Below are 45,604 nucleotides of genomic sequence, written 5' to 3' on the forward strand. Positions count from 1 at the left end.
TGCTCGGGCAGGGCCTTGCCTTCGGCATGCAGATCCTTGGCTGTCTGCTGGCGGATATGGCTCATCAGGCTGAGGGAAACTTCGTCAGAGATCGCCAGCGGGCCAATCGGCATCCCGGCCTTGCGCGCCTCGGTCTCGATCATCGGCGCGGCCACGCCTTCGCCGAGCAGGGTAATGCCTTCATTGGTGAAGGTGCCGAACACCCGCGAGGTGAAGAAGCCGCGGCTGTCATTCACCACAATCGGGGTCTTCTTGATTTGCAGTACGAAATCAAAACCACGAGCCAGGGTTTCGTCGCTGGTGTTGGCGCCCTTGATGATTTCCACCAGGGGCATTTTTTCCACCGGGCTGAAGAAGTGCAGGCCAATAAACTTGCCTTGATCAGGCACCGCGCTCGCCAGGCCGCTGATGGGCAAGGTGGACGTATTGGAAGCTATCACCGCGTCAGCGCCTACCACCTGCTGGGCGGCGGCCGAGACCTTGGCCTTGAGGTCGCGGTCTTCGAATACGGCTTCGATGATCAGGTCGCAACCGACCAGGTCGGCATCGCTATCGGTAGGATGGATCCGCGCCAGGGTGCTTTCGCGCTGCTCAGGGGTCAGTTGCCCACGGCTGACCTTCTTGTCCAGCAACGCTGCCGAGTGGGCCTTGCCCTTCTCTGCCGCTGCCAGCGTGACGTCCTTGAGCACCACCTCCACGCCCGCCGATGCGCTGGTATAGGCAATCCCCGCGCCCATCATGCCGGCGCCGAGGATGCCGACCTTGCGTGTGACATACGGCGCAAATCCCCCAGGGCGTGAGCCGCCGGCGTTGATTTCGTTGAGCTGGAACCAGAAGGTGCCGATCATGTTCTTCGCCACCTGTCCGGTGGTGAGTTCGGTGAAATAGCGGGTCTCGATCAGGTGTGCGGTGTCGAAGTCCACTTGGGCGCCTTCCACCGCAGCACAGAGGATTTTCTCCGGCGCGGGGAAGCAGCCATTGGTTTTGCTGCGCAGGATCGACGGCGCAATGGCGAGCATTTGTGCGACTTTGGGGTTGGACGGTGTGCCACCGGGGATCTGATGACCCTTGATATCCCAAGGCTGCCTGGCCGTCGGATTGGCCAGGATCCAGGCCCGGGACTTGGCCAGCAGTTCGTCGCGATCCGCCGCCAATTCGTCGATCAAACCGGCCTGCAGAGCCTTTTGCGCGCTGATCTTCTTGCCTTCCAGCAGGTACGGCAAAGCCTTCTCCAGGCCCAGCATGCGCACCATGCGCACCACCCCGCCGCCGCCCGGCAGCAAGCCGAGGGTGACTTCCGGCAAGCCGATCTGCACGGCTGGGTGATCCAGCGCCACACGGTGCTGGCACGCCAGGCACAACTCCCAGCCTCCGCCGAGGGCCGCGCCGTTGATCGCGGCCACCACCGGCTTGCCCAGGGTTTCCAGGCTGCGCAGTTGCGCCTTCAGGCCCAGGACCATGTCGTAGAACGCCTTGGCGTGGGGCTTGTCGACTTTGATCAGTTCATTGAGGTCGCCGCCGGCAAAGAAGGTTTTTTTCGCCGAGGTAATAATGACCCCGGCAATCGCGTCCTTGTCCGCGTCCAGACGCGCGACGGTGGCGGCCATGGCCTCGCGGTAGGCTGCGTTCATGGTGTTGGCACTCTGGCCGGGCATGTCGAGGGTCAGCACCACGATCTGGTCCTGGCCTTTTTCGTAACGAATGGCGTCGGTCATGACAAATTCCTTAGGCTCAGAGGCGTTCGATAATGGTGGCGATACCCATGCCGCCGCCCACACAGAGTGTGGCCAGGCCGTAGCGCTGCTGGCGCGCCTCCAGTTCGTCGAGCAAGGTGCCGAGGATCGCGCACCCCGTGGCCCCCAGCGGGTGGCCCATGGCAATCGAGCCGCCATTGACATTGACCCGGGCAGCGTCGATGCCCATGTCCTTGATGAACTTGAGCACCACCGAGGCAAAGGCTTCGTTGACCTCGAACAGGTCGATGTCCTCGACCCGCAGGCCGGCCTTGGCCAGGGCCTTGCGAGTGGCGGGCGCGGGGCCGGTAAGCATGATGGTCGGGTCGGTGCTGGTCACCGCCGTGGCAACGATGCGCGCACGCGCATGCAGCCCCAGTTCACGACCACGGGCCTCGGAGCCGATCAGCATCAAGGCCGCGCCATCGACAATCCCGGAGCTGTTACCCGGTGTGTGCACATGCTGGATGCGCTCGACATGGCTGTAGACCCGCAACGCCGTGGCATCAAAGCCCATCTGCCCCATCATTTCGAAGCTCGGCTTGAGCTTGCCCAGGCCCTCGAGCGTTGAGTCGCCACGGATAAATTCGTCGTGATCGAGCAACACGATCCCGTTCTGGTCCTGCACCGGGATCAGGGATTTCTTGAAGGAACCCTCTGACCTGGCCCGCGCCGCTTTCTGCTGAGAGTGTAAGGCGAAGGCATCGACATCTTCGCGGGAGAAGCCTTCCAGGGTGGCAATCAGGTCGGCACCAATCCCCTGGGGCGTGAAGTGGCTGTGCATATTGGTCTGCGGGTCCAGCACCCAGGCACCGCCGTCACTGCCCATGGGCACGCGGGACATGGACTCGACACCGCCCACCACCACCAGGTCCTCGAAGCCGGACCGCACTTTCATCGCACCGAGGTTGACCGCCTCCAGGCCCGACGCGCAGAAGCGGTTGACCTGCACACCGGCGACGCTGACGTCCCAGTCGGCCACCAGCGCGGCGGTCTTGGCGATGTCCGCGCCCTGATCCCCGACCGGCGTGACGCAACCGAGCACGATGTCATCCACCTGGCGCGTGTCCAGGTCGCTGCGCTGTTGCAGGGCGGTGAGCAAGCCGGCCAGCAGGTTCACCGGCTTGACGCTGTGCAAGGCGCCATCGGCCTTGCCTTTGCCCCGGGGCGTACGTATCGCATCAAAGATCAAAGCTTGGGTCATGACGTCCTCGAACCACTGTGCAATGGAGCTCTCAAGGGGAGAGCCGACCGTGCCCTTACCTTAAGCGCCGCGAGGGCAGATTCAATGACCGATGCGCTCATTGACCTTGACGACCACGCTCAGACGAACGGTAGGAGACTATCGGAAACACCGGGTTAATCGTTTTAGCTGTCTAGCCAAGGGGCTGGGGCGCAGATGGCTATATGCCTCATGCTTTTTTAAACGGCTTTCAATATAACTTGATACGAAAGCGTTCTAAGTCAAGCCCGACAAGGGCTCTAAGGTTGAATCAGTAAGAAGTGTATGACGCTGCTGCCGGGTCTTGCTGGAGCAGCTGTAAGAAAAATGCCATCTAGCCGGCTTAATGTAGCCAATGATGGTGCTTGGCTCAGGAATAACAACAAAAGGCAGTCAGCCATGTTCAAACAATCGAAAGTTCGCCAGGCGGGGCTTATTCTCTTCGCCACCACACTGATTCTGATTTTGCCCAACCTGACCAAGATCATTGGTTGAGCGGGCCGATCACACCTGAATACTCAAGCTTTTGGCAGCACCGTCCGGGAAACCGCCTAGAGCGTTCCCGTAACCGGGGCTGCCTTTTTTGCCTGCGGTTTGGTGGTGGTTGTCCGGTATCCTGAGACCCTATCGCCATTGCCGGATGGGCCCTGCCTTGAAACACCTTATCGTTCTGTTGCTGCTGATCCTGGCCTACCCCGCCAACGCCGCCTCGTTGACCATCGAGCTGGATCACAGCCGCACCACGTGGCAAACCGCAGACCTGCTCAAGCACCCGGCTGCGCAGACCGTGCAGATCGTCGATGACGTTTCCTACAAGCGCACTATGACCTATCGCGCGGTGCCGCTGGCCGCACTCTTACCGGGCCTGCTGGCGCATAACCATGTGCAGGCGGTGGCGCTGGATGGTTTTGCCGCCGAACTGGCCGCCGCACCGCTGCTTCAGCAAAGCGGCGCCCAGGCGTGGCTGGCGGTGGAAGATCCGGTTCATCCTTGGCCGCCACTGGCCACTGGCAAACCCAGTGCCGGGCCGTTCTATCTGGTATGGACCCGGCCCCAGGCGAGCGGGATCAGCCCGGAACAATGGCCATTTCAGATCTCGACGATCAAACAGCTGAGAACCGTTGCCGAACGCTTCCCGGCGCTGCTGCCGGACCCGGCGCTGGCGGTGAATGACCCGATCAACCAGGGGTTTGCCCTGTTTCAGAAAAACTGCCTGGCCTGTCATCGTCTAAACGGCGCGGGTGACGCGCAGGTAGGGCCGGATCTGAATCTGCCCTACAGCCCGACCGAGTATTTCGGCGGCGACTTCCTCAAGCGTTATATCCGTGATCCCCAGAGCCTGAGGCATTGGCCGCAAGCCAAAATGCCAGCGTTTGCCGCCAGCGTGTTGCCGGATGCCGACCTGGAGTTGCTGGTAGGGTATTTGAAGCATATGGCCACGCGCAAAACCGACGCGCACTGATAGAGCCGGCTAGCCGGCTTCAGCAGGATGCGGCGGGGATTATTGCTGCTGCACCAGAATCACCGGGCTCGGTGCCACAAATACCCTGGCATGCATCTGCTCGTGCCCGCCGCCACGGCGCATGCCGCGCACCGGGCATGCATCGAGGTAATCCAGGCCCACTGCCAGTTTCAAATGCCGCTCCGGGCGCGCCAACTGGTTGGTCACATCGAAGCTGTACCAGGCGTCATCCAGCCAGGCTTCGGCCCAGGCGTGGCTGGCCAGGTGTTCACTGTCCTCGCTGTACAAATACCCCGACACATAGCGCGTGGCGATCCCCAGGCTGCGCGCGCAGGCCAGGAAGGCGTGGGCATGATCCTGACAAACCCCGGCCCGCCCGGCGAACGCCTCGGCCGCGCTGGTCTCCACTTGGGTGGCGCCCGGCACATAGGCGATGTGCTGGTTGAGGGCGTGCATCAGGTCAATCAGGGCAGTGCGATCCCGGCGCTTGCCACAGTGCTGCTCGGCAAAGGCACGCAGGGCCTCGTCCGGTTCGGTCAGGCGCGTGCAACGCTGGAAAGGAAATGGCGACTGGCTGTCATGCTCGGCCTCGCGCCACTCGTCGATATCCACCTGGCCCCGGGCGCCGATGATGATTGATTCATGGGGCTCATCCAGGGTCAGCACATGCAGGATATTGCCGAACGGGTCCAACTGGGCCCGTACCGGACGCGGCAGATCCAGCTGCCAACTGAGCACATGCTGACGCTCGCTGTCGTGAGGGGTCAGGCGCAGGTACTGGATGCTCGCGCGCACCTGGTCTTCATAGCGGTAGGTGGTTTCGTGGCTGATGGAAAGTCTCATGCCGCCTCCAGGTAGGAATGGTGAATGGCGTTACCCAACTGGCGCACCAGGGGGATGAAGTCGGTCAGCCAGGCGTGCAGGCCTTCCTCGAGGATTTCGTCAATCGCGGTAAAGCGCAGGCGCGCGTCCATCTCGGCGGCCAGGCGCTGCGCCGGGCGGCCGTTGAGGCCGGGCAGGCTGGCGAGGATCTGGTCGATTTCTTCGCTGCACGCGCGCAAAGAGCGCGGCACATCGGCACGCAGCAGCAACAGTTCGGCCACCTGACGAGCGCCGGGGGCATCACGGTAGATTTCGGTGTAGGCCTCGAACGACGACAAGGCCCGCAATAGCGCACTCCATTGGTAGTAAGCGTGGGCGGTACCATCAATCACCACTTCGGCCTGGTCACCGGCCATCTCGTAGCGGGCATCCAACAGGCGCAAAGTGTTGTCCGCCCGTTCGATAAAGGTGCCCAGGCGAATAAAGCGAAAAGCGTCGTTGCGCATGATGGTGCCGTAGGTGGCGCCGCGAAACAGGTGGGAGCGTTCCTTGACCCATTCGCAGAAACGGCTCATGCCATAACGGCTCAGGCCTTCCTGGGCGATGACGCGAATATCCAGCCAGGTGGCGTTGATGTTTTCCCACATGTCGGCGGTGATTCGCCCACGCACGGCATGGGCACTGGCGCGGGCGGCACCCAGGCAACTGTAGATGCTCGCCGGATTGGCGGCGTCCAGGGCAAAGAAGTGCAACAAACGCTCGGCATGCAATTCGCCGTGACGCGCGTGATAGTCGTCCAGGGTGCCGGTGATCAGCAGGGGCATGGCCAGTTCGTGCAGGCCATCGCCGCGTCCATCCTGGGGCATCAGCGACAGCGAATAGCTGACATCCAGCATGCGCGCGAGGTTTTCCGCGCGCTCCAGATAGCGCGACATCCAATATAAATCCGAGGCAGTTCTGCTCAACATGGCTTCAATCCTCCACCACCCAGGTGTCTTTGGTGCCGCCGCCCTGGGACGAGTTGACCACCAGCGAGCCTTCACGCAGCGCGACACGGGTCAGCCCGCCCGGCACCACGCGGGTTTCCTTGCCCGACAAGACGAACGGCCGCAGGTCGATATGCCGCGGTGCGATGCCGTTTTCGACAAAGGTCGGGCACGTCGACAGGCACAGGGTCGGCTGGGCAATGTAGGCATGGGGCTTGGCCTTGATCCGTGCGCGAAAGGCTTCGATCTCGGCGGCCGTGGCGGCTGGCCCGACCAGCATGCCGTAGCCACCGGAGCCCTGGGTTTCCTTGACCACCAGCTCTGGCAAATTGGCCAGCACATGGGACAGCTCGTCAGGCTTGCGGCACTGGAACGTCGGAACGTTCTTCAGAATGGGTTCTTCATCCAGGTAAAAGCGGATCATGTCGGTGACGAAGGGATACACCGATTTGTCATCCGCCACCCCGGTGCCAATGGCATTGGCCAGCACCACATTACCCGAGCGATAGGCGGCCAGCAGGCCCGGCACGCCGAGCATCGACTCCGGGTTGAAGGCCAACGGGTCGAGGTAGGCATCGTCGAGACGCCGGTAGATCACGTCCACCGCCTTGGGCCCGTCGGTGGTGCGCATGAATACCCGGTCGTCACGCACGAACAGGTCGGCCCCCTCCACCAGTTCCACGCCCATTTCCCGGGCGAGAAACGCATGTTCGAAAAACGCACTGTTGAACCGCCCAGGCGTCAGTACCACCACACTGGGGTTGTCCAGCGGGCTGGAACTTTTCAGGGTGTCGAGCAGCAGGTTGGGGTAATGGTCGATCGGCGCGATACGTTGGGCGGCGAACAGTTCAGGGAACAGGCGCATCATCATCTTACGGTCTTCGAGCATGTAGCTCACACCGCTGGGGGTGCGCAGGTTGTCTTCCAGCACGTAGTACGTGCCGTCGCCATCCCGTACCAGATCGACCCCAGAGACGTGGGAATAGAGACCACGGTGCAGGTCCAGGCCCTGCATCGCCAGTTGGTATTGCTCATTGGCCAACACTTGCTCGGCAGGAATAATCCCGGCCTTGATAATGCGTTGGTCGTGATACAGGTCGGCGAGGAACAGGTTCAATGCCTTGACCCGCTGAATACAGCCACGTTCGACCACCCGCCACTCACTGGCGGGAATGCTGCGCGGGATGGTATCGAAGGGAATCAGGCGCTCGGTGCCCTGTTCGTCGCCGTACAGGGTGAAGGTGATACCGGCGCGGTGAAACAGCAGATCGGCTTCACGGCGGCGCTGGGCCAGCAGTTCGGTCGGGGTTTCAGCCAGCCAACGGGCAAACTCGCGATAGTGAGGCCGGACCTGGCCGACCTCATCGTACATTTCATCGTAATAAGTGCGGATCATGCCGAACTCCTTGTCACCCGGACGCAACGGACTGTCGCAAGGCCCGTGCCAGCGGCATAAACACTTAAGTATCAATCAGTTGGATACAGTAAAAGGCTGCTACGCACCGTCCTGGTGCAGTTAACGCCCGCGCGTTGCCACGCGCGCTTCAAAGCGACGCAGGCATTGCCTATCACCAGCATAGTCAGAGTTGATTTCACTGCCCGGGAAAGCCTGCGGATAATCACCCACATTCGCTGAACAGGATTCGTCCTACAGCATCCCCACAGCACCGCCGGTAATTTGCTCGTGCAAGTACCGACCGGTTCCCCTTCTTTCCGGTCTTCCCTTTTGGCCACCCTGCTCGGGTGGCCTTTTTTTTGTGGAGGATTTTTCGCAATAAGTTCCCAGTACTTTGCCGCGCCACAAACAAAATCGGCCGACCCAAGGGTCAGCCGATACGCTGCTTTATTGATCATGCGACTACATGGGTAACCCACGAACCTCGTGCTTCACACCCCATCCTTCGATAATCCCGCCCAAGGGCTCGACTACCGCCTCAAAGTCCTGCTCGAAATCACCTATACCGTCATAGGTGGCGAACATGACTTTGCTTAATTCCAGGAACCAGGCGCCATCATCCCGCGCACTGACCTGGGCATTGATCGACTCGCCACGAAACCGACCCGCAGCCCGGCGCGCACGTTCCTCGTCCGGGAAAATGGCGTAGAACTCGATGGGGTGGAAACGTGAAAAGTCAAAGCCGCCCTCTTTCATGCGGCGTAACACGTGGGTGCTGATGTCTTCTTGATAGGCTGTGCTCATGAAACGTCCTCCTGAACCGATGGATAGACTTTCCGTGCTTCCCAGGGCCTGCGCGTGAACAGCGCAGGTGGACGGCAATGACATCGCCGCAGGAAAACAAGCATGTAGCTGACAAGACCAGACCTTAGCGATTCATTCGCTGATCTCCCTTGCAGAGTAGCGCGAAGCTATCAGCTCCACCAGCAGCGCTTTAACAACGTACAGGGAATATTCAGGGGGCGGGAGAGATGTCGAGGATCTGGATACTGTTCTGATCCTTCAGGCTTTTCACCGTCGGTTCGGCGATGCGACCGTCCAGGTCATTGAGGTCCAGTTTGGCGGGGATGGGCAGTAATTTGGCGCGAATCATCTGTGCGGCGACTTCGAGGCTGGGCTTTTGCGCGCAGCTGAACTGCTCCACGGACTGCACGCCGTGATCATCAACGAAGGTAACTTGCCAGTTTTGCATCAGTGCCTCCTCGATAAAGCCCATGGATGGGCTTATACCTATCTGGACCTTGAGGGCGCGGCGATCGTTCCACTCAAGGCAGGAGGCACCTGATCGGTCGGGCTTACGGCTTCTCGGCCGCTGCCTTGAGGGCTTTCAAGGTGTTGAAGGGGGCTTCAACCACAAACTTGTTGGCCAACCAGGAAGGCACGCTGCCGCCTGGCTCGGTGTGGACCTGGTAGGTCACTTCGGTCTGGTCGGCACCTTTGGGCACCAGTTTCCAGAAGCCTTCTACCTGGGCCACACGCACATAACCCTTCTCTTCCGGCAGATAGGTGGGTACTTCCAGCAGCTTGCGGGTCACGCTGCCATCGGCAGCCTGGGTGGTGGTGATTTCCAGGATCGAGTCACGATCGGTCACCGGGAACGGCGCCTTGAACTGGGTGTAGGTCCAGCTCTTGTCGCCTTCCTTCTTGAGCAACTTCTGCGACTTGCATTCGTGAATCCACTTACAGGCACCGACGACATCGTCCTGCAGGGCCTGGACCTTGGCCAATGGCGCCTTGATCACAGTAACGCCGCGATAAGCCTTGTACTTGGAGCCAGCCACTTCACTCAAGGCAACTTTGATCCCTTCTTCATCCTTGGCAACCTGCCACTCTTCTGCCTGTGCAGCAGCCGCAAACAACACCGTAAAACCGCACAACACAGCCATTCGTTTCAGCGAACCCATTGGTGTATTCCTTATTGTTGAAGTTCTGACATTAAAGCCCACTAAGCCGCCGTCATCTGCTCCCACCAGCCGATCAACCTGATCGCTTCTTCCTGGCTACTACCACAGACCTCAAGATCTGCCGCAAAGGCACCGCACACCGCAGGCCGCTCCGGCTGGCCAAACAATTGGCACAGCTGTTCGACCGACAGATGCAGGCAGCGTTCGCCTGCGGGTTTGCCATTAGGCATACCGGGCAACGGCGAACTGATGGAGGGGGCTATACAGCAGGCGCCACAGCCTTCACGGCATTTCATGACCAACAGGTCCTCGACGACATAGTGTTGATGGCCGGGCTAGAGTACGCCCTAAAACATCCGTTTTAAAATGGTCTAACAGGGGTTTTTCGCAGAAAACAAAAGTGACCGACCAGTCTGCGACAGAAGGTCAGTGGATCAGGTCACTTTGCGGGGAAGATTAATTCTTGAATTCAAAATCCAGAGCCGCGCCTTCAACGTCGCGTCGCTCTTCATTGCGCATTTGCAACTGCATTTCATTGCTGAGCAAACGCCCGTTGATCTGGAATGCACTGTTATCGACCGGCTTCTCATCAAACATCGGCGGCAACAACGGTACGTTTCTAGGTTGCGGCATGGTGCCAAGGGGCTGCAGATGGCGGACCATTTCCTGGGGCAGACTGAGGTCCAGTTGTGCAGGCGCCAGCTTGGTCTGGGCCACTTCACGGGCCGACTTGGATTTGCTGGCGGTAGGTGCGCGCTTTTTCACCTTGGCGGTTTTTTTAACCGGGGCGGGCTTTTTCGCCTGGACCGTTTTTTTAGCCGGGGCCGGCTTTTGTTCAGCGGCTGCCAGCACGATCGGCGCACTGGCAGGTGCTGCCAGTACAGGCGTGGCGTTGCACAGGCCCGCCAGACAGATCAACAGCGCGGCAGGAAAAATATAAGTCATATCGCCTACAGCATTAACGGCAGAAGGCCATATGCTCGCTTGTTGAGCGCGGCATGACAAGCGCGGTGATTAGCCACCTATCGTTCATGCCCGTCTTTGGCCCTTCAAAACCCGCTCGCCGCCTCCTGGCACAACTGGTTGGCCAGCATGCCCAGGGTCATCAAGGCGCGCTCGGCTTCACGGTTCCACGGGGTACCGCAATTAAGCCGGATACAGTGGTTGAACTGTTCTGTATTACTGAAGATCAGCCCCGGCGCAATGCTGATGCCCTGCTGCAGGGCGCGCACATGCAGTTCCTGGGTGTTGACCCTGCCCGGCAGGCTGACCCACAGGATAAAACCGCCGGTCGGTCGGCTCATCTGCGTGCCTTCGGGGAAATACTGCTGCACCGCCAACTGGAAGGCGCTGAGGTTCTTGCGGTATTCCTGGCGAATGTAGCGCAGGTGCCGGTCGTAACCGCCGTTCTCCAGGTACGCCGCCACCCCCATCTGCGTGACGCTGCACGCCGAGTGGGTGCTGAACATCTGCAGGCGCTGGATCTCCTGCTGGTATTTGCCGGCAATCATCCAGCCGATGCGCACGCCGGGGGACAGGGTCTTGGAAAAACTTGAGCAGTAGATCACCCGGTCCAGGCGGTCATACGCCTTGAGGGCCTTGGTGCGCCCCAATTCGAACATCAATTCGCCGTAGATATCATCTTCAACAATCTGGATATCGAAATCCGAGGCCAGGCGCAGCAACTGTTTCTGCCGCTCTTCGGGCATGGTGCCGCCCAGGGGATTGCTCAGGCGCGTGGTCAGCACCAGGGCCTTGATCGACCATTGGTTGGCCGCCAGTTGCAGAGCCTCCAGGCTCATGCCGGTGGCCGGGTCGCTGGGGATCTCGATGACCTTGAGGCCGAGCAAGTCCGCCAGTTGCAACAGGCCGTAATAGGTGGGGGACTCGGCAGCGATCAGGTCGCCGGGACGGGTCAGCACGCGCAAGGACATCTGCAACGCATCGACACACCCGTGGGTGATCACCACTTCGGACGGGTCGACCACCACACCGGCATCGCGCATGCGAATCGCAACCTGGCGCCGCAGCGGCTCAAAGCCCGGGCTGAACATATAGCTGAACGCCCGTGGGCTCTGGAAGCGCGTGACCTTGGCCAGTTGCTGGTGCAGCGCGCGTACCGGCAGGTAATCGACACTGGGCACGGCGGCGCCGAGCGGGAACACCCCTTCACGACGGGACTCGACCAAGACCTGTTGAATGATACTGCTGCGTGTGACCAGGCCCGGGCGCTCGACCCGCGCAATATCCGGCGTCGGTGCGGTCAGGGCCGGGGTCTGGTGCACGTAATACCCGGACTGCGGCCGCGCGCGGATCAACCCCTGATCCTCGAGATTGGCGTAGGCCTGCAACACCGTGGCATGACTGACATTGAGCTGGGAGCTCATCTTGCGCACCGAAGGCACGCGCTCACCCGGTTGATAGACACCGCGCCGGATATCCTCAGCCAATTGCTGGGCGATACGTTGGTAAAGCAAGAGATTGGTCATGACGCAGCACTCGATTTCACGGGTATTTTATTTTTGTGTGAAACATACCGGCACAGTTTAGAAGTGTACGGGGACAGTTGCCACAATAGTCGAGGACGGGCGGCAGTGATAGAAAAAACTGTAGGGGTTGAGCACGCAATGGCGGGCATGAAAAACCCGATCGAGGATCGGGTTACGGGGCGAGACACACAGCCTATTCCATGTGGGAGCTGGCTTGCCTGCAATGGCATCGCTGCGGTTCAGTTGAAAGTCCGCGTCGCCTGTATCGCAGGCAAGTCGGCGCCCACAAGAACTGAGGTTCAGCGCGCGGCGCCGAGCTGGCCCTTGTCATCGGAGAAGACAATCTCCACACGCCGGTTCTGCGCCCGCCCCCGTTCGGAAGCATTCACTTCCACCGGGTACTGATCGCCATAACCTTCCACCTGGATGCGTTTGTCATCAATGCCCAGGTCAACCAGTACGTCCGCCACGGCCTGTGCCCGGTCACGGGACAGTTTGAGGTTTTCCTGCTCGCCGCCGGTACTGTCGGTATAGCCCTCGATCCGCACTACGCGCTTGGGGTTCAGTTGCAGGAATTGCACGATCTTCAGCACTGTACGGTTGGCGGAGTTTTTCAGTTCAGCCTGGCCGGTGTCGAACAGCACATCGCCCAGGGTCATCACCAGGCCACGATCGGTCTGGGTGGTGGTCAGGCTGGCGATCTGCTCTTCGAGCCACTTGCCCTGTTGTTGCACGCTCAACAATTTGGCCTCGCGCAGCGCCAGTTGCAGGCGTTGGCGCTCCAGTTCGCGTTTGGCGGCACGTTCTTCGTTGAGCACCAGTTGCGTATGTTCCCGGGCAATCGCGCTGTAGCGCTGGCTCAGGTAGGCGTAATGCACCACGTCGCCACCACTGCCCCAGTAGCTGGACAGACGGTCGGCGCGGGCCAGGGACTCACCGGCGCGGATCACGTCCTTGGGCGCGATACGCAATACATTGGAGTCTTCCTTGACCTTCTGGAAGTCGCTGCCGGCCTGTTGCAACGCAGTGTCGCTATTGGGGTGGCTGGCACAGCCGCCGAGCACCAAGCTGCTCAATAGCAGCCCACAGGTCAGACGGTTCATTGAGCATCTCCCAGCTGTTTGCGCAGGCGGGTGATACGGGTGTCGAGGACATTCAACTGTTCCTGGCTTTTTTGCGTCAGCACCCGTGCCTCTGCCAAGCGGGCATCCAGTTCGGCCTGTTCAGCCAGCATGCGGGCATCCTTGTAGGATTCATCCGCCATATCGGCCTTGGCCTGGGCCAGCTTCGTTTCGGCGAGTTTCAACTCGGGCACGTCGTCAGCAACGGCCCCCACGGCGGCGGCTTGCTCCAGGGCTTGCTGGGTCAGGCGCATTTGCTCATTCGGCGCAGGATCTGCGGCACAGCCCGCCAGCGTTACTACGGCGAGGGCGGCGAAAAGAGGTCGAATAGTCACTAAAAATCCCTACTTTGTTGGGGTACCGACGGGTTGCTGCAACTGCGTCTTCCAGCGTTCGATATTGCGCTGCAACGCGGCTTCCGTCAGACCGGACGCGGCCAATTCTGTCATCTTTTTCGCGAGCTGTCCGCGCAACCACGGATCATTGCAGGCAGAGTTGTGGGAAATCGCCAGGAACAGCCCCGGCTGATCAATCGGCAGCTCACGGGCCAGCAAGTCTTTGCTCATCCCCAGGGTCTGGGCCATGGCCATGCCGGAGTAACGTCCCGCCAGCACGTAGTCCACTTCACCCAGCAACAGTTTCTGCAAGGCCGGGGTCAGGGTTGGCACGCGTTCCAGGGTCAGGTGCTCGCTGACAAAGGTTTCAAACTCAGGGGACAGGCGCGCCCGCTCCGAGACCGCACCCTTGTGGCCATGCAAATCGGCCGCGCTGGCGTAGACCAGGGGCGAGTCGACGCGGGTCCACACCCGGTAATCGGCCTGCATCAGCGCCGGGTGGATGTAGTCCAGGGTCTCCAGTTCACTGACGTTCAGCGGCGCGTCGAGCAACATGTCCATGCGCCCGCTGCGCACTTCTTCAAGGGCCAGGGAACGCTTGCCGCCGTACAGCAGGTCGATTTTCAGCCCCAGTTCCTTGGCCACTTGTTGCAACACATCGGCATTCGCGCCGATCAGGTGGGTGGGGGCTTGGGGGTCACGCCACAGGTAGGGCGGCGCATCCGGGCTGCCGGTCACCACCAGGCGCTCGCATTTGCCAGCCGCGATAGACACGGTTGGCAGCAGTGACAGGCCCAGCAGTACAGTCCAGCGACGCAGTTCCATGGCGTGTTTCCCGATCAAGAGTGGCGTGCAAAAAAAAACCCGGTCATAAGACCGGGCTCTTTATAAGTGAAGCGGCTGGTTTAGACCAGCTTCTCCAACTCAGGTACAGCTTCGAACAAGTCCGCAACCAGGCCGTAATCCGCCACCTGGAAGATCGGTGCTTCTTCGTCCTTGTTGATCGCAACGATCACCTTGGAGTCTTTCATACCGGCCAAGTGCTGGATCGCGCCGGAGATACCGACCGCGATGTACAGCTGTGGCGCAACGATCTTGCCGGTCTGGCCGACCTGCATGTCGTTGGGTACGAAACCTGCGTCAACAGCCGCGCGGGAAGCGCCGACCGCAGCGCCCAGCTTGTCGGCCAGGGCGTACAGGTGTTTGAAGTTGTCACCGTTCTGCATGCCACGCCCGCCGGAAACGACGATCTTGGCAGCGGTCAGCTCAGGACGATCGGACTTGGCCAGCTCTTCGCCAACAAAGCTGGAAGTACCAGCGTCGTGCGCGGCAGCCACCGCTTCAACGGCAGCCGAACCACCTTCAGCGGCAACCGGGTCGAAACCGGTGGCACGGACGGTGATCACTTTGACCGCAGCAGTGGACTGCACGGTGGCAATGGCGTTACCGGCGTAGATCGGGCGCTTGAACGTGTCGGCGCTTTCGACCGAAACGATCTCGGAGATCTGGTCAACGTCCAGTTGCGCAGCAACGCGCGGCAGGATGTTTTTGCCGTTGGAAGTGGCGGCAGCCAGGATGTGGCTGTAGCCAGCGCCCAGCTCTGCAACCAGAGGGGCAACGTTTTCCGGCAACTGGTGAGCGTAGGCAGCGTTGTCGGCGGCCAGTACTTTGCTCACACCCGCGATTTTCGCGGCGGCTTCAGCCACGGCACCCACATTCTGGCCAGCGACCAGCACGTGGATATCACCACCGATTTTCGCAGCGGCAGCCACGGTGTTCAGGGTGGCCGGGGCCAGCACCTTGTTATCGTGTTCGGCGATTACGAGGATAGTCATGATCAGATCACCTTCGCTTCGTTTTTCAGTTTCTCGACCAGTTCAGCCACCGACTTGACCTTGATACCCGCGCTGCGTGCAGCTGGCGCTTCGACTTTGACGGTCTTGTTGGTGGAGGCGGTGGAAACGCCCAAAGCATCCGGAGTCAGCACTTCAAGCGGCTTCTTCTTGGCTTTCATGATGTTTGGCAGGGACGCATAACGCGGCTCGTTCAAACGCAGGTCGGTGGTGACGATGGCCGGCAGTTTCAGGGAAACGGTCTGCGCGCCGCCGTCGATTTCGCGGGTCACGGCAACGCTGTCGCCACTGACTTCGACTTTCGAGGCAAAGGTACCCTGGCCGTAACCGGTCAGTGCAGCCAGCATCTGGCCAGTCTGGTTGTTGTCGCTGTCGATGGCCTGTTTGCCGAGGATCACCAGTTGCGGCTGTTCCTTGTCGACAACGGCTTTCAACAGCTTGGCCACGGCCAGCGAGGTCAGCTCTTCAGCGGATTCGACGAGAACCGCGCGATCGGCACCCAGGGCCAGGGCGGTACGCAGCTGCTCTTGAGCAGTGGTCGGACCGATGGAAACGACGACGATTTCAGTCACGACACCTTTTTCTTTCAGGCGTACGGCTTCTTCCACGGCGATTTCGCAGAAGGGGTTCATCGACATTTTGACGTTAGCCAGATCGACGCCGGAATTGTCCGCCTTGACGCGAACTTTCACGTTGTAATCGACAACGCGTTTGACAGCTACAAGAACCTTCATGGATTCCTCGTTACTCTCCGGTGAAAAGGAAGCCGCCCGGATAAACCTGGCGGTAGATGCTCAACGGCGCACAAGGGCACCTCTAAAAACGCAGGCCTTCATGACAGGTAACGTTGCACGTACTCAATAATAAAGACCGTTCGTCAGGGGTGACTGACAAGTCATTCATCGTTGCAACGTGTAAACTGCGCGCCAGCATTACGTGCGCGTCAACCTGCATGAGCAGTGCCTTGTCTTTGGACGTGGCCTTGAAACCGGCAGTCCGCCTACGAGAAGCGCAAAACCGACCGTATATTGACCGGAACACCTTTTCCGGTCAATACAGCAAAATGGTCAGATATAAGCCGCGTTGCTTTGATTTACCTAGCTCGCGGGCAATTCAAACAAACGTTTGTATTGGACGCTGAGAGTGGTGTAGATATAATGCGCCACCTAGAGAGAAAGGTGGGTCGTCCCCTGCCCTTTTGTAAGAAATTGGCGCAGAAGACGACAGATAAAACACCGAACCTCCACCCATTAGAAAAAAACTGTTGAGCCTTGAGTAGGAGATAGCCTGTGGAACGCGAATACATGGAATTCGACGTGGTCATCGTCGGCGCAGGGCCGTCGGGCCTGTCTGCCGCCTGCCGACTGAAGCAGAAGGCCGCCGAAGCCGGTAAGGAAATCAGCGTCTGCGTGGTCGAAAAAGGCTCGGAAGTCGGCGCACATATCCTGTCCGGCGCCGTGTTTGAACCACGCGCCCTGAACGAATTGTTCCCGGACTGGAAAGAACTGGGCGCTCCACTCAACACCCCGGTGGTGCGCGACGACATCTATGTACTGCGCAGCAGCGACACCTCCACCAAGGTGCCTGACTTCTTTGTGCCCAAGACCATGCACAACGAAGGCAACTACATCATCTCCCTGGGCAACCTGTGCCGCTGGCTGGCCCAGCAGGCCGAGAACCTGGGCGTGGAAATCTACCCAGGTTTCGCAGCCCAGGAAGTACTGTTCGATGAAAACGGCGTAGTGCGCGGGATCATCACCGGCGACCTCGGCGTCGACCGTGAAGGTCATCCCAAAGAAGGCCTGTACACCCCAGGCATGGAACTGCGCGGCAAGTACACGCTGTTCGCCGAAGGCTGCCGTGGGCACCTGGGCAAGCAACTGATCCAGCGCTTCAACCTGGACAGCGATGCCGACGTACAGCACTACGGCATCGGCCTCAAGGAAATCTGGGAAATCGACCCGGCCAAGCACCAACCAGGCCTGGTGGTCCACACCGCCGGCTGGCCGCTGGACATCATGCGCAACGAGAACACCGGTGGTTCGTTCCTCTACCACCTGGAAAACAACCAGGTGGTCGTAGGCCTGATCGTCGACCTGTCCTACAGCAACACCTTCCTGTCGCCGTTCGATGAGTTCCAGCGCCTCAAGCATCACCCGGTGCTGGCCCAGTACCTGGAAGGCGGCAAGCGCATCAGCTACGGCGCGCGCGCCCTGGCCAAGGGCGGCATCAACTCGCTGCCGAAGATGGTATTCAAGGGCGGCGCCCTGATCGGTTGCGACCTGGGCACCATGAACGTGGCCAAGATCAAGGGCAGCCACACCGCCATGAAGTCCGGCATGCTCGCCGCAGACGCCGTGGCTGATCGTCTGTTCGCCGAATCCGAAGGCGGTGATGAACTGACGGCCTACGTCGACAGCTTCAAAGCCAGCTGGCTCTATGAGGAACTGTTCGCCACCCGTAACTTCGGCCCGGCGATGCACAAGTTCGGCCCGATCATCGGTGCCGGCTTCAACTGGTTCGACCAGAACATCCTCGGCGGTAAAATGCCGTTCACCCTGCATGACACCAAGCCGGACTATGCCTGCCTCAAGCTGGCCAAGGACAGCCAGAAGATCGACTACCCCAAACCCGACGGCAAGCTGAGCTTCGACAAGCTGAGCTCGGTGTTCCTCTCCAGCACCAACCATGAAGAAGAACAGCCGTGCCACTTGAAACTCAAGGACCCGAGCATCCCGATCGGCACCAACCTGCCGCTCTACGATGAACCGGCGCAACGCTACTGCCCGGCTGGCGTGTACGAAGTGATCACCCAGGAAGACGGCGAGAAGCGCTTCCAGATCAACGCCCAGAACTGTGTGCACTGCAAGACCTGTGACATCAAGGACCCTTCGCAGAACATCACCTGGGTGACGCCGGAAGGCGCGGGTGGGCCGACTTACCCGAATATGTAAGCCAACTGAGGCTCCCAAATGGGAGCCTTTTTTTATGGGCGACTCGAGTCAATATGGGCTTGCCTGCTCGTTCCCCCGCTCCGCGTGGGAACGATCATCTATGCCGCTCGCTCTTCACCCGGGTTGCGCAGGAAATAGCGCTTATATTCCCGACTGAACTGCGACGTACTCTGATACCCCACGTTATGCGCCGCCTGCGCCACACCCATGCCTTCTGCCAGTAACAACTGCTGGGCCTTGAGCAGGCGCAAGCGCTTGAGGTACTGCACCGGCGACAGCAGGGTGCAGCGCTTGAAATGCTCATGAAACGTCGACGCACTCATATGCGCATAACCGGCCAGGGTCTCGATGTTCAGCGGTTCGGCGTAATGGGCATGCAGGTGATTCAATGAGGTGGCAATCCGCGAGAACTGCCCCTGCTGTTCCACCAGCGCCCGCAGCACATCGGCCTGTGGCCCGCGCAAGGCGGTGAACAGTAATTCCCGTACTCGCGCCGGCCCCATGATCCGGGCTTCCAGTGGATCGTGCAGGCACTGCAACAGCCGCTCGACGCAACCGCGCATCGCGTCATCGAGCACCACCGAGCTCATCGACTCCAAGGTCTGCGCCGCCGGCGGCGGGCCGGCTTGCATGCCCATAGCCATCACCAATTCGCCCAGCACCACCCGATCAATGCCTACGGTCACGCCATACAGCGGGGCATCGGCGGCCATGGCAAACGTCTCGCACTCGAACGGCACCGGCATCGCCTGGATCAGGTAATGCCCGGCGCCATACTCCAGGGTGCGCGGGCCCAGGTAGGCGAGCTTGCTGCCTTGGGCCACGAACATCAGGCTCGGTTCGTAGATCTGCGGCCCGCGCGCCACGTCGCAACTGGCGCGCAGCACCTGCACGCCTGCCAGGTGGGTCGGGGAGAAACCGTCGCAGGGCGTAAGCCCCTCAATCAAGGAAACCAGCGTGGCGTTGGCATCAAGATGGCGGGTCAACAACATGGCAAAAAACTTCGCGAAAAAGGGATAGGAACATCATCGCAGGTCTGGCGACCAATGAATCCAATCCACGGGCACTCCCGGACGAATAGGCATGAGACTCGGAGCATTTGCCATGTTCGCCCACAGGGTTGACGCGCAGAATTCGCCACCTCTCCCGTCCACGCTTTTGCGAGGTTTGCACCATGTACACTGCCATCGGTTATGCCGCCCAGTCGGCCACCACTCCCCTCGCCCCCATGTCCTTCGAGCGCCGTAGCCCACGCGCCGATGACGTGGCGATCGAAATCCTGTACTGCGGCGTCTGCCACTCCGACATCCACCAGGCACGCAACGAATGGGGCATCGCCGTGTACCCATTGATGCCGGGCCACGAGATTGTCGGCAAGGTCACTGCCGTCGGCGCCAGCGTCACCGCCCATAAGGTTGGCGACCTGGTCGGCGTGGGCTGCATGGTGGATTCGTGCCGCCACTGCGAAGCGTGCAAATCGGACCTGGAGCAATACTGCCTCGAAGGCCCGACCATGACCTACGCCACCCCGGACCGGGTAGACGGCAGCAACACTATGGGCGGCTACTCCGACAGCATCGTGGTCAGCGAGCACTTCGTTGTGAAGATCCCGGCCAAGCTCGACCTGGCCAGCGCCGCGCCGATCCTCTGCGCGGGCATCACCACTTACTCGCCACTCAAGCACTACGGGGTCAAGGCCGGCGACAAGGTGGGGGTTCTCGGCATGGGCGGCCTGGGCCATATGGGCATCAAGTTCGCCAAGGCCATGGGCGCCGAAGTGACGCTGTTCACCCGCTCGGCGAACAAGGCAGAAGAAGGCCGACGCCAGGGTGCCGATCATGTGATCGTGTCCACCGATGCCGAGCAGATGAAAGCCGCCGCCGGCAGCTTCGACTTCCTGCTGGACACCATTCCGGTGCAGCACGATCTGAACCCCTACCTCGATGTTCTGCGCTTTGACGGCGTGCATATCCTGGTAGGTTTGATCGAACCGGTCGACCCGCCGGTCAATGCCGCCAAGCTGGTATTGGGCCGTAAAGTCCTGGCCGGCTCGCTGATCGGCGGCATTGCCGAAACCCAGGAAGTCCTGGATTTCTGCGCCGAGCACGGCATTACCTGCGACATCGAAATGCTCGATATCCGCCAGATCAACGAAGCCTATGCGCGCATGATTGCGGGCGACGTGAAGTACCGCTTCGTGATCGACATGGCCACCTTGAAGGCCTGATCAGGCCTTCGCGCCCAACTCTGCGGACAGCCGCGCTGCGACCTGCTTGACCAGGGGGATCAGCTCGGCCATTTTTTCCAGCGGCATGTAGGGCACCGTACTGGCGATGCTGATGCCGGCGACAATCCGCCGGCTGGCATCGCGCACCGGTGCGGCGACGCAGCGGATCGACGGCTCGTTGTCTTCCAGGTCGAATGCATAGCCACCCGCCACGTATTCACGCATACGCTGCTCAAACTGCTCCCAGGATTGCTCCGGGTGCTGCGGCCAGTGCAGGTTTTTCCCGCCTACCGGCAAGCTGACCTGATACAGGCGCTGCCACTCCTCTTGCGAGTCATCGAGCAACAAGGCCTTGCCGATCCCGGTACGTGCCAGGGGCATGCGGTGACCGACCCGCGAACGCATTTCCGGACCATTGCGCCCGGGGTTCTTGTGCAGGTACAGCACATCGTCGAACTCGCGGATCGCCAGGTGGATGGTGTCGCCGGTCAGCGCCGACAGCTCGTCCAGATAGGGTATCGCCAGCGTCACCAGCGGCAGCTCGTCCCGCGCCTGGAAGCCCAGCTCGATCAGCTTCGGTCCCAACAGGTAACCGACTTGCGGCACCACTCGCAGGTAGCGCTCATCCACCAGGCAACTGGCCAGGCGGTGGGTGGTGCTGCGGGTGGTGCCGATGCGCCGGGCGATTTCCTTGAGGTCACGCGCGCCGGCCGCCACCGCCTGCACCACGCCCAGGCCGCGCAGCAGGGTCTGGGTGCCCGTGGGCGCGGGGTCTTTGGCGGGAATGGGTGGGTTTTCCTGCATGTAGGACCTATCTAGAAATGCGAAAGCGGCGGCCATTATGGCAAATGCCAGGCCTCAAGACAGGGCCGATCTCAGCCCTGGGCAAAGTCGCGCAATGCGTCGCCTTCCATGCGGTACCGCACCCATTCTTCCTGGGGTTGGGCACCGATGGATTTATAGAAGGCAATGGCCGGCTCGTTCCAGTCCAGCACGCTCCATTCAAAGCGCCCACAACCATTGTCATAGGCGATCTTGGCCAGGTGGCGCAGCAACTTCTTGCCCGCCCCGCCGCCGCGCTGTTCCGGGTTGATATACAGGTCTTCCAGGTACAGGCAGTTGCTACCCAGCCAGGTGGAATAGCTAAAGAAAAACACCGCAAAACCAATCGGCAAGCCATCACGCAGGCAGATCAGGCCATGGGCGGTAGCGCCTTCGCTGAACAGGCTGCGCTCGATGTCCACCACGCTGGCGATCACTTCGTGGCGGGCTTTTTCGTACTCGGCCAGTTCAGTGATGAAGGTCAGGATCTGCGCAGCATCGCTGGGCACGGCGGGACGAATCTCGATGGTCATGAACAGGCCTGCGGCTAAAAAAGAAAGGACACATACTAAGGCCCTTTGATGACCGCTTGCAGGGTTTTATGCAGGTGATTACTCCGCCCTGCAGCAATGTTGGCACCGGTAACCACAGAACAAACCGGGCGGTAGCGCATGGTAAAAAGTCCGCCATAAATCCAACAGACGCCCAGGTTTGCCCATGCACCCCACTGCTACGGTTGGCGGAAAGCTCTTCGCCTTGTTGTGCCTTGCCAGCTACCTGCTGTCACTGTCGTACGGTTCGACGTTTTTGTTATCGCTGCTGATTGATTCCAGAGGCGGCAACGAGCATGACGCCGGCAGCGTGATCTCCATGGCGATGCTCAGTACGTTTATCGCGGTGATTGTGTCCGGGCACCTGGCCGACGCCCTGGGTGCCGCGCGCGCGATTGCCTGCCTGGGGAGCCTGCTGGTGGCCGCCTGCCTGGGTTTTGCCCTGACGCCGGGTTTTGGCCAGGGCCTGATGCTGTTCGGCCTGGCCCTCGGACTGGGCTGGGGCGTGTTCTATACCCTGGGCCCGATCATCGTGGCGATGCTGGTGCAGCCCAGCCAAAGAGCCAAATATTTCGCCTGGCTGTCGGGCAGCATGATGACCGGCATCGGTTCGGGCCCCTTGTTGGGACGGGCGGCCAGCGCCCTGGGCCTGCCCCTGGAAACCGCGTTTTATATCGCGGCCCTCGCAAGCCTCGTGGGCGTGCTGATCTTCTGGCGCCTGGGCAGCCATCTCCAGCAACAACCCAACTCGCTGGGCGCCGGCGCCGTCTCGAAAATCTCCTGGGCCAGCACCCGGCGTGTGCTGGGCTCCAAGGCGGTGTTCGCGATCATCATGGTCGGCCTGGGCGGCTGTGTATTTGGCGGGCTGTCGAGTTTCCAGACCAGCTACGCGGCAAGCCATGGGCTGGATTATTCGCTGTTCTTTCTGGGCTTCATGGGAGCGGCAATCACCAGTCGTTTGTTGATTGCCAGCTTTGTGGTCAGGCGCGATGCGTACTGGTCGGCCTGTGTGTTGTCTGGGTTGATGGTGGTGTCGATCCTGCTGTTGAGCTTCGGCGTGCATGACAGCTTCAGCTACTTGCTGGCGGCCGTTACCTTGGGGGTCGGTTACGGCCTGACCTATTCGGTGATCAACGGCCTGGCCGCCAATGAAGCGCCGAGCGCCAGCACGTCCCAGGCCTTGCTGCTGTTCAGCCTGTCGTACTTTATAGGCGTCTTCGGCTTCCCGCTGCTGGCCGGCAAGCTGATCGTCGAGCAAGGCGTACCGACCCTACTGGCGAGCGTACTGGGCATCGCCTTGCTCAACTGGCTGATTACGCTGGCGCGCCTGATCTGGCGCCGGGTTGCCAAACACAAAATCTTACAGATGAGCTGACACCGTTCGTCGTGATCCAGGCACCAACAATAAGGGCGGGCGGACCAACCTAAGGTAAGGACTTTATTCCTATGGAGGCTCCACCATGAATACTTCCAAAGTGACTGCCCTCGCCCTCGCCGGTTTGCTGTCTGCGGTATCTCTAGGCAGCTTCGCCGCGTCCGACCCTTCCACCGGCAAGACCGACCCGATTGGCAGCCCGCCCAACCCTGCCACCCAAGAGAGCAAAGACTCCATGGGCACCGGCCTGGATACCAATGGCGGAGCCATCATCCAGAACGGTGCCGACCCACGCACCCAAGGCAATGACGGCAACCGCCAGGGCCTGGGTACCGATGTGGAGAACGGCAAGATCGGCCCCGGCAAGAACGCCGCTCCGAGCGGCAACGATGACAACCTGCCCGGCGCACCGAAACAACCTTGACCCCTTGACCGACAGACGAACACTACCCCACCACTGACCCTGAAGAGGTATGCATGAACGTCGATAAAAACCTGGAGAAAGAAGTCCTCACCCGCCTGCTGCACGCGCACCCGAACGGTTTGGGTAAGGAGGTGCTGGATAACTACCGGGGCGAAAAAATCGTGGCCAGCACCCTGGCCACTCTTCAGGAGCGTGGACTGATCAAGGAAGGCCACGTGACCTGCAACGAGGCCGGCGAACACGCGCTGCACCTGCCGATCAAACTGACGGCCTCTGGCGTGGACGCCGCCCGCAAGCTGGAAAGCCAGCCGTAGCGGCTGTCGAGCCCTGGCGAGGCTGCGCTTGAGTGCGCAGCGCTCGCCCTTTGGCCAGGCATCACCTACAGCGTTGGGCGTTGCGCAGCCACCAGCAACATCATCGGCCGCTCCAGCTCCTCCGCCAACTCAGGCCGGGCCACAAGGTCCGCGGCACTCGGGCCCCATTCTTCAATATGGCTCAGGCTCAAGCCTGCTTTGATCAACATGTTGAGCAGCGTGCCCAGGGTACGGTGCTGCTTGATCACACCCTTGGCCAGCCAGTCGGTGACCCGTGGCCCTTCCAGTTGATAACTGTCCAGCGGCCAGCTTTTACTCCCTTGCTCATCAACCTGCCAGCCCGGTTGCCGGGGCGCCATGAAGATCGGGTGCTCGATGGAGAAAACCAGCCGTCCTCCCGGCTTCAGGGCTTTATGAATACGGGCAAACAGCCCGGGTAGATCGGTGATGTAGTGAAAGGCCAGCGAGCTGTAGGCCAGGTCATAAGCCGCATCGGGCAGATCAAGCTGCTCGAGGTCGGCAATGGCATAAGTAATGGCCGAGGATGAAGTCATTTCCTTCGCCCGCGCCAGCATCTTCTGTGAGACGTCCAGCCCCAGCACCTGTTCGGCGCCCTGTTCCTGGGCCCAGCGGCTGAACCAGCCATAACCACAGCCCAGGTCCACCACCTTCAATCCCTGCATCAGCGGCAACAACGCCTGCAACGCGGGCCATTCCGGCGCACCTGCCAATCCTTGCAGGGAGCGGCCCATTTGACTGTAGCCCGCGAAAAAGGCTGGGGTATCGTAGATATTCTGCGTCACGGCGGTATCAATCCCTGGGTTCCAGGCCTATCGGAAAGAACACCCCGCCACTCCAGATGCCCAGCCAACTCTCGCCGTCGATCAGGCGCGTCACCGCCAGCTCCACCATCTGGTAGAACACGTTGCGATGAACCAGTGCTTCAAGGTTGTTGCGCACCCGCACGTAGGGCGACGGTTCCTGGGTCTGCGGATCAATCACCACCCGCAACGGGTGTTCGGGGCCGGCTTCGATGACGTCTTCGACATTGGAGGTAAACCGCAGGAGTTGGCTTTCGCCCTGCCCCTCGACCTCCATCGACACCGCCACAAATGGCGCGTCATCTACCTTGATCCCGACCTTTTCCACCGGAGTGATCAAAAAGTAATCATCGCCATCGCGGCGGATGATATTAGAGAACAGCTTGACCATCGGTTTACGCCCGATGGGGGTGCCCAGGTAGTACCAGGTGCCGTCGCGGGCGATACGCATGTCGATATCGCCACAGAAATCCGGGTTCCACAGATGAACCGGAGCCGGTCCCTTGCCCTTGGGCAACTGTGCCAACAAATCATTGGCCTTGGCCGACCCCGTCATGCTGTTCTCCTTTGAATTACTGGTCGCTCATGCCCAGCAGGCTGCGGGCGTACTGCCGCAACGGTGGGCCAAGCAAATCTTCGGGTTTATTGTCGTGGAACGTCAGTAAACCGCCACGACTGCGAATCCGTGCAGTATCAATCAAATATTGGGTGCTGGTCTCGATCAACATAATCTGGATCACGCCACTGTCGACACCCAGCCGGTCCAGGGCTTCCTGGTCGGCCCATTCATCTGCATTGCCAATGCGATCATCAGCCTTGGCGAACCGCGTGTACAACAGGTAATGGGCACCTGCTTCACGGGCTTCGGCCATGGCCTGCTCCAAACCTTCCGGGGCGCGGGCGCGGCGGACCATGGGGAAGTATTCGATAAACCCGTTGAAGGCTTCTTCGGCCACCACATTGGGTCGCGGGTAGGCACTGCCCGGCGGCGTGAACGCACCCTGGGCGATAAACACAAAGGAATCGGGCTGAATGCGAACCGAGTTGGAACGACGTGTGTCGCTGTGGTCCAGCAAACCGGCATCGCTCATCTGATAGCGAGTGCCTTCGGCCATATCGCTGACTGTCATGCAGCCACCCAGCGCAAACGACGCCAGCAACAAAACCAGACTACGCATCCTATCCTCCAGAGGCCGGTGACGGAAAACCGGCGAATGGGCACGAGATGCAGATTTTGCGCCAGCTTGCCTGGCTAGCCGCCAATGATCTTCATCACCGTCGCCCCGCCCGAAAACGCCACTTCCTGCTTATCGCCCAAGGCCTTGACCAGCAAGCCCTGTAACGCCGGCAAGGCCTGATGACGCGGCTTGTCCAACAAGTCGCCGACATAGTGGCGGTTGCTCGAAGACAGACAGCCGTGCAGCCAACCTGTGGAAGACAGACGCAGGCGTGAACAGGTTCGGCAAAACGGCACGCTTTCATTGGCGATCACGCCGAAGTAGCCCTGGCCGGGAATTTCATAGCGCACGGCCGTGGCATCCACCGGGGCGTCGGCCTGCAGGTATTCGTGATGTTCGCCAATCAGGCTCAACAGTTGTTGCAGGCTGACAAATTGCTGCAGGAAGGCGTTGGAGTCGCTGGCCAGGTGGCCCATGCGCATCAACTCGATAAAACGCAGTTCATAACCGCGCGCCAGGCAATATTCCAGCAGCGGCATCACCTGGTCGAGGTTCTGCCCGCGCAGCGGCACCATATTGACCTTGATCTTGATCCCCGCCGCACGTGCCTGGTCCATGCCATCGAGCACCGTGGCCAGGTCGCCGCCCCGGGCAATCCCGCGAAAGGCATCGGCATCCAGGGTGTCAAGGGACACATTGATACGACGAATGCCGGCATCCACCAGCAGTGGCAACTTGCGCGCCAGTAACTGGCCATTGGTGGTCAGGCTGATATCACTCAAACCCATCTGCCCGACGGCCTGCATAAAGGTTTCGAGCTTGGGGCTGACCAGTGGCTCGCCACCGGTGATCCGCAGGCGATCAATGCCCGCTGCCTCGATCAGGTAGGCCACGCCACGCGCCATGGCCTCGGCCGAGAGTTCGTCCTGCGCAGCCACCAGCCGCTTGCCGTTGGGCACGCAGTAGGTACAGGCGTAATTGCAGGCTGAGGTCAGGCTGATCCGCAAATTGCGAAAACGCCTGCCTTGACGATCAACGATCATGGATCACTCCGGCAGAGGATAATTCGGGCGCGCTAAAACCTGACTCATAAATCAGATTTTAGCAAGGTCCTTGCCTGAGTATATTCCTGGGTTATCACATACGGCAGTAAATCAGCCGGCCATTGCCCGGATGAATGCCTTAGGTGGCAGGCGTCTCGGGGTTAGGCTGGTCGCTGCTGTGCTTGCGCTTGTTGCCCATGCGCACGCCGATGTCCATCAGGAATTGGAAGAAGCCTTCCTGATCTTCCAGCACATTGCTCCAGAATGGCGAGTGGTACAGCGCCACGGCGCCATGCACCAACGCCCACGCGGCGCAGTAATGGAAATAAGGCGGCACATCTTCCAGCTTGCCTTCGCTGATCCGACCTTTGATCAGCAGGGTCAGGCGTTCGAAGTTCGAGGCACGGATCTTGTGCAGTTCCTCGACCATTTCCGGCACCTGGTGGCCCTTGACCACTTTTTCTTCCAGGCGGTCAAACAGGCGGTAACGCTGCGGGTCACGCATGCGGAACTCAAAGTACGCCCGGGACAGGGCTTCCTTGTCCTTGTCGACATCGGCCGAATGCAGCAACTCGTTCAAATCGCGCTCGTAGTCGAGCATCAGGCGCAAGTAAATCTCGGCCTTGGACTTGAAGTGCTTATAGATCGTGCCTTTGCCGATACCCACGGCATCCGCAATCATCTCGACGGTGACGCTGTCTTCACCCTGTTCGAGGAACAATTTGAGCGCGGTGTCGAGAATTTCCTGCTCACGGCGGCGAAACTCACGGACCTTACGGGGTTCTTTGTGCATAGAAAGAGGTCTGCAGAGGTCAGTATTGGAAGGGATGAGCGTGCCGATGACGGAACGTTTTACCCGGTGCGAGGGATTATCCCGACTGCACGGTCGTTGGGCAACGTCTATATGAACAACCCATACACTAAACTTACAGCACGCCAACGAATCAGGCGCTATCGGTCAGAAATAAAGCATAGATTCGCACGATGTACTGCCGCCCCATGAGAACTCAAGCGAAGCGGATGTATTCCAAATCTGTTTAAAAAACGACCAGAAGCGGCTGGACTGCACGGGATACTGATCAATACTTCATCTGTCGGTGTGACATCTCCCCCAAGTGACACACCGATATGGGTACCAACGGACCGCGTATCCTTGTTTACTCCTAATGGTCTTAGCCCGGATTCACCCCCCAGAACCCGGGTTTTTTTTGCCTGGGATTCAGCGAACGTGGGCCAGCGGGAACAGACGCTTGAAGTTGGCGGTGGTCTGCTCGGCAAAACGCTCCACCGACTCGCCGCGCAGCATTGCCAGGTAATCCGCCACATCCCGCACATATTCCGGCAGGTTGGGTTTGCCGCGATGGGGGATCGGCGCCAGGTAGGGTGAGTCGGTCTCGACCAGCAAGCGATCGGCTGGCACCTGGCGCGCCACGTCCCGCAGGGCCTCGGCGTTGCGGAAGGTGACGATGCCCGACAAGGAAATATAGAACCCCAGGTCGAGGGCCGCCTTGGCCATCTCCCAGTCCTCGGTAAAACAGTGCAACACACCCGCCTGGGGTAGCGCCGCTTCACGCAGCAAGGCCAGGGTGTCGGCGCGGGCGCCGCGGGTATGCACGATCACCGGCTTGCCGGTCTGCTGCGCCGCTTGCAGGTGCAGGCGGAACGAGGCTTGCTGCAACTCGGCGGCTTCCGGCTCGTAGTGGTAGTCCAGGCCGGTCTCGCCAATAGCCACCACCCGCGGGTGATTGAGTTCGTCCAGCATCCACTCAAGGGCCGGGGCTTCACCGGGCTTGAGGTCCAGGGGGTGGATGCCCACCGAGCAATCCACATCGGCATAGCGTTCGGCCAGGGCCTTGACGTCGGCGGCGTTCTCGGCGCTGACGCCAATGCACAGGAAGTGCCCGACGCCACGCTGACGCGCAGCGTCGAGGGCAGCGTCCAGGGAGCCGTTGTGGGCGGCGAGGTCGAGGCGATCAAGGTGGCAATGGGAATCTACGAGCATAAGAAGTTACAACTTGCGTCACAGGAAGTGTCTGGCCGACAAAACATCCGTCGGCCCCGAAAATATCAACGTCGACCGAGCAGCCCGACCCACTGCACCAGCAGGGCCTCAAGCAGCAGCACCCGGTTCAGGTTGGCCTTGCCCAGCACCTTCTGGCGTTGGGCGAGGATCCAGTCCTGGATGTTCAATACCTTGTCCTGGGCACTTTTCTGCGCCAGGTATTGCACCACCTTGCGCATGTCCATCAAGCCCAGGCCGTTTTCGTCCTGGGTCAATTGGTAGCGCAGGATCAGGCTGGACCAGTCGCAGAACCAGTCAAACAGCAGCAACAGCGGCACGTCTTTCCAGCCTTCGGCCAACTGCGTGGCAGACTGCTCCTGCTTGAGCAGCTTCTTCACCCCGTCGACCACCAGCGCACGCTGCTCGCGTACGCCCTGGGCCTGCAGGCTGACCGCTGCCAAGGGCGAGCCGGCTGCCAGGGTCAGCAATTCGACCCGCTCCTGCTCAGTGCATTCGGGCAAGGCCTGGCCCAGCCACTGCAAGCTCATGGCCTCGCTTGGCAGTGGGCAGGCCTGTTGCACGCAGCGACTGCGAATGGTCGGCAGCAGACGACTGGACTGGTGACTCACCAGCAACAACACCGTATCGCCAGAAGGCTCCTCAAGGCTCTTGAGCAAGGCGTTGGCGGCGTTGATATTCATCGACTCCACCGGCTCGATCAATACCACCTTGCGCCCGCCCATCTGCGCGGTCTGCACCACGAAGCTCACCAGGTCGCGCACCTGGTCGACCTTGATCGCCTTGTCCGCCTCCTCCGGTTCCAGCACGTAGTTGTCCGGATGGCTGCCGGCCTTGAGTAGCAGGCACGACTTACAGTGCCCGCACGCCTCCAGCCCTGCCGGCTGCTGGCAGAGCAGGCGGGCCATCAAGCGCTCGGCCAGGGCACGCTTGCCGATGCCTACCGGCCCATGGAGCAGATAGGCATGGGCGTGCTGGGCACGCCCGGCCAATTGCTGCCAGAGGCTGTCCTGCCACGGATAGGCTTCAGCCACGGTACAGCTCCAACAGTTTGGGGAGCAGCTCATCGATGGCCCGCTGCACCTGTTCCAGGGGCTGAGCGGCATCCAGCAGGCAGTAGCGCGACGGCGCGGCTTCGGCACGCTTGAGATAGGCCGCACGCACCGCCTCGAAAAAGGCTCGGCCTTCCAGCTCGAAACGATCCAGGCGACCACGGGCGCTGGCCCGGGCCAGGCCGATATCTACCGGCAGGTCGAAGACCAGGGTCAAGTGCGGGCGCAGGTCGCCTTGGACGAAGGTCTCCAGGGTCGCAATGCGCTCCAGGGACAGGCCGCGGCCAGCGCCCTGATAGGCGTAGGTGGAATCGGTGAAGCGGTCGCAGATCACCACCGCCCCCCGGGCCAGCGCCGGGCGAATCACTTCGGCCAAGTGCTGGGCACGGGCGGCAAATACCAGCAACAGCTCGGTGTCCGGGTGCATGACCTCGTCGCCAGTGGCCAGCAGCACCTCACGGATCTTCTCGGCCAGGGGCGTGCCGCCAGGCTCGCGGGTCAGCAGCACCTCGATACCTTCAGCCCGCAAGCGCTCGGCCAGGTATTCACGGTTGGTACTCTTGCCAGCGCCTTCCGGGCCTTCCAGGGTAATAAACAAGCCAGTCACAGGCAGTCCTTAGTCAGAGTCATTGCGGGCTTTGCGCGGGCGCAGCGTCAGGCGCGGCAGGCTCAACGGTGGTCGGCGCGGGTGCCGGGCTGGAGCGGTAATCGGCGCGGCGCTTGAGTTGGTACTCGCGCACCGCCGCGTTATGGGCGTCCAGGCTATCGGAAAAAATATGGCTGCCATCGCCCCGGGCCACGAAATACAGGCTGCTGCCCGGTACCGGATTCAACGCGGCATGAATCGCCTCGCGGCCAACCATGGCAATCGGCGTCGGCGGCAGGCCGCTGATCATGTAGGTGTTATAGGGTGTGGCTTCTTTCAGGTGCGCGCGCGTCAACTTGCCGTTGTAGCGCTCGCCCATGCCGTAGATCACCGTGGGATCGGTTTGCAGCAGCATGCCAATCTTCAGGCGCCGCACAAACACCCCGGCAATCTGCCCACGCTCTTCAGGCACGCCGGTTTCCTTCTCGACCAGCGACGCCATGATCAGCGCCTGGTAGGGGTCGGTATAGGGCGCATCCGGGGCACGTCGCTGCCATTCCTGGGCCAGTACGTCGTCCAGGCGGTTATAGGCTTTCTTCAGGAATTCGACATCGGTCATGCCGCGCACGAAACGGTAGGTATCGGGGAAGAACCGCCCTTCGGGGAACACGTCGGGATGGCCGATTTTTTCCATCACCTCAGTATCACTCAAGCCCGACAGGGTCTGCTCGATCTTTTCATGCTTGGCCAAGGCACTGCGTACCTGGCGGAAGTTCCAGCCCTCCACCAGGGTCAGGCTGTACTGCACCACTTCGCCACGCTGCCACAGGCCAATCAGGCCCTGGGCCGTCAGGCCTGGCGTCATGCGGTATTCGCCACTGTGCAGCGGTTGGCCGTCAAGGTTAAAGCGCCAGTAGAGACGCAGCCAAAAGGCATCCTCCAGCACACCGTCACTTTCCAGACGATTGAAAGTGCCCGTAGGGGTCGCGCCAGCAGCTACATCCAGCAATTGCTCCTGGGGCAGATTCAGCGGTTGCTTCAAGGCCGAGTTCAGCTTCCAGGCGGAAAAGCCCAATAGCAAACCCGCCAGGACCAGACCGATCTCCAGCAGCAATACAATTTTACGTCTCAAATCAAACACCCAATAGCGCGCGAACAATGCCTTGCAGTTTACGGGTGAGCGGCCCGGCCGACCAGCTCATTGGCCCACATCCAAGCACCGGCCAAATGCCATATACGCTATTGCAGACAAACACTTCGTCAGCCCGCTGCAGCTGCGCAAGGCTGATATCGGTCACGGTCGTGACGAGCCCCAACGCCTCGGCACGGGCCAACAGCTCGGCCCGCATGACGCCAGCCACACCACAGCGGCTCAGGTCGGCAGTCAGCAACTGGCCGTTATCCACCAGGAACAGGTTGCTGAACACGCCTTCGATGACGCGCCCGGACATATCCAGCATCAATCCTTCCGCGTGATCGGCATCCTGCCACTCGGCGCGAGCCAGGACCTGTTCAAGGCGATTGAGGTGTTTGAGGCCGGCGAGCAAGGGTTGCTCGGACAAACGCGTGGCGCATGGGAACAGGCGTACACCTGATGAACCGTGGGTCGGGGGATAGGTAGCAGGCGGGCTGCCTTGCAGGATACGGCGCACGGGTGCGCCTGCGTTGATGCCATACCCCCGCAGGCTATCGCCCCGGGTCAGGATCAATTTGAGCACGCCGTCACCGAGGGCCGCCGCATAGGCCAGTAACTCGTCGCGGATCAGTGCCTGATCAGCAACGAGCGCCAGGCGCCTGCAACCCTCGTCGAGGCGTTGCAGGTGGCGGTCGAGCAGCACGGGCTGCCCGGCCTTGACCGCGAGGGTTTCAAACAAACCATCGCCGTAGGCCAGGCCGCGATCTTTGAGCGGCACTGCGTCCGCTGGCTGACCGTCGACCCAGCTGCGCATTACTCGGCGAACCGGCGGAACACCAGGGAACCGTTGGTACCGCCAAAGCCGAACGAGTTGGACAGCACCACGTCGATCGGCATTTTCTGCGCCTCGTGAGGTACGAAGTTCAGGTCGCAGCCTTCATCCGGCTCATCCAGGTTGATGGTCGGCGGTGCGACCTGGTCCTTGATCGCCAGCACGCTGAAGATCGCCTCAACCGCACCTGCCGCACCCAGCAGGTGACCGGTCATGGACTTGGTGGAACTGACCGCCAGCTTGTAGGCGTGCTCGCCGAACACCGACTTGATGGCCTGCGCTTCCGCCAGATCGCCAGTGGGTGTCGAGGTGCCGTGGGCATTGATGTACTGCACTTGATCGCCATTGATCTTCGCATCGCGCAACGCATTGCTGATGCAGCGCGCAGCACCTGCGCCGTCGGCGGGTGGCGACGTCATGTGATACGCGTCGCCACTCATGCCAAAACCGATCAACTCGGCATAGATCGTTGCGCCGCGCGCTTTGGCGTGCTCCAGCTCTTCGAGGACCAGGGCACCGGCACCGTCGGACAGTACAAAGCCATCACGGCCCTTGTCCCACGGACGACTGGCGCGGGTTGGCTCGTCATTGCGCGTCGACAGCGCACGGGACGCGCCGAAGCCGCCCATGCCCAGGCCACAGGCGGCCATTTCGGCGCCACCGGCAATCATCACGTCCGCCTCGTCATAGGCGATATTGCGCGCCGCCATGCCGATGCAGTGAGTGCCCGTGGTGCACGCCGTGGAAATGGCGTAGTTAGGCCCCTGGGCACCCAGATGGATGGACAGGAAACCGGAAATCATATTGATGATCGAGCCCGGGACGAAGAACGGTGAAATTCGACGAGGGCCGGATTCGTGCAGCGTGCGGCTGGTTTCTTCGATATTGGTCAAACCGCCAATACCCGAACCCATGGCCACGCCGATGCGCTCACGGTTGGCATCGGTGACTTCCAGGCCAGCATTACGCACTGCCTGAAAACCGGCTGCCAGGCCGTATTGAATGAACAGGTCGAGTTTGCGGGATTCCTTGATCGAGAGATATTCCTCGACATTGAAGCCCTTTACCGAGCCGCCAAAACGGGTGGAATAGGCAGAAAGGTCCGTATGCTCAATCAGACCAATACCACTGTGGCCAGCCAGAATGCCCTGCCAACTGCTCGGCACATCCGTGCCCAGTGGCGACAACATACCCATACCGGTGACTACGACGCGTCTACGCGACACAGCACTCTCCTTTTTCTTGATGACGACACTTTGCATCAAACCTAAAGAAAAAACCGCACGCCGTTATAGCAGTGCGGTTTTTCCCAACAGCAAGCGACGACTACAAATTACTTGTCGTTGTGAGCAGTAACGTAGTCGATAGCAGCTTGAACAGTAGTGATTTTTTCAGCTTCTTCGTCCGGGATTTCGGTCTCGAATTCCTCTTCCAGAGCCATCACCAGCTCAACGGTGTCAAGGGAGTCGGCACCCAGGTCTTCAACGAAGGAAGAAGTGTTTTTCACTTCATCTTCTTTAACGCCCAGTTGCTCGGCAACGATTTTCTTGACGCGCTCTTCGATGGTGCTCATACCTTGTTTTCACTCCTAATGGACAAATTCAGGCAGCTGGCCAGTGGGTAAGTGTATAGAAAGGCTTTTCAGCTTTTCAACTGAAAGCTTCACCCTCGTACCCTACCGACCACCTGTCTATAAATAGATTGCAGCTTTATAACGGATTTTAGACAGCTCGTATGACATTTTTTTGAAGCGATCCGTCACAATTTAACTCATGTACATCCCGCCGTTCACCGGGATTGTAGCCCCAGTCACGTATGCCGCACCGTCAGATGCCAGGAAAGAGACCACATTGGCGATCTCTTGAGCCTGGCCCAGACGACCCAGCGGAATTTGCGTCAGCAACGCTTCACGCTGCGCTTCTGGCAGTTCGCGGGTCATATCGGTGTCGATGAACCCTGGAGCCACCGAGTTGACCGTAATCGACCGCGAGCCGACTTCACGCGCCAGGGCACGGCTGAAACCTTCCAGGCCGGCCTTGGCAGAGGCGTAGTTTACTTGGCCTGCGTTGCCCATGGCACCCACTACGGAGCCAATATTGATAATTCGCCCCCAACGCGCCTTGGTCATGCCGCGCAAAACACCCTTGGACAGGCGAAACAGACTGTTCAGGTTGGTATCGACCACGTCGTACCACTCGTCGTCTTTCATGCGCATCATCAGGTTGTCACGGGTGATACCGGCGTTGTTCACCAGAATAGCCGGCGTACCGAATTGTGCGGTGATCTCGGCAAGCACGGCAGCCACGGACTCATCGCTGGTCACGTTGAGCTCCAGGCCGGTGCCCTGCACGCCGTTTTCCTTGAGGGTCGCGGCGATACGCTCGGCGCCCGAGGCGGAGGTGGCAGTACCAATCACTACCGCGCCCTGACGGCCCAGTTCCAGGGCAATCGCCTGGCCAATGCCACGGCTTGCGCCGGTAACCAGTGCAACTTTACCTTGCAGACTCATGCAGGCTTCTCCTTAGTTCAGGCCAGTGCGGCGCGGGCGGCTGCGAAGCCATCCGGGGTATTGAGATTGGAAGTCGACACGCCTTCGGCGCAGCGCTTGTTGAGACCGGCCAGGACTTTGCCCGGGCCACACTCAACCAGTTGGATCGCGCCCTTGGCAGCCAGGGTCTGCACGGATTCAACCCAGCGCACCGGCTTGTACAGTTGCTCCAGCAGGTCGCGCTTGAGGGTTTCCAGGTCCGGTGCCACGTCGGCGCTGACGTTTTGCACCAGCGGGATCTGCGGTGCCTGCCAGTTGATGGCGGCGACGGACTCAGCAAAACGCTCGGCCGCCGGGCGCATCAGTTCGCAGTGGGACGGTACGCTGACCGGCAGCGGCAAGGCACGCTTGGCCCCACGGGCCTTGCAGCCTTCGATGGCACGCTCAACTGCAGCCTTGGCACCGGCGATCACCACCTGGCCAGGGGAGTTGAAGTTGACCGCGCTGACCACTTCGCCCTGGGCCGCTTCGGCACAGGCTTCGATCACCACCGCGTCGTCCAGGCCCAGGATCGCGGCCATGCCGCCCTGCCCGGCCGGAACCGCCTCTTGCATCAGTTGGCCACGGCGCTCTACCAGCTTGACCGCTTCAGCCAGGGTCAGGCTGCCTGCCGCAACCAGGGCGCTGTACTCGCCCAGGCTGTGACCGGCAACAAAAGCCGGGCGTGCGCCGCCTTCGGCCAGCCAAACGCGCCACAGCGCGATGGACGCCGTCAGGATGGCCGGCTGGGTTTTATCGGTTTGATTGAGCAGTTCTTCCGGACCGTCCTGGGTCAATGCCCAGAGGTCGTAGCCCAAGGCCGCGGAAGCTTCCTTGAATGTTTCCAGGATCAGCGGGTATTGCGCGCCCAGCTCGGCCAACATGCCGAGGGACTGCGAACCCTGCCCTGGAAAGACGAATGCGAGGGATGTAGACATGTAACAAGCCCCTAATGATCTGGTCGTCGGTGAATTGACGCCCCACAGCTGGGAGCGCAAGAAACTGACAGATTGGATGGTCAATTGAACTGGCCGGTCACATTTAAGCATTCCCGGCCCGATTCGCCTAAGGCAACAGATCCTCAAGACGGCCATGCAAGCGTTGCGGCAGGTTCTCCTGGATCTCGATCAGCGCGCGCGCAATAGCACTCTGAAAGCCCTGGACACCTGCAGAACCGTGGCTTTTTACCACAATACCCTGCAGACCGAGGAAGCTTGCGCCGTTATGCCGCGCCGGGGCCAGGTCCGCCTGCAAGCGCCGCATCAACGGCAACGCCAGGGCACCCACCAGCCGCGAAGCCAGATTGCGCTTGAACAACGCCTCGATCCGCGCAGCAATCATCGTAGCCAGGCCTTCGCTGGACTTAAGCAGGATATTTCCGACAAACCCGTCACAAACCACCACATCGGCCTCGCCACGATATAACCCATCGCCTTCGACAAACCCGATGTAATTCAAGCCCCGCGCCTGCTGCAACAGGCTAGCGGCCAACTTGACCTGCTGGTTGCCCTTGATATCCTCGGTGCCGATGTTCAGCAAGGCCACCCGTGGCCGCACCACACCCAGCGCCTCGGCCGCGACCGAGCCCATCAGGGCAAAGTGCAGCAGGTGCTCGGCGCTGCAATCGACATTTGCCCCCAGGTCCAGCAACTGGCAATAGCCACCCTGCGTCGGAATCGCCGCGACCATCGCCGGCCGATCAATACCCGGCAGGGTTTTCAGCACATGCCGCGACAGCGCCATCAAGGCCCCGGTATTGCCAGCGCTGACACAGGCCTGGACCTTGCCATCGCGCAGCAACTCAAGCGCCACGCGCATTGACGAATCAGGTTTGCCACGCAGGGCCTGGGCCGGCTTTTCATCCATGCCGATGGTTTCGCTGGCCGGCATTATTGTCAGGCGCGCGCGATCCACAGCCGGATGACTGGCAATCAGTTCTTCAAGAAGGGAAGGTTGACCGACGAGGGTCAGGTGCAGCGAGGGCGTAGCAGACAGGCTGGCAATGCATGCCTGGACAATGCTGCGGGGACCGAAGTCCCCGCCCATTGCGTCAATCGCGATGACTTGAGCAGACAAGTGATTACTCGTCAGCGCCCTTGTCGATCACTTTACGGCCACGGTATACGCCTTCTGGCGATACGTGGTGACGCAGGTGAACTTCACCAGTGGTTTTTTCTACAGACAGAGTGCTTGCCGTCAGGGCATCGTGCGAACGACGCATGTCACGGGCAGAGCGGGATTTTTTGTTCTGCTGAACAGCCATAATTGATTAACTCCTAAACGTTTGGGTCACGCTTTAACTGCGCCAATACACTGAACGGGTTGGACCGCGTTACCTCGTCCTCGCTCGGTTCGGACTCGTCATCGAGCCCCGCCGGCTGCTGGCATTCTTCCGGATGATGAGCAGGCACAATGGGCAAGGCGAGCAAAAGCTCCTCCTCGATCAGTGCATGCAGATCCAAAGGATCTTCGCCCAGTTCCAGCACGTCATAACCTTTCGGCAACGACTGGGTATTCGCACCCTCTTTCACCACAGCATAACTGCATTCGCTGTGGATCGGCAGGGTGACCAGCTCAAGACAACGCTGGCAAACCATTTTGACCTCGGTGTCGATAAAGCTGTGGATTACCACAGATTTACGTTCATCTCGCTCAAAAACGAATTTAGCCTGCACCGTACCGACAGTGTCGGAAAGCGGGTCGCAGAGTCTCTCCAAATCGGCCAGCAACACTTCACCTTGGAGGGTGGTGCCACGATCAGCCAATTTGCGCGGGTCAACGTGAGGTGGAATCGGGTCATTCAACATAGGCGCAGCATTATAGGGATGCACCCGCCCATGTCAAAGGAAATTCAGCCCTGTGCGCCAGACTGTCCGCTCGCTAGAATCCGCGACTGCCTTGAGGAGAGCCACATGTTGCCTTTATTACTCGCTTCCAGCTCGGTTTATCGCCGAGAACTGTTGAACCGCCTGCATCTGCCGTTCATCTGCAGCTCTCCGGATATCGACGAAAGCCATCGCATAAATGAGTCCGCGATCGACCTGGTCAAGCGCCTGGCCGAAGAGAAAGCCCGCGCCCTGGCCGGCAGCCATCCAGGGCACCTGATCATCGGTTCGGACCAGGTGGCGACCCTGGACGGCCAGATCATCGGCAAGCCCCACACCTTTGAAAGGGCCCGCGAGCAATTGCTGGCGGCCAGCGGCAGACAGGTCAGCTTCCTGACCGGCCTGGCCCTGCTCAATAGCGACACCGGGCACTGCCAGGTGGACTGCATCCCCTTCACCGTCACAATGCGCCAATTGGCACCGGCACAGATCGAGCGCTACCTGCGGATTGAGCAGCCCTACGATTGCGCTGGCAGCTTCAAGGCCGAGGGACTGGGAGTGAGCCTGTTTCAGAGCACCGCAGGGCCAGACGCCACCAGCCTCATCGGCCTACCGCTGATCCGCCTGGTGGATATGTTGCTGGCCGAAGGCGTGCAAATCCCCTGAGAGCCCCACAAAAAACAATGTGGGAGCCGGGCTTGCCCGCGATTGCGGCCTGTCAGCAACCCATTGGCTGGCTGATCCACCGCAATCGCGGGCAAGCCCGCTCCCACATTTTGAGCTATGCCAATCGCGAGATCAGCGCAAGGCCGGCCCCTGGAAGCCCATGTACAGCGCCAGTTTCTCCGCCACACTGGCCCCCAGCTTCTTGGAGAAACGGTCGAACGGCGATTCCTGGACGGTAAAGTCCACCAATTCCTTCTCGCCAATCACATCCCGCGCCACTGAACTGGCACTGCCCAGACCATCAATCAAGCCCAGCGGCAATGCCTGCTCACCCGACCAGATCAGGCCCGAGAACAACTCCGGATGTTCTTTATCCTTGAGCCGCTCACCGCGCCCCTGCTTGACGCTGGCAATGAACTGGCGATGAGTGGTGTCGAGCACGCTCTGCCAGAACTGGGTTTCGTCAGCCTTTTGCGGCTGGAACGGGTCAAGGAACGACTTGTGCTCCCCGGAGGTGTAGGTACGACGCTCAACCCCCAGCTTCTCCATTGCCCCGACAAAACCGTAGCCGGCCGCCGTCACGCCAATGGAACCCACCAGACTGGCCTTGTCGGCGTAGATCTGGTCGGCGGCGCTGGCGATGTAATAGGCACCCGAGGCGCCCAGGTCAGAGATTACCGCGTACAGCTTGGTCTCTGGATGCAAGGCACGCAGCCGGCGAATCTCGTCATAGACGTAACCCGACTGCACCGGACTGCCGCCAGGGCTATTGATGCGCAACACCACGCCCTTGACCTTGGGATCCTCGAAGGCCGTGCGCAAGCTGCTGACGATATTGTCGGCACTGGCGGACTCCTTGTCGGCAATCACCCCGCTCACCTCGATCAACGCGGTATAGCTACCACTGCGGGCGGCGCTTTTTTCCATATCGACCAAAGGACTGAACAACACCAGCATGCCAATCAGGTAGGTGAAGGTCAGGAGTTTGAAGAAGATCCCCCAGCGCCGGGCGCGGCGCTGTTCCTGGACGCCCGCCAGCAAGGTCTTTTCCAACAACTTCCAGCTTTTATCATCGCCATTGTCAGCACCGGACTTGGTCGGTGCCTTCCACTCATCGGTCATGCCATCTACCCCAGCAAAAACTTAATGGGCCTGGTTGAGCCAGGCGTGCAATTGCGAAAACCGATCAATCGTCAGTCGCGGCTCGTAAGCCTGCAAGGCTTCGGGGGACTGGGCGCCGTAGCTGACGGCAACACTGTCCATGCCGGCATTGCGCGCCATCAACAGATCGAACGAAGCATCGCCGACCATCAGCGACTCACGGGCAGACACGCCGCAATGGGCCATGATCTGCTCCAGCATCAATGGATGGGGCTTGCTCGCGGTTTCATCGGCAGCGCGGGTGACGTCGAAATAGTCTTCCCAACCATTGGCCTTGAGCACCCGATCCAGGCCACGCCGGGCTTTGCCGGTGGCCACGGCCAGGTGATAGCCCTGCTCACGCAATGCCGCCAACGACTGCACCACCCCTTCAAACAAAGGCGAAGGCTCGGACTCAAGGGCAATGTAGTGATCGGCGTAATGCTCGCGAAACGCCACCAGCTCACTGTCAGCGATCTGCGGGTACAAGGTGCGAATGGCTTCGGGCAATCCCAGGCCAATAATGCCCTTGACCGCCAGATCACTGCACAGCTCGAAGCCGGAACGGGTCGAGGCCACGTGCATGGACTCGACAATCCGACCAATGGAATCGCACAGGGTGCCATCCCAGTCAAAAATCAGCAGCTTGTAGTCAGGGCGCGACACTCAGGCGCTCCACGGTCTTGGCCCACATCTCATCCACAGGGGCCTGCAATTTCAATTCGCCACCATCGGGCAATGGCACCGTCAGCATGTAGGCATGCAGGAACAGGCGTTTGCCGCCAAGGTCACGAATCTCCTTGGAGAAACCCTCGTCGCCGTACTTGGTATCGCCCGCAATACAGTGACCCGCATGCAGGGTATGCACACGAATCTGATGGGTACGCCCGGTCACCGGCTTGGCCTCGACCATGGTTGCGAAGTCACCGAAGCGCCGCAGCACCTTGAACAGGGTCAGCGCCTCCTTGCCCTCCTCGTCTACCTCGACCATGCGCTCGCCGGAGCGCAGGTTGCTCTTCTGCAACGGTGCCCGCACGCTCTTGATCGAAGATGCCCAGTTGCCACGCACCAGGGCCATATAGCGCTTGTCCACACCATCGCCGCGCAGGGCGGTATGCAGGTGACGCAACATGCTGCGCTTCTTGGCAATCATCAACAGGCCGGAGGTGTCGCGGTCCAGGCGATGGACCAGTTCCAGCTCCTTGGCATCCGGACGCAACTGACGAAAGGCTTCGATCACCCCGAAATTCAGGCCGCTACCGCCGTGCACCGCAATGCCGCACGGCTTGTTGATCACGATCAGCTTGTTGTCTTCGAAGACAATCGACGCTTCAAGGCGCTGCAACAGGCCCTGGGCCAGCGGCACAGGCTCGTCACGCTCAGGCACGCGAACCGGCGGCACCCGGACGATATCGCCCGCCTGCAGCTTGTACTCAGGCTTGATCCGGCCCTTGTTCACCCGCACTTCGCCTTTACGCAAAATGCGATAAATCAAGGTCTTGGGCACGCCCTTGAGCCTGGCCAGAAGAAAATTGTCGATGCGTTGGCCGGCATATTCCGGCGAGACCTCAAGCAGCTGGACGCTGGGGGTCGGGGGGGTGGTAGTCGTCATGTCGGGAATGATAACAATTTTTTATGGAATTGAAGCACTTAATCATTGCTGCTATAGTCGCGAACGCCGCCAAAAGCGGCCTGGACAGAGGACTCGCGACAAACTGCCGCCCCTGACCATCGCAATTCATCAGGACGCGAGGCCGTCCTACGGGGCTCTTGCCACACTGGAAGGCTCAAGATTGTAACAAGCGCAGGTGACATGAGGCCTGAAGCGAGTGCAAGAAACAGAGTGATTACTCGTCTCTTGCGCCGATATTTACGGCCAGTTCACAAAGTGCAGTCAGTCTTGTACCAGACCACGGCGAATGCTTCGGAAACAACGCCTGTTATTAGCCATGAGCGTGAACTCCCCATTGGAGAACACGGTAAATGCCAACCCGCTGCGGATTCTGCGCGCGGCAGCACCCGAATTATCAGGGATACGTGTAGGGTGGAGATGCACAACCGTCGGACTGTGTAGCACTAGGCTTATATTTAGACGCTTCATCTCGTCCACAGTCGCCGGTTGATTCCTCCTCCTGACTGAGTGCTTATTAAGTCACCACAGCAAGCAGGACGCGTAAGTCGCGATACCAGCCCAATTGGCCGGTATTGCTGGACACTGGAGTGGCCAACCACTCTTGACGCACCTGACACCGACCGTGAGAAGTCGTGTGTGCCGAACGCCGTTTCCGGCAGCCCGGAAACCGACGGTACAACATGAAAAGAATGCTGATTAACGCAACTCAACCCGAAGAGTTGCGTGTTGCACTGGTAGATGGCCAACGCCTCTACGACCTGGACATCGAGTCCGGTGCACGCGAGCAGAAGAAGGCCAACATCTATAAAGGCCGGATTACTCGCATCGAGCCAAGCCTTGAGGCTGCCTTTGTCGATTTTGGCTCTGAGCGCCATGGCTTCCTGCCCCTCAAAGAAATCTCCCGCGAATACTTCAAGAAAGCCCCTGAAGGCCGCGTGAACATCAAGGACGTCCTGAGCGAAGGCCAGGAAGTCATCGTCCAGGTCGAAAAAGAAGAACGTGGCAACAAGGGCGCCGCCCTGACCACTTTCATCAGCCTGGCTGGCCGTTACCTGGTCCTGATGCCGAACAACCCGCGTGCCGGCGGCATCTCCCGTCGCATCGAAGGCGAAGAGCGCAACGAACTGCGTGAAGCGCTGAACGGCTTGATCGCTCCGGCCGACATGGGCCTGATCGTGCGCACTGCCGGCCTTGGCCGCAGCAGCGAAGAAATGCAGTGGGACCTCGATTACCTGCTGCAACTGTGGACCGCTATTAAAGAAGCATCCCTGGACCGCTCCGCGCCATTCCTGATCTATCAGGAAAGCAACGTGATCATCCGCGCCATCCGCGACTACCTGCGCCAGGACATCGGCGAAGTGCTGATCGACAGCGTTGAAGCACAGGACGAAGCCCTGACCTTCATCCGCCAGGTGATGCCGCAGTACGCCAGCAAGATCAAGCTGTACGAAGACAGCGTACCGCTGTTCAACCGCTTCCAGATCGAAAGCCAGATCGAAACCGCCTTCCAGCGCGTGGTCGAACTGCCGTCCGGCGGCTCCATCGTGATCGATCCGACCGAAGCCCTGGTGTCCATCGACATCAACTCGGCGCGCGCCACCAAAGGCAGCGACATCGAAGAAACCGCGTTGCAGACCAACCTGGAAGCAGCCGAAGAAATCGCGCGCCAACTGCGCCTGCGTGATATCGGCGGCCTGATCGTGATCGACTTCATCGACATGACCCCGGCCAAGAACCAGCGCGCCGTGGAAGAAAAAGTCCGCGAATGCCTGGAAGCCGACCGCGCCCGCGTACAGGTTGGCCGTATCTCGCGCTTCGGCCTGCTGGAAATGTCCCGTCAGCGCCTGCGTCCATCCCTGGGCGAAAGCAGCGGCATCGTCTGCCCGCGTTGCAACGGCACCGGCATCATCCGTGACGTTGAATCGCTGTCCCTGGCGATCCTGCGCCTGATCGAAGAAGAAGCCCTGAAAGACCGCACCGCCGAAGTACGCGCACAAGTGCCGATCCCGGTTGCAGCTTTCCTGCTCAACGAAAAACGCAACTCAATCACCAAGATCGAACTGCGCACCCGTGCCCGTATCGTGATCCTGCCGAACGATCACCTCGAGACGCCGCACTTCGAAGTCCAGCGCCTGCGTGATGACAGCCCGGAAGCCCACAGCGGCCAGTCCAGCTACGAAATCGCCGCTGCCGCTGCCGAAGTCGAAGAAGTCCAGCCAGCCGCCGCAACCCGCACCCTGGTGCGCCAGGAAGCCGCGGTCAAGACCGCACCGGCCCGTGCCAACGCACCGGTACCGACTGAAGTCGCCGCCCCGGTGGCCGCGCCTGCCGTCCTGCCGGAGCCAAGCCTGTTCAAGGGCCTGGTGAAGTCGCTGGTCAGCCTGTTCGCCACCAAGGAAGAGCCTGTTGCTCCAGCCGTGGTCGAGAAGCCAGCCGCTGAACGCCCTGCCCGCAACGAAGAGCGTCGCAACGGTCGCCAGCAGAGCCGTAACCGCAACGGTCGCCGTGACGAAGAGCGCAAGCCTCGCGAAGAACGTGCACCGCGTGAAGAGCGCGCACCCCGTGAAGAGCGCCAGCCGCGCGAAGCCCGTGAAGAAACCCCGGCCGTAGCCCGTGAAGAACGTGCTCCGCGCGAAGAGCGTGCACCACGTGAAGAACGCGCACCCCGTGCCCCTCGCGCCCCGCGTGAAGATCGCAAGCCACGTGGCGAGCGTGAAGAACGTGTACGTGAACTGCGTGAACCTTTGGACGCAGCCCCAGCTGTTGCCGCCGTAGCAACTGATGTCGCGACTGAAGAACGCCCGGCCCGCCAGCCCCGTGAAGAACGCGCTCCACGCCCACCGCGTGAAGAGCGTCAACCACGCGCCGAGCAGGCTGCCGCAGCCAGCGAAGAAGAACTGCTGAACAACGACGAACAGCCACAGGAAGATGGCCAGGACAACGCCGAAGGCGATCGCCCACGCCGCCGCTCCCGTGGCCAGCGTCGCCGCAGCAACCGCCGTGAGCGTCAGCGTGACGCCAACGGCAATGTGATCGAAGGCTCGGAAGAGACCGGCGAAGCCACTGAAGAAAGCGCCAACAACGAACCGACCAGCACCGAACTGGCTGCTGGCCTGGCCGTTACCGCTGCAGTTGCCAGCTCGGTCATCAGTGCACCTGCCGAAGCCGAAGCCAACCAGCAGGCCGAACGTGCCACCGCTGCCGTGCAGGAAACTGCCGCAGTTGAAGCACCGGTTGTCGAAGCCACCACCGTGGTCGAAGCACCTGCCGCTGTAGAAGTTGAAGTTGCACCGGTCCGCGAAGCCCAGCCTGAAGCCGAAGTAGTGGCTGCACCTGCAATCGTGGTTGAGCCCCAGCCTGTGGTCGAAGCTGTTGTCGAAGCGCCAGCCGCTGAAGCAACCCCAGAAGTGCGTGAAGTTCGCGAAGAACAGACCGCCTTCCAGTGGACTGCCGAGCCGGCCGTCGTCGCCGAAGCACCTGCCCCGGCACCGGTAGAAGAAGCTCCAGCACCGGTTGCTGAAGTGGTTATCGCCGAACCAGCGGTGGTTGCAGAACCGGTTGTGGTTGCCGAACCTGCTCCGGTGGTTGTGGAAACCCCAGTGGTTGCCGAAGTGGTCGCCCCGGTGGTTGAAGCCCCTGTCAGCGCCCTGACCGAAAACGGCCGTGCGCCTAACGACCCGCGTGAAGTGCGTCGTCGCAAGCGTGAAGCCGAGCGTCTGCAGAAAGAAGCCGAAGCAGCAGCAGCGGCGGCCCCGGCCGTCGTCGAAGCGGTTGCGCCAGCACCGGCCATCGAAGCAGAAGTTGAGCACACTGCCCCAACCATCGACGAGAACCTGCGTTCCGTTGAAGAAGTGGTAGAGCACAACCCAAAAGCCCTGGAAGAAGAGCACGAGCCTAAACCCCTCGCCTGATTCCAACGGCAATTAAAAAGCCCCGCCTGAGCAATCAGGCGGGGCTTTTTTATGCGACATGTGGGAGATTCTATGGTTTTGGGGAAGCCCCCAAAACCGCTTTTGACTGGTATTCGCTCAGGTTTTTCATGAGCGAAAAGGCGATGCGCGCCAGCTTGCGGCCAATGATGACCAGGGCTTGAGTC

At 60.5% G+C, this 45,604-nt stretch carries 49 protein-coding genes (1 of these 49 only partly in view); 9 read left to right on the forward strand and 40 right to left on the reverse strand.

From position 1 onward, the window contains the following. Both HBR94_RS06850 and HBR94_RS06855 read right to left on the reverse strand, forming a co-directional pair. Positions 1-1,715 carry the 5' portion of a 3-hydroxyacyl-CoA dehydrogenase NAD-binding domain-containing protein gene (locus HBR94_RS06850; RefSeq protein ID WP_169989626.1) on the reverse strand. Its footprint begins 430 nt before the window's first position, so 1,715 of the gene's 2,145 nt are visible here — the first part of the coding sequence; it begins with the start codon at positions 1,713-1,715; its stop codon lies beyond the left edge, outside the window. 16 nt (positions 1,716-1,731) lie between these two features. After that, complete coding sequence (locus tag HBR94_RS06855) at positions 1,732-2,937, reverse strand: acetyl-CoA C-acetyltransferase (RefSeq protein ID WP_169960807.1); 1,206 nt, start codon at positions 2,935-2,937, stop codon at positions 1,732-1,734. A gap of 303 nt (positions 2,938-3,240) precedes the next feature. Between HBR94_RS06855 and HBR94_RS06860 the strand changes: the two genes are divergently transcribed. Next, the gene (locus HBR94_RS06860; RefSeq protein WP_169960798.1) at positions 3,241-3,450 is read left to right on the forward strand and encodes a hypothetical protein; all 210 of its coding nucleotides are present in this window, start codon (positions 3,241-3,243) and stop codon (positions 3,448-3,450) included. 157 nt (positions 3,451-3,607) lie between these two features. After that, positions 3,608-4,417 carry a cytochrome c gene (locus HBR94_RS06865; RefSeq protein WP_262377326.1) on the forward strand — a complete coding sequence of 270 codons (810 nt, stop codon included), beginning with the start codon at positions 3,608-3,610 and terminating at the stop codon, positions 4,415-4,417. Positions 4,418-4,456: 39 nt separating this feature from the next. Here HBR94_RS06865 and HBR94_RS06870 read toward each other — a convergent pair whose 3' ends face one another. The 15 genes from HBR94_RS06870 to HBR94_RS06940 form a co-directional block, all read right to left on the reverse strand. Then, entirely contained in the window at positions 4,457-5,260 is an 804-nt protein-coding gene (locus HBR94_RS06870; protein WP_057960372.1) for a transglutaminase family protein, read from the reverse strand. Beyond that, the gene (locus HBR94_RS06875; RefSeq protein ID WP_057439581.1) at positions 5,257-6,207 is read right to left on the reverse strand and encodes an alpha-E domain-containing protein; all 951 of its coding nucleotides are present in this window, start codon (positions 6,205-6,207) and stop codon (positions 5,257-5,259) included. Before HBR94_RS06875 ends, HBR94_RS06870 begins: the two co-directional genes overlap by 4 nt. A 4-nt stretch (positions 6,208-6,211) precedes the next feature. After that, positions 6,212-7,621, reverse strand: a complete 1,410-nt coding sequence (locus tag HBR94_RS06880) for a circularly permuted type 2 ATP-grasp protein (protein WP_057960374.1) — start codon at positions 7,619-7,621, stop codon at positions 6,212-6,214. 71 nt (positions 7,622-7,692) lie between these two features. Then, positions 7,693-8,079, reverse strand: a complete 387-nt coding sequence (locus tag HBR94_RS06885) for a hypothetical protein (protein WP_162947763.1) — start codon at positions 8,077-8,079, stop codon at positions 7,693-7,695. Between the two features lie 4 nt (positions 8,080-8,083). Beyond that, positions 8,084-8,425, reverse strand: a complete 342-nt coding sequence (locus tag HBR94_RS06890) for a ribonuclease E inhibitor RraB (protein ID WP_029299641.1) — start codon at positions 8,423-8,425, stop codon at positions 8,084-8,086. Positions 8,426-8,636: 211 nt separating this feature from the next. Continuing rightward, on the reverse strand, positions 8,637-8,873 hold the full coding sequence (locus HBR94_RS06895; RefSeq protein ID WP_225923814.1) for a hypothetical protein: 237 nt from the start codon (positions 8,871-8,873) through the stop codon (positions 8,637-8,639). A gap of 103 nt (positions 8,874-8,976) precedes the next feature. Further along, positions 8,977-9,585, reverse strand: coding sequence for an START domain-containing protein (locus HBR94_RS06900; RefSeq protein ID WP_057439582.1), 609 nt, complete (start codon positions 9,583-9,585; stop codon positions 8,977-8,979). Between the two features lie 41 nt (positions 9,586-9,626). Next, positions 9,627-9,881, reverse strand: a complete 255-nt coding sequence (locus HBR94_RS06905) for a YkgJ family cysteine cluster protein (RefSeq protein ID WP_076961156.1) — start codon at positions 9,879-9,881, stop codon at positions 9,627-9,629. 160 nt (positions 9,882-10,041) lie between these two features. Beyond that, positions 10,042-10,530 carry a hypothetical protein gene (locus HBR94_RS06910; RefSeq protein WP_057439583.1) on the reverse strand — a complete coding sequence of 163 codons (489 nt, stop codon included), beginning with the start codon at positions 10,528-10,530 and terminating at the stop codon, positions 10,042-10,044. 104 nt (positions 10,531-10,634) lie between these two features. Then, positions 10,635-12,074 (reverse strand): PLP-dependent aminotransferase family protein, encoded by a 1,440-nt coding sequence (locus HBR94_RS06915; RefSeq protein WP_057960378.1) that lies wholly within the window; start codon positions 12,072-12,074, stop codon positions 10,635-10,637. A gap of 299 nt (positions 12,075-12,373) precedes the next feature. Then, positions 12,374-13,177 (reverse strand): OmpA family protein, encoded by an 804-nt coding sequence (locus HBR94_RS06920; RefSeq protein WP_057960379.1) that lies wholly within the window; start codon positions 13,175-13,177, stop codon positions 12,374-12,376. After that, positions 13,174-13,530, reverse strand: coding sequence for a DUF4398 domain-containing protein (locus HBR94_RS06925; protein ID WP_057439585.1), 357 nt, complete (start codon positions 13,528-13,530; stop codon positions 13,174-13,176). Before HBR94_RS06925 ends, HBR94_RS06920 begins: the two co-directional genes overlap by 4 nt. A 9-nt stretch (positions 13,531-13,539) precedes the next feature. After that, entirely contained in the window at positions 13,540-14,355 is an 816-nt protein-coding gene (locus tag HBR94_RS06930) for a transporter substrate-binding domain-containing protein (protein ID WP_170044428.1), read from the reverse strand. 80 nt (positions 14,356-14,435) lie between these two features. Further along, a complete protein-coding gene (locus tag HBR94_RS06935) occupies positions 14,436-15,365 on the reverse strand; it encodes an FAD-binding protein (RefSeq protein ID WP_057960381.1) in 930 nt (309 codons plus the stop codon). Positions 15,366-15,367: 2 nt separating this feature from the next. Next, on the reverse strand, positions 15,368-16,117 hold the full coding sequence (locus HBR94_RS06940; RefSeq protein WP_057960382.1) for an electron transfer flavoprotein subunit beta/FixA family protein: 750 nt from the start codon (positions 16,115-16,117) through the stop codon (positions 15,368-15,370). Positions 16,118-16,672: 555 nt separating this feature from the next. Between HBR94_RS06940 and HBR94_RS06945 the strand changes: the two genes are divergently transcribed. After that, positions 16,673-18,337 carry an electron transfer flavoprotein-ubiquinone oxidoreductase gene (locus HBR94_RS06945; protein ID WP_115128743.1) on the forward strand — a complete coding sequence of 555 codons (1,665 nt, stop codon included), beginning with the start codon at positions 16,673-16,675 and terminating at the stop codon, positions 18,335-18,337. A 98-nt stretch (positions 18,338-18,435) separates the two neighbouring features. On the opposite strand, the gene HBR94_RS06950 is transcribed toward HBR94_RS06945, so the two are convergent. Continuing rightward, entirely contained in the window at positions 18,436-19,329 is an 894-nt protein-coding gene (locus HBR94_RS06950; protein ID WP_057439589.1) for an AraC family transcriptional regulator, read from the reverse strand. Between the two features lie 182 nt (positions 19,330-19,511). Here HBR94_RS06950 and HBR94_RS06955 point away from each other — a divergent pair, with 182 nt between their 5' ends. Beyond that, a complete protein-coding gene (locus HBR94_RS06955; protein WP_057444959.1) occupies positions 19,512-20,564 on the forward strand; it encodes an NAD(P)-dependent alcohol dehydrogenase in 1,053 nt (350 codons plus the stop codon). Here the strand turns inward: HBR94_RS06955 and HBR94_RS06960 are convergent, their stop codons facing one another. Further along, entirely contained in the window at positions 20,565-21,368 is an 804-nt protein-coding gene (locus HBR94_RS06960) for an IclR family transcriptional regulator (RefSeq protein ID WP_115128745.1), read from the reverse strand. Positions 21,369-21,439: 71 nt separating this feature from the next. Beyond that, positions 21,440-21,919 (reverse strand): GNAT family N-acetyltransferase, encoded by a 480-nt coding sequence (locus HBR94_RS06965; RefSeq protein ID WP_057439591.1) that lies wholly within the window; start codon positions 21,917-21,919, stop codon positions 21,440-21,442. 184 nt (positions 21,920-22,103) lie between these two features. Between HBR94_RS06965 and HBR94_RS06970 the strand changes: the two genes are divergently transcribed. The 3 genes from HBR94_RS06970 to HBR94_RS06980 all read left to right on the forward strand — a co-directional run bounded on the left by HBR94_RS06970 (position 22,104) and on the right by HBR94_RS06980 (position 24,050). Continuing rightward, positions 22,104-23,312, forward strand: coding sequence for an MFS transporter (locus tag HBR94_RS06970; protein ID WP_170044429.1), 1,209 nt, complete (start codon positions 22,104-22,106; stop codon positions 23,310-23,312). Positions 23,313-23,397: 85 nt separating this feature from the next. Beyond that, positions 23,398-23,736 carry a hypothetical protein gene (locus HBR94_RS06975; RefSeq protein ID WP_057439593.1) on the forward strand — a complete coding sequence of 113 codons (339 nt, stop codon included), beginning with the start codon at positions 23,398-23,400 and terminating at the stop codon, positions 23,734-23,736. 53 nt (positions 23,737-23,789) lie between these two features. After that, positions 23,790-24,050 (forward strand): hypothetical protein, encoded by a 261-nt coding sequence (locus tag HBR94_RS06980; RefSeq protein ID WP_057960387.1) that lies wholly within the window; start codon positions 23,790-23,792, stop codon positions 24,048-24,050. Positions 24,051-24,115: 65 nt separating this feature from the next. Here the strand turns inward: HBR94_RS06980 and HBR94_RS06985 are convergent, their stop codons facing one another. The 17 genes from HBR94_RS06985 to HBR94_RS07065 all read right to left on the reverse strand — a co-directional run bounded on the left by HBR94_RS06985 (position 24,116) and on the right by HBR94_RS07065 (position 38,051). Beyond that, positions 24,116-24,853: a class I SAM-dependent methyltransferase gene (locus HBR94_RS06985; RefSeq protein ID WP_170044430.1), complete on the reverse strand. Its 738-nt coding sequence runs from the start codon at positions 24,851-24,853 to the stop codon at positions 24,116-24,118. A 7-nt stretch (positions 24,854-24,860) separates the two neighbouring features. Next, positions 24,861-25,427, reverse strand: coding sequence for a DUF1285 domain-containing protein (locus HBR94_RS06990; RefSeq protein WP_057439594.1), 567 nt, complete (start codon positions 25,425-25,427; stop codon positions 24,861-24,863). 16 nt (positions 25,428-25,443) lie between these two features. Continuing rightward, positions 25,444-26,049 carry a DUF4823 domain-containing protein gene (locus tag HBR94_RS06995; protein ID WP_057439595.1) on the reverse strand — a complete coding sequence of 202 codons (606 nt, stop codon included), beginning with the start codon at positions 26,047-26,049 and terminating at the stop codon, positions 25,444-25,446. A 74-nt stretch (positions 26,050-26,123) separates the two neighbouring features. Further along, the gene (locus HBR94_RS07000; RefSeq protein ID WP_057439596.1) at positions 26,124-27,092 is read right to left on the reverse strand and encodes a radical SAM protein; all 969 of its coding nucleotides are present in this window, start codon (positions 27,090-27,092) and stop codon (positions 26,124-26,126) included. Positions 27,093-27,231: 139 nt separating this feature from the next. Continuing rightward, positions 27,232-27,885, reverse strand: coding sequence for a TetR/AcrR family transcriptional regulator (locus HBR94_RS07005; RefSeq protein ID WP_057439597.1), 654 nt, complete (start codon positions 27,883-27,885; stop codon positions 27,232-27,234). Positions 27,886-28,311: 426 nt separating this feature from the next. Further along, positions 28,312-29,094 (reverse strand): TatD family hydrolase, encoded by a 783-nt coding sequence (locus tag HBR94_RS07010; RefSeq protein ID WP_170044431.1) that lies wholly within the window; start codon positions 29,092-29,094, stop codon positions 28,312-28,314. A gap of 65 nt (positions 29,095-29,159) precedes the next feature. Continuing rightward, on the reverse strand, positions 29,160-30,146 hold the full coding sequence (locus HBR94_RS07015) for a DNA polymerase III subunit delta' (RefSeq protein ID WP_057439598.1): 987 nt from the start codon (positions 30,144-30,146) through the stop codon (positions 29,160-29,162). Next, entirely contained in the window at positions 30,139-30,771 is a 633-nt protein-coding gene (tmk, locus tag HBR94_RS07020; protein ID WP_057960391.1) for a dTMP kinase, read from the reverse strand. Before tmk ends, HBR94_RS07015 begins: the two co-directional genes overlap by 8 nt. A 19-nt stretch (positions 30,772-30,790) precedes the next feature. Then, complete coding sequence (gene mltG, locus HBR94_RS07025; protein ID WP_057960418.1) at positions 30,791-31,882, reverse strand: endolytic transglycosylase MltG; 1,092 nt, start codon at positions 31,880-31,882, stop codon at positions 30,791-30,793. 1 nt (position 31,883) lies between these two features. Next, the gene (pabC, locus tag HBR94_RS07030; RefSeq protein WP_170044432.1) at positions 31,884-32,699 is read right to left on the reverse strand and encodes an aminodeoxychorismate lyase; all 816 of its coding nucleotides are present in this window, start codon (positions 32,697-32,699) and stop codon (positions 31,884-31,886) included. Continuing rightward, positions 32,699-33,943: a beta-ketoacyl-ACP synthase II gene (gene fabF / locus HBR94_RS07035; protein WP_057960393.1), complete on the reverse strand. Its 1,245-nt coding sequence runs from the start codon at positions 33,941-33,943 to the stop codon at positions 32,699-32,701. Before fabF ends, pabC begins: the two co-directional genes overlap by 1 nt. 107 nt (positions 33,944-34,050) lie before the next feature. After that, complete coding sequence (acpP, locus tag HBR94_RS07040) at positions 34,051-34,290, reverse strand: acyl carrier protein (protein ID WP_057439601.1); 240 nt, start codon at positions 34,288-34,290, stop codon at positions 34,051-34,053. Between the two features lie 192 nt (positions 34,291-34,482). Continuing rightward, positions 34,483-35,226 carry a 3-oxoacyl-ACP reductase FabG gene (gene fabG / locus HBR94_RS07045; RefSeq protein WP_057439602.1) on the reverse strand — a complete coding sequence of 248 codons (744 nt, stop codon included), beginning with the start codon at positions 35,224-35,226 and terminating at the stop codon, positions 34,483-34,485. Between the two features lie 17 nt (positions 35,227-35,243). Beyond that, on the reverse strand, positions 35,244-36,182 hold the full coding sequence (fabD, locus tag HBR94_RS07050; RefSeq protein ID WP_057444966.1) for an ACP S-malonyltransferase: 939 nt from the start codon (positions 36,180-36,182) through the stop codon (positions 35,244-35,246). A 127-nt stretch (positions 36,183-36,309) separates the two neighbouring features. After that, positions 36,310-37,320: a phosphate acyltransferase PlsX gene (plsX, locus tag HBR94_RS07055; protein ID WP_081044296.1), complete on the reverse strand. Its 1,011-nt coding sequence runs from the start codon at positions 37,318-37,320 to the stop codon at positions 36,310-36,312. 4 nt (positions 37,321-37,324) lie between these two features. Further along, a complete protein-coding gene (gene rpmF, locus HBR94_RS07060) occupies positions 37,325-37,507 on the reverse strand; it encodes a 50S ribosomal protein L32 (RefSeq protein WP_004371305.1) in 183 nt (60 codons plus the stop codon). 13 nt (positions 37,508-37,520) lie between these two features. Next, positions 37,521-38,051, reverse strand: a complete 531-nt coding sequence (locus HBR94_RS07065) for a YceD family protein (protein WP_057960396.1) — start codon at positions 38,049-38,051, stop codon at positions 37,521-37,523. Between the two features lie 105 nt (positions 38,052-38,156). On the opposite strand from HBR94_RS07065, the gene HBR94_RS07070 reads away from it, so the two are divergent. Then, positions 38,157-38,735 carry a nucleoside triphosphate pyrophosphatase gene (locus tag HBR94_RS07070; RefSeq protein WP_057960397.1) on the forward strand — a complete coding sequence of 193 codons (579 nt, stop codon included), beginning with the start codon at positions 38,157-38,159 and terminating at the stop codon, positions 38,733-38,735. 132 nt (positions 38,736-38,867) lie between these two features. Here the strand turns inward: HBR94_RS07070 and sppA are convergent, their stop codons facing one another. From sppA to rluC, 3 genes are read right to left on the reverse strand one after another with little or no spacing between them, the layout of a single operon-like run. Then, positions 38,868-39,857: a signal peptide peptidase SppA gene (gene sppA / locus HBR94_RS07075; protein ID WP_057439606.1), complete on the reverse strand. Its 990-nt coding sequence runs from the start codon at positions 39,855-39,857 to the stop codon at positions 38,868-38,870. 21 nt (positions 39,858-39,878) lie between these two features. Then, the gene (locus HBR94_RS07080) at positions 39,879-40,541 is read right to left on the reverse strand and encodes an HAD-IIIA family hydrolase (protein ID WP_057439607.1); all 663 of its coding nucleotides are present in this window, start codon (positions 40,539-40,541) and stop codon (positions 39,879-39,881) included. Further along, positions 40,528-41,487, reverse strand: a complete 960-nt coding sequence (rluC, locus tag HBR94_RS07085; RefSeq protein WP_005790558.1) for a 23S rRNA pseudouridine(955/2504/2580) synthase RluC — start codon at positions 41,485-41,487, stop codon at positions 40,528-40,530. Before rluC ends, HBR94_RS07080 begins: the two co-directional genes overlap by 14 nt. Before the next feature lie 701 nt (positions 41,488-42,188). On the opposite strand from rluC, the gene rne reads away from it, so the two are divergent. Continuing rightward, positions 42,189-45,419 carry a ribonuclease E gene (gene rne, locus HBR94_RS07090; RefSeq protein WP_170044433.1) on the forward strand — a complete coding sequence of 1,077 codons (3,231 nt, stop codon included), beginning with the start codon at positions 42,189-42,191 and terminating at the stop codon, positions 45,417-45,419. Positions 45,420-45,604 lie beyond the last annotated feature (185 nt).

Source organism: Pseudomonas sp. WS 5412, from assembly GCF_012985615.1.
Classification (GTDB): domain Bacteria; phylum Pseudomonadota; class Gammaproteobacteria; order Pseudomonadales; family Pseudomonadaceae; genus Aquipseudomonas; species Aquipseudomonas shahriarae.

Bases quoted from the DNA above. Each gene is read 5' to 3' on its own strand.
- HBR94_RS06855 (WP_169960807.1), bottom strand. From the start codon at position 2,937: ATGACCCAAGCTTTGATCTTTGATGCGATACGTACGCCCCGGGGCAAA.
- HBR94_RS06860 (WP_169960798.1), top strand. From the start codon at position 3,241: ATGACGCTGCTGCCGGGTCTTGCTGGAGCAGCTGTAAGAAAAATGCCA.
- HBR94_RS06870 (WP_057960372.1), bottom strand. From the start codon at position 5,260: ATGAGACTTTCCATCAGCCACGAAACCACCTACCGCTATGAAGACCAG.
- HBR94_RS06875 (WP_057439581.1), bottom strand. From the start codon at position 6,207: ATGTTGAGCAGAACTGCCTCGGATTTATATTGGATGTCGCGCTATCTG.
- HBR94_RS06880 (WP_057960374.1), bottom strand. From the start codon at position 7,621: ATGATCCGCACTTATTACGATGAAATGTACGATGAGGTCGGCCAGGTC.
- HBR94_RS06885 (WP_162947763.1), bottom strand. From the start codon at position 8,079: ATGATCAATAAAGCAGCGTATCGGCTGACCCTTGGGTCGGCCGATTTT.
- HBR94_RS06890 (WP_029299641.1), bottom strand. From the start codon at position 8,425: ATGAGCACAGCCTATCAAGAAGACATCAGCACCCACGTGTTACGCCGC.
- HBR94_RS06895 (WP_225923814.1), bottom strand. From the start codon at position 8,873: ATGCAAAACTGGCAAGTTACCTTCGTTGATGATCACGGCGTGCAGTCC.
- HBR94_RS06900 (WP_057439582.1), bottom strand. From the start codon at position 9,585: ATGGGTTCGCTGAAACGAATGGCTGTGTTGTGCGGTTTTACGGTGTTG.
- HBR94_RS06905 (WP_076961156.1), bottom strand. From the start codon at position 9,881: ATGAAATGCCGTGAAGGCTGTGGCGCCTGCTGTATAGCCCCCTCCATC.
- HBR94_RS06910 (WP_057439583.1), bottom strand. From the start codon at position 10,530: ATGACTTATATTTTTCCTGCCGCGCTGTTGATCTGTCTGGCGGGCCTG.
- HBR94_RS06915 (WP_057960378.1), bottom strand. From the start codon at position 12,074: ATGACCAATCTCTTGCTTTACCAACGTATCGCCCAGCAATTGGCTGAG.
- HBR94_RS06920 (WP_057960379.1), bottom strand. From the start codon at position 13,177: ATGAACCGTCTGACCTGTGGGCTGCTATTGAGCAGCTTGGTGCTCGGC.
- HBR94_RS06930 (WP_170044428.1), bottom strand. From the start codon at position 14,355: ATGGAACTGCGTCGCTGGACTGTACTGCTGGGCCTGTCACTGCTGCCA.
- HBR94_RS06935 (WP_057960381.1), bottom strand. From the start codon at position 15,365: ATGACTATCCTCGTAATCGCCGAACACGATAACAAGGTGCTGGCCCCG.
- HBR94_RS06940 (WP_057960382.1), bottom strand. From the start codon at position 16,117: ATGAAGGTTCTTGTAGCTGTCAAACGCGTTGTCGATTACAACGTGAAA.
- HBR94_RS06950 (WP_057439589.1), bottom strand. From the start codon at position 19,329: ATGTTGTTGACCCGCCATCTTGATGCCAACGCCACGCTGGTTTCCTTG.
- HBR94_RS06955 (WP_057444959.1), top strand. From the start codon at position 19,512: ATGTACACTGCCATCGGTTATGCCGCCCAGTCGGCCACCACTCCCCTC.
- HBR94_RS06960 (WP_115128745.1), bottom strand. From the start codon at position 21,368: ATGCAGGAAAACCCACCCATTCCCGCCAAAGACCCCGCGCCCACGGGC.
- HBR94_RS06965 (WP_057439591.1), bottom strand. From the start codon at position 21,919: ATGACCATCGAGATTCGTCCCGCCGTGCCCAGCGATGCTGCGCAGATC.
- HBR94_RS06970 (WP_170044429.1), top strand. From the start codon at position 22,104: ATGCACCCCACTGCTACGGTTGGCGGAAAGCTCTTCGCCTTGTTGTGC.
- HBR94_RS06975 (WP_057439593.1), top strand. From the start codon at position 23,398: ATGAATACTTCCAAAGTGACTGCCCTCGCCCTCGCCGGTTTGCTGTCT.
- HBR94_RS06980 (WP_057960387.1), top strand. From the start codon at position 23,790: ATGAACGTCGATAAAAACCTGGAGAAAGAAGTCCTCACCCGCCTGCTG.
- HBR94_RS06990 (WP_057439594.1), bottom strand. From the start codon at position 25,427: ATGACGGGGTCGGCCAAGGCCAATGATTTGTTGGCACAGTTGCCCAAG.
- HBR94_RS06995 (WP_057439595.1), bottom strand. From the start codon at position 26,049: ATGCGTAGTCTGGTTTTGTTGCTGGCGTCGTTTGCGCTGGGTGGCTGC.
- HBR94_RS07000 (WP_057439596.1), bottom strand. From the start codon at position 27,092: ATGATCGTTGATCGTCAAGGCAGGCGTTTTCGCAATTTGCGGATCAGC.
- HBR94_RS07005 (WP_057439597.1), bottom strand. From the start codon at position 27,885: ATGCACAAAGAACCCCGTAAGGTCCGTGAGTTTCGCCGCCGTGAGCAG.
- HBR94_RS07010 (WP_170044431.1), bottom strand. From the start codon at position 29,094: ATGCTCGTAGATTCCCATTGCCACCTTGATCGCCTCGACCTCGCCGCC.
- pabC (WP_170044432.1), bottom strand. From the start codon at position 32,699: ATGCGCAGCTGGGTCGACGGTCAGCCAGCGGACGCAGTGCCGCTCAAA.
- acpP (WP_057439601.1), bottom strand. From the start codon at position 34,290: ATGAGCACCATCGAAGAGCGCGTCAAGAAAATCGTTGCCGAGCAACTG.
- fabG (WP_057439602.1), bottom strand. From the start codon at position 35,226: ATGAGTCTGCAAGGTAAAGTTGCACTGGTTACCGGCGCAAGCCGTGGC.
- fabD (WP_057444966.1), bottom strand. From the start codon at position 36,182: ATGTCTACATCCCTCGCATTCGTCTTTCCAGGGCAGGGTTCGCAGTCC.
- rpmF (WP_004371305.1), bottom strand. From the start codon at position 37,507: ATGGCTGTTCAGCAGAACAAAAAATCCCGCTCTGCCCGTGACATGCGT.
- HBR94_RS07065 (WP_057960396.1), bottom strand. From the start codon at position 38,051: ATGTTGAATGACCCGATTCCACCTCACGTTGACCCGCGCAAATTGGCT.
- HBR94_RS07070 (WP_057960397.1), top strand. From the start codon at position 38,157: ATGTTGCCTTTATTACTCGCTTCCAGCTCGGTTTATCGCCGAGAACTG.
- sppA (WP_057439606.1), bottom strand. From the start codon at position 39,857: ATGACCGATGAGTGGAAGGCACCGACCAAGTCCGGTGCTGACAATGGC.
- rluC (WP_005790558.1), bottom strand. From the start codon at position 41,487: ATGACGACTACCACCCCCCCGACCCCCAGCGTCCAGCTGCTTGAGGTC.
- rne (WP_170044433.1), top strand. From the start codon at position 42,189: ATGAAAAGAATGCTGATTAACGCAACTCAACCCGAAGAGTTGCGTGTT.